55 protein-coding genes, 3 tRNA genes and 4 pseudogenes (1 of these 62 cut by a window edge) are annotated in these 53,944 nt (G+C 64.6%); 30 read left to right on the top strand and 32 right to left on the bottom strand.

Annotated elements, in window-relative coordinates; all coding sequences use genetic code 11:
• From C2847_RS08220 to C2847_RS08200, 6 genes and pseudogenes are all read right to left on the bottom strand, one after another.
• Positions 1 to 278: the 5' end (the start) of an AMP-binding protein gene (locus C2847_RS08220; protein ID WP_105317940.1), read on the bottom strand. Its footprint begins 1,576 nt before the window's first position; the window shows 278 of its 1,854 coding nt (coding positions 1–278); the start codon lies at positions 276 to 278; its stop codon lies beyond the left edge, outside the window.
• Positions 279 to 284: 6 nt separating this feature from the next.
• A complete protein-coding gene (locus C2847_RS13045) occupies positions 285 to 512 on the bottom strand; it encodes an ABC transporter ATP-binding protein C-terminal domain-containing protein (protein ID WP_416376376.1) in 228 nt (75 codons plus the stop codon).
• Positions 513 to 518: 6 nt separating this feature from the next.
• Positions 519 to 1,028, bottom strand: a pseudogene (locus C2847_RS08215) (ATP-binding cassette domain-containing protein); the annotation flags it as partial.
• The gene (locus C2847_RS08210; RefSeq protein ID WP_105317938.1) at positions 1,025 to 1,804 is read right to left on the bottom strand and encodes an ABC transporter ATP-binding protein; all 780 of its coding nucleotides are present in this window, start codon (positions 1,802 to 1,804) and stop codon (positions 1,025 to 1,027) included. The pseudogene C2847_RS08215 and the gene C2847_RS08210, both read right to left, overlap by 4 nt.
• A gap of 96 nt (positions 1,805 to 1,900) precedes the next feature.
• Positions 1,901 to 2,776, bottom strand: a complete 876-nt coding sequence (locus tag C2847_RS08205; protein ID WP_105317937.1) for a branched-chain amino acid ABC transporter permease — start codon at positions 2,774 to 2,776, stop codon at positions 1,901 to 1,903.
• Positions 2,777 to 2,827: 51 nt separating this feature from the next.
• Positions 2,828 to 4,012, bottom strand: a complete 1,185-nt coding sequence (locus C2847_RS08200) for an ABC transporter substrate-binding protein (RefSeq protein WP_105317936.1) — start codon at positions 4,010 to 4,012, stop codon at positions 2,828 to 2,830.
• A 261-nt stretch (positions 4,013 to 4,273) separates the two neighbouring features.
• Here C2847_RS08200 and C2847_RS08195 point away from each other — a divergent pair, with 261 nt between their 5' ends.
• Positions 4,274 to 5,722, top strand: a complete 1,449-nt coding sequence (locus C2847_RS08195; protein ID WP_105317935.1) for a lyase family protein — start codon at positions 4,274 to 4,276, stop codon at positions 5,720 to 5,722.
• On the opposite strand, the pseudogene C2847_RS12585 reads toward C2847_RS08195, so the two are convergent.
• The 3 genes and pseudogenes from C2847_RS12585 to C2847_RS08180 form a co-directional block, all read right to left on the bottom strand.
• Positions 5,723 to 6,580, bottom strand: a pseudogene (locus C2847_RS12585) (SLAC1 family transporter); the annotation flags it as partial. It abuts the gene before it with no gap.
• Between the two features lie 90 nt (positions 6,581 to 6,670).
• Entirely contained in the window at positions 6,671 to 7,603 is a 933-nt protein-coding gene (locus C2847_RS08185; protein ID WP_105317933.1) for an NAD-dependent epimerase/dehydratase family protein, read from the bottom strand.
• 75 nt (positions 7,604 to 7,678) lie between these two features.
• Positions 7,679 to 8,245, bottom strand: a complete 567-nt coding sequence (locus C2847_RS08180; RefSeq protein WP_105317932.1) for a thioredoxin family protein — start codon at positions 8,243 to 8,245, stop codon at positions 7,679 to 7,681.
• A 68-nt stretch (positions 8,246 to 8,313) separates the two neighbouring features.
• Between C2847_RS08180 and C2847_RS08175 the strand changes: the two genes are divergently transcribed.
• Genes C2847_RS08175 through C2847_RS08165 form a run of 3 tightly spaced genes read left to right on the top strand, consistent with a single transcriptional unit; the run spans position 8,314 to position 12,172 of the window.
• The gene (locus C2847_RS08175) at positions 8,314 to 10,752 is read left to right on the top strand and encodes a cation-translocating P-type ATPase (RefSeq protein ID WP_105317931.1); all 2,439 of its coding nucleotides are present in this window, start codon (positions 8,314 to 8,316) and stop codon (positions 10,750 to 10,752) included.
• Positions 10,749 to 11,198: a CBS domain-containing protein gene (locus C2847_RS08170; RefSeq protein ID WP_105317930.1), complete on the top strand. Its 450-nt coding sequence runs from the start codon at positions 10,749 to 10,751 to the stop codon at positions 11,196 to 11,198. The genes C2847_RS08175 and C2847_RS08170 overlap by 4 nt, the downstream gene beginning before the upstream one ends.
• A complete protein-coding gene (locus C2847_RS08165) occupies positions 11,195 to 12,172 on the top strand; it encodes a sodium:calcium antiporter (RefSeq protein WP_105317929.1) in 978 nt (325 codons plus the stop codon). The genes C2847_RS08170 and C2847_RS08165 overlap by 4 nt, the downstream gene beginning before the upstream one ends.
• On the opposite strand, the gene C2847_RS08160 is transcribed toward C2847_RS08165, so the two are convergent.
• The 11 genes from C2847_RS08160 to mglB all read right to left on the bottom strand — a co-directional run bounded on the left by C2847_RS08160 (position 12,157) and on the right by mglB (position 22,195).
• On the bottom strand, positions 12,157 to 12,597 hold the full coding sequence (locus C2847_RS08160; RefSeq protein WP_105317928.1) for a universal stress protein: 441 nt from the start codon (positions 12,595 to 12,597) through the stop codon (positions 12,157 to 12,159). The two genes, C2847_RS08165 and C2847_RS08160, sit on opposite strands and share 16 nt — an antisense overlap.
• Before the next feature lie 3 nt (positions 12,598 to 12,600).
• Complete coding sequence (locus C2847_RS08155; protein WP_105317927.1) at positions 12,601 to 14,328, bottom strand: ribonuclease J; 1,728 nt, start codon at positions 14,326 to 14,328, stop codon at positions 12,601 to 12,603.
• 56 nt (positions 14,329 to 14,384) lie between these two features.
• Positions 14,385 to 16,529, bottom strand: a complete 2,145-nt coding sequence (pnp, locus tag C2847_RS08150; protein ID WP_105317926.1) for a polyribonucleotide nucleotidyltransferase — start codon at positions 16,527 to 16,529, stop codon at positions 14,385 to 14,387.
• 57 nt (positions 16,530 to 16,586) lie between these two features.
• Entirely contained in the window at positions 16,587 to 16,856 is a 270-nt protein-coding gene (gene rpsO / locus C2847_RS08145) for a 30S ribosomal protein S15 (RefSeq protein WP_028493281.1), read from the bottom strand.
• A gap of 71 nt (positions 16,857 to 16,927) precedes the next feature.
• Complete coding sequence (locus tag C2847_RS08140; RefSeq protein ID WP_105317925.1) at positions 16,928 to 18,085, bottom strand: MFS transporter; 1,158 nt, start codon at positions 18,083 to 18,085, stop codon at positions 16,928 to 16,930.
• Positions 18,082 to 18,567: a hypothetical protein gene (locus C2847_RS08135; RefSeq protein WP_208619947.1), complete on the bottom strand. Its 486-nt coding sequence runs from the start codon at positions 18,565 to 18,567 to the stop codon at positions 18,082 to 18,084. The genes C2847_RS08140 and C2847_RS08135 overlap by 4 nt, the downstream gene beginning before the upstream one ends.
• 66 nt (positions 18,568 to 18,633) lie before the next feature.
• On the bottom strand, positions 18,634 to 20,322 hold the full coding sequence (locus tag C2847_RS08130) for a b(o/a)3-type cytochrome-c oxidase subunit 1 (RefSeq protein WP_105317924.1): 1,689 nt from the start codon (positions 20,320 to 20,322) through the stop codon (positions 18,634 to 18,636).
• A gap of 3 nt (positions 20,323 to 20,325) precedes the next feature.
• Positions 20,326 to 20,832, bottom strand: a complete 507-nt coding sequence (locus C2847_RS08125; protein WP_105317923.1) for a cupredoxin domain-containing protein — start codon at positions 20,830 to 20,832, stop codon at positions 20,326 to 20,328.
• Between the two features lie 3 nt (positions 20,833 to 20,835).
• Complete coding sequence (locus C2847_RS08120) at positions 20,836 to 20,940, bottom strand: cytochrome c oxidase subunit 2A (protein ID WP_105317922.1); 105 nt, start codon at positions 20,938 to 20,940, stop codon at positions 20,836 to 20,838.
• Positions 20,941 to 21,111: 171 nt separating this feature from the next.
• Entirely contained in the window at positions 21,112 to 21,702 is a 591-nt protein-coding gene (mglA, locus tag C2847_RS08115; protein WP_105317921.1) for a GTPase MglA, read from the bottom strand.
• 1 nt (position 21,703) lies between these two features.
• Positions 21,704 to 22,195 carry a GTPase-activating protein MglB gene (gene mglB, locus C2847_RS08110; RefSeq protein ID WP_105317920.1) on the bottom strand — a complete coding sequence of 164 codons (492 nt, stop codon included), beginning with the start codon at positions 22,193 to 22,195 and terminating at the stop codon, positions 21,704 to 21,706.
• Positions 22,196 to 22,212: 17 nt separating this feature from the next.
• Between mglB and C2847_RS08105 the strand changes: the two genes are divergently transcribed.
• The 12 genes and pseudogenes from C2847_RS08105 (at position 22,213) to C2847_RS08055 (ending at position 31,052) form a co-directional block, all read left to right on the top strand.
• Positions 22,213 to 23,538, top strand: coding sequence for a M20/M25/M40 family metallo-hydrolase (locus C2847_RS08105; protein ID WP_105317919.1), 1,326 nt, complete (start codon positions 22,213 to 22,215; stop codon positions 23,536 to 23,538).
• A gap of 25 nt (positions 23,539 to 23,563) precedes the next feature.
• A complete protein-coding gene (gene speB / locus C2847_RS08100) occupies positions 23,564 to 24,439 on the top strand; it encodes an agmatinase (RefSeq protein WP_105317918.1) in 876 nt (291 codons plus the stop codon).
• Between the two features lie 42 nt (positions 24,440 to 24,481).
• Positions 24,482 to 25,369, top strand: a pseudogene (locus C2847_RS08095) (alpha/beta hydrolase family protein).
• Positions 25,370 to 25,378: 9 nt separating this feature from the next.
• Positions 25,379 to 25,543, top strand: a complete 165-nt coding sequence (locus tag C2847_RS12290; RefSeq protein WP_164835676.1) for a hypothetical protein — start codon at positions 25,379 to 25,381, stop codon at positions 25,541 to 25,543.
• 6 nt (positions 25,544 to 25,549) lie between these two features.
• Positions 25,550 to 26,452, top strand: coding sequence for a quinate 5-dehydrogenase (locus C2847_RS08090; RefSeq protein ID WP_105317917.1), 903 nt, complete (start codon positions 25,550 to 25,552; stop codon positions 26,450 to 26,452).
• Positions 26,449 to 27,003: an elongation factor P gene (efp, locus tag C2847_RS08085; RefSeq protein WP_105317916.1), complete on the top strand. Its 555-nt coding sequence runs from the start codon at positions 26,449 to 26,451 to the stop codon at positions 27,001 to 27,003. Before C2847_RS08090 ends, efp begins: the two co-directional genes overlap by 4 nt.
• A gap of 108 nt (positions 27,004 to 27,111) precedes the next feature.
• The gene (accB, locus tag C2847_RS08080) at positions 27,112 to 27,636 is read left to right on the top strand and encodes an acetyl-CoA carboxylase biotin carboxyl carrier protein (RefSeq protein WP_105317915.1); all 525 of its coding nucleotides are present in this window, start codon (positions 27,112 to 27,114) and stop codon (positions 27,634 to 27,636) included.
• The gene (gene accC / locus C2847_RS08075) at positions 27,633 to 28,970 is read left to right on the top strand and encodes an acetyl-CoA carboxylase biotin carboxylase subunit (protein ID WP_105317914.1); all 1,338 of its coding nucleotides are present in this window, start codon (positions 27,633 to 27,635) and stop codon (positions 28,968 to 28,970) included. Before accB ends, accC begins: the two co-directional genes overlap by 4 nt.
• A 12-nt stretch (positions 28,971 to 28,982) precedes the next feature.
• On the top strand, positions 28,983 to 29,312 hold the full coding sequence (locus C2847_RS08070; protein WP_015716882.1) for an Asp23/Gls24 family envelope stress response protein: 330 nt from the start codon (positions 28,983 to 28,985) through the stop codon (positions 29,310 to 29,312).
• Positions 29,305 to 29,760, top strand: a complete 456-nt coding sequence (gene nusB / locus C2847_RS08065; protein ID WP_105317913.1) for a transcription antitermination factor NusB — start codon at positions 29,305 to 29,307, stop codon at positions 29,758 to 29,760. The genes C2847_RS08070 and nusB overlap by 8 nt, the downstream gene beginning before the upstream one ends.
• Before the next feature lies 1 nt (position 29,761).
• A complete protein-coding gene (locus C2847_RS08060; protein ID WP_105317912.1) occupies positions 29,762 to 30,613 on the top strand; it encodes a bifunctional 5,10-methylenetetrahydrofolate dehydrogenase/5,10-methenyltetrahydrofolate cyclohydrolase in 852 nt (283 codons plus the stop codon).
• Positions 30,597 to 31,052, top strand: coding sequence for a divergent PAP2 family protein (locus tag C2847_RS08055; RefSeq protein WP_105317911.1), 456 nt, complete (start codon positions 30,597 to 30,599; stop codon positions 31,050 to 31,052). The genes C2847_RS08060 and C2847_RS08055 overlap by 17 nt, the downstream gene beginning before the upstream one ends.
• Here C2847_RS08055 and C2847_RS08050 read toward each other — a convergent pair.
• Positions 31,031 to 31,231, bottom strand: a complete 201-nt coding sequence (locus C2847_RS08050; protein ID WP_105317910.1) for a hypothetical protein — start codon at positions 31,229 to 31,231, stop codon at positions 31,031 to 31,033. The two genes, C2847_RS08055 and C2847_RS08050, sit on opposite strands and share 22 nt — an antisense overlap.
• A 74-nt stretch (positions 31,232 to 31,305) precedes the next feature.
• Between C2847_RS08050 and C2847_RS08045 the strand changes: the two genes are divergently transcribed.
• Entirely contained in the window at positions 31,306 to 33,291 is a 1,986-nt protein-coding gene (locus C2847_RS08045) for a (Fe-S)-binding protein (protein WP_105317909.1), read from the top strand.
• Here the strand turns inward: C2847_RS08045 and C2847_RS08040 are convergent.
• Genes C2847_RS08040 through C2847_RS08025 form a run of 4 tightly spaced genes read right to left on the bottom strand, consistent with a single transcriptional unit; the run spans position 33,281 to position 36,292 of the window.
• Positions 33,281 to 33,823 carry a class I SAM-dependent methyltransferase gene (locus tag C2847_RS08040; RefSeq protein WP_105317908.1) on the bottom strand — a complete coding sequence of 181 codons (543 nt, stop codon included), beginning with the start codon at positions 33,821 to 33,823 and terminating at the stop codon, positions 33,281 to 33,283. The two genes, C2847_RS08045 and C2847_RS08040, sit on opposite strands and share 11 nt — an antisense overlap.
• On the bottom strand, positions 33,816 to 34,490 hold the full coding sequence (locus C2847_RS08035; RefSeq protein WP_105317907.1) for a TerC family protein: 675 nt from the start codon (positions 34,488 to 34,490) through the stop codon (positions 33,816 to 33,818). Before C2847_RS08035 ends, C2847_RS08040 begins: the two co-directional genes overlap by 8 nt.
• The gene (locus C2847_RS08030) at positions 34,487 to 35,425 is read right to left on the bottom strand and encodes an alpha/beta hydrolase (protein WP_105317906.1); all 939 of its coding nucleotides are present in this window, start codon (positions 35,423 to 35,425) and stop codon (positions 34,487 to 34,489) included. The genes C2847_RS08035 and C2847_RS08030 overlap by 4 nt, the downstream gene beginning before the upstream one ends.
• 30 nt (positions 35,426 to 35,455) lie before the next feature.
• Entirely contained in the window at positions 35,456 to 36,292 is an 837-nt protein-coding gene (locus tag C2847_RS08025) for a DUF1517 domain-containing protein (protein WP_164835675.1), read from the bottom strand.
• Between the two features lie 111 nt (positions 36,293 to 36,403).
• On the opposite strand from C2847_RS08025, the gene lon reads away from it, so the two are divergent.
• Positions 36,404 to 38,830: an endopeptidase La gene (gene lon / locus C2847_RS08020; RefSeq protein WP_105317948.1), complete on the top strand. Its 2,427-nt coding sequence runs from the start codon at positions 36,404 to 36,406 to the stop codon at positions 38,828 to 38,830.
• 70 nt (positions 38,831 to 38,900) lie between these two features.
• Here lon and bshA read toward each other — a convergent pair whose 3' ends face one another.
• From bshA to C2847_RS07990, 6 genes are all read right to left on the bottom strand, one after another.
• Positions 38,901 to 39,998, bottom strand: a complete 1,098-nt coding sequence (bshA, locus tag C2847_RS08015) for an N-acetyl-alpha-D-glucosaminyl L-malate synthase BshA (RefSeq protein ID WP_105317947.1) — start codon at positions 39,996 to 39,998, stop codon at positions 38,901 to 38,903.
• 139 nt (positions 39,999 to 40,137) lie between these two features.
• Positions 40,138 to 40,635, bottom strand: coding sequence for a hypothetical protein (locus C2847_RS08010; RefSeq protein ID WP_105317904.1), 498 nt, complete (start codon positions 40,633 to 40,635; stop codon positions 40,138 to 40,140).
• A 79-nt stretch (positions 40,636 to 40,714) separates the two neighbouring features.
• Complete coding sequence (locus C2847_RS08005) at positions 40,715 to 40,981, bottom strand: hypothetical protein (protein WP_105317903.1); 267 nt, start codon at positions 40,979 to 40,981, stop codon at positions 40,715 to 40,717.
• Between the two features lie 3 nt (positions 40,982 to 40,984).
• Complete coding sequence (locus tag C2847_RS08000) at positions 40,985 to 42,208, bottom strand: vWA domain-containing protein (RefSeq protein ID WP_105317902.1); 1,224 nt, start codon at positions 42,206 to 42,208, stop codon at positions 40,985 to 40,987.
• Positions 42,205 to 42,396 (bottom strand): nucleotidyltransferase domain-containing protein, encoded by a 192-nt coding sequence (locus C2847_RS07995; RefSeq protein ID WP_244187385.1) that lies wholly within the window; start codon positions 42,394 to 42,396, stop codon positions 42,205 to 42,207. The genes C2847_RS08000 and C2847_RS07995 overlap by 4 nt, the downstream gene beginning before the upstream one ends.
• The gene (locus tag C2847_RS07990; protein ID WP_105317901.1) at positions 42,386 to 43,780 is read right to left on the bottom strand and encodes a sigma 54-interacting transcriptional regulator; all 1,395 of its coding nucleotides are present in this window, start codon (positions 43,778 to 43,780) and stop codon (positions 42,386 to 42,388) included. The genes C2847_RS07995 and C2847_RS07990 overlap by 11 nt, the downstream gene beginning before the upstream one ends.
• A gap of 216 nt (positions 43,781 to 43,996) precedes the next feature.
• Between C2847_RS07990 and hslV the strand changes: the two genes are divergently transcribed.
• The 8 genes and pseudogenes from hslV to C2847_RS07950 all read left to right on the top strand — a co-directional run bounded on the left by hslV (position 43,997) and on the right by C2847_RS07950 (position 52,878).
• On the top strand, positions 43,997 to 44,539 hold the full coding sequence (gene hslV / locus C2847_RS07985) for an ATP-dependent protease subunit HslV (RefSeq protein ID WP_015716902.1): 543 nt from the start codon (positions 43,997 to 43,999) through the stop codon (positions 44,537 to 44,539).
• Complete coding sequence (hslU, locus tag C2847_RS07980) at positions 44,536 to 45,786, top strand: ATP-dependent protease ATPase subunit HslU (RefSeq protein WP_105317900.1); 1,251 nt, start codon at positions 44,536 to 44,538, stop codon at positions 45,784 to 45,786. Before hslV ends, hslU begins: the two co-directional genes overlap by 4 nt.
• 11 nt (positions 45,787 to 45,797) lie before the next feature.
• Positions 45,798 to 46,859 carry a tetratricopeptide repeat protein gene (locus tag C2847_RS07975; protein ID WP_105317899.1) on the top strand — a complete coding sequence of 354 codons (1,062 nt, stop codon included), beginning with the start codon at positions 45,798 to 45,800 and terminating at the stop codon, positions 46,857 to 46,859.
• Positions 46,860 to 46,976: 117 nt separating this feature from the next.
• Positions 46,977 to 49,922, top strand: a pseudogene (gene fdnG / locus C2847_RS07970) (formate dehydrogenase-N subunit alpha); the annotation flags it as partial.
• 10 nt (positions 49,923 to 49,932) lie between these two features.
• Complete coding sequence (locus C2847_RS07965) at positions 49,933 to 50,709, top strand: 4Fe-4S dicluster domain-containing protein (protein WP_105317898.1); 777 nt, start codon at positions 49,933 to 49,935, stop codon at positions 50,707 to 50,709.
• Positions 50,706 to 51,482 (top strand): NrfD/PsrC family molybdoenzyme membrane anchor subunit, encoded by a 777-nt coding sequence (gene nrfD, locus C2847_RS07960; protein ID WP_105317897.1) that lies wholly within the window; start codon positions 50,706 to 50,708, stop codon positions 51,480 to 51,482. Before C2847_RS07965 ends, nrfD begins: the two co-directional genes overlap by 4 nt.
• A gap of 393 nt (positions 51,483 to 51,875) precedes the next feature.
• Complete coding sequence (locus C2847_RS13095) at positions 51,876 to 52,154, top strand: hypothetical protein (RefSeq protein WP_483028320.1); 279 nt, start codon at positions 51,876 to 51,878, stop codon at positions 52,152 to 52,154.
• A complete protein-coding gene (locus tag C2847_RS07950) occupies positions 52,141 to 52,878 on the top strand; it encodes a formate dehydrogenase accessory sulfurtransferase FdhD (protein WP_105317895.1) in 738 nt (245 codons plus the stop codon). Before C2847_RS13095 ends, C2847_RS07950 begins: the two co-directional genes overlap by 14 nt.
• Here the strand turns inward: C2847_RS07950 and tatA are convergent.
• Complete coding sequence (tatA, locus tag C2847_RS07945; RefSeq protein WP_018112255.1) at positions 52,868 to 53,032, bottom strand: twin-arginine translocase TatA/TatE family subunit; 165 nt, start codon at positions 53,030 to 53,032, stop codon at positions 52,868 to 52,870. The genes C2847_RS07950 and tatA overlap by 11 nt on opposite strands.
• Before the next feature lie 72 nt (positions 53,033 to 53,104).
• On the opposite strand from tatA, the gene C2847_RS07940 reads away from it, so the two are divergent.
• The 4 genes from C2847_RS07940 to C2847_RS12285 all read left to right on the top strand — a co-directional run bounded on the left by C2847_RS07940 (position 53,105) and on the right by C2847_RS12285 (position 53,568).
• Positions 53,105 to 53,181: transfer RNA gene (locus tag C2847_RS07940), tRNA-Pro, on the top strand.
• Position 53,182: 1 nt separating this feature from the next.
• Positions 53,183 to 53,258, top strand: a tRNA-Gly gene (locus C2847_RS07935).
• 36 nt (positions 53,259 to 53,294) lie between these two features.
• A tRNA-Arg gene (locus C2847_RS07930) sits at positions 53,295 to 53,370 on the top strand.
• Positions 53,371 to 53,415: 45 nt separating this feature from the next.
• Entirely contained in the window at positions 53,416 to 53,568 is a 153-nt protein-coding gene (locus C2847_RS12285; RefSeq protein ID WP_164835673.1) for a hypothetical protein, read from the top strand.
• Positions 53,569 to 53,944: the final 376 nt, after the last annotated feature.

The raw sequence follows: 53,944 nt of genomic DNA, 5'->3' as shown, positions 1-53,944 counted from the left end.
GGCATGGCGTCCGCGTAGATGCCCATGGGAAGGGCTCCTAAGCTTTGGGCGGCCAGCTCGGCTTCCACCCACTCAGGAGCGTTATGCCCCAGGATGGCCAGGACCTCCCCTTCCCGGAGGCCTAAGGCCCAAAGCCCCCCTGCGAGGCTAAGGGTACGCTCCAAAAGCTCCTTCCAGGAGGTTTTCTGCCAGATCCCAAGCCGCTTCACCCGTAAGGCGGGGGCATGGGGCCTTTCCTTGGCGTGATGGTACAGGTAGGCAAGCAGCGTTCCTTCCATAGTGCCTCAAACCTGCCCCAGGTAGGCTTCTGCTACCTTGGGATCCTGGCGCACCCCTTGCGGGGGGCCATGGTAGAGAACCTCCCCGTAGGAGAGGACCAGGACCCTGTCGGAGAGCTCCAAGACCGCCCTTAGGTCGTGCTCCACCCAGAGGAGGGTTACCCCCCATTCCTCCCGGGCGTCCAGGAGGAAGCGGGCCAGGTCCTGCTTTTCCTCCAGGGAAAGCCCGGCCATGGGCTCGTCCAGGAGGAGGAGCTTGGGCCGGCTGGCCAGGGCCCGGGCCACCTCCACCCGCTTCTGCAGGCCGTAGGGAAGCATTCCGGCGGGGGCGTGGCGGAAAGGGGAGAGGTGGAGGTAGTCCAGAACCTCCTCGGCCCAGGCCCTGAGCCGCCATTCCCGCTCGGCCCGGGGTAGGGCCAGGGGGTACGAAGGAAGGGCCAGCTCGGCTCCCAGCTTCACGTTGTCCAAAACGCTCATGCCCCGGAAGATCTCCAGGCCCTGGAAGGTACGCCCCAAACCCATGCGGGACCTCTCCTGGGGGCTTTTCCCCCTGAGGCTTTGGCCCAGGAAGATCACCTCGCCCTTATCGGGCTCATACACCCCGGAAAGCACGTTGAGAAGCGTGGTTTTCCCAGCCCCGTTGGGTCCTATCACCGCGAAGAACTCACCTTGGGCAACGCTAAACTCCACTCCCGTTAGGGCCTTTACCCCTTTGAAGGAGAGGTGGAGGTTCTTGGCCTCGAGGATCACACCCACCGCTTCCTCCTCCGGTAGCGCTTAGCCTGGCGGAAGCCGACTTCCTCCTTGCCCAGGTAGAACTCCATCACGTCCTGGTCCTCCTGGGCGGTTTTGGCGTCGCCTTCAAACACCACCCGGCCCCGCTCCATGACGTAAACCCGATCCACAATGGCCAGGGCTGCTCGGGCGTTCTGCTCCACCAAAAGAAGGCTCAGGTTTTTCTCCCGCCTTAAGGCCTCCAGGGTGCGCATCACCTCCTCCACCAGCTTGGGGGCTAGGCCCAGGGAAGGCTCGTCCACCACCAGCACCTTGGGCCGGGTGAGGAGGGCCATGCCCAAGAGGAGCATCTGCTGTTCGCCCCCGGAAAGGTAGCCGGCCTGCTCATGGCGCCTTTCGTAGAGCCGAGGAAAACGGGCGAATACCTCCTCCATGCCTTCCCTAAGTTCCCGGGGAGGGAGGCGGTGGCCGGCGGCTACCAGGTTCTCCACGGGGGTCAGATAGCGGAAGAGGGGACGCCCCTCGAGGACCGCGGTGAGCCCCAGACCCGTGATGCGCACGGGATCCAGATGGGTGGCCTCCTGGCCGAACAGGCGCACGTGTCCATCCAGCACCCTTCCCTCAAACTTGGGAAGAAGCCCAGCCACCGCCCGCACTAAGGAGCTCTTGCCAGCTCCATTGGGCCCGAGGAGGGCCACGGCTTCCCCCTCCCTTACCTCCAGGGACACCCCATCCAGGGCCAGGATCACTCCCCGGTAGACCACCTTGAGGTTTTCTACGGATAGGACCATGTCATTTCCCTCCTGTACCTTTTCGCTCGGCCATAAGGCCTGGAGAAGGCCTTTACCGGGGCCCCCCACCTTGGCGCAAGCCAAGGTGGGGGGGTATCACACCCGCTCAATCTGCCGCTCACCCAGTAGGCCATAGGGGCGCACCAGAAGCACCAGGAGTACCACCACGAAGGGCAAGGCCTCGGTGAAGCCGGGGAGGACAGGTTCCAGGTGGCGTTGGGAAAGGGCCTCAAGGATCCCCAAAATGAAGCCTGCCAAAAGGGCCCCACCCACCGAGTCCAACCCGCCCAGGATGGCCACGGGGAAGACTTTGAGGCCCAGGAAGACCAGGTTAGGGCCTACCCCGCTGGCCACCGCCAAAAGGGCTCCCGCCAGGGTGGCCAGGAGGGCCGAGACTCCCCAGACCCCGGCCAGGATCCGGGCCGTGGGGATCCCTAAGGCCAAGGCGGCCACCTCCTTTTCGGAAATGGCCCGTACCAGGATCCCGTACCGGCTCCTCCTAAGGAGCCAGAGGAGGAAGAGGCCCAGAGGCAAGGCCAGGAGTAGGTTCCATAGGGCCCTGGAGGGTACGAACACCTCCCCCAACTGGAAGCCGAGCTGGGGGAGTTCCCCGCTGAGGTACTTGAGATCCGGCCCCCAGGCCAGCTGGACCCCACCGTCCAGGGCCGCGGCCAATCCGATGGTGGCCATGATCACCGCCACCACGTTCCGCCCCAAGAGGGGCCGCACGAAACCCCGCTCCACCAGGAGGCCGAAGAGAAAGGCCACGGGTAGGGCGGCCAGCATGGCCAGGGGAAGGGGCAGGAAAAGGGCGAAGGTGTAGGTGAGGTAAGCCCCCAGCAGCAGGAACTCGCCGATGGCGAAGTTCACCACGCTGGTGGCCCGGTAGACCAGGACGAAGCCCAGGGCCAGGAGGCCGTAGAGAGCCCCGTTAGCTAGGCCACCGATGAGGTAGGGTAGAAGGTCGGACATAGGTTCTTCGAGAACACTCCCGGTTAGTTCCGGCCTAGGAGTGGATTGGGGCTAGGCCAGTTTAAGCCAGTCGGTGATGGCGTTGAAGCGGCCGTCCTTTACACTGGCCCGATAGAGCTTGGTGTAGGGAAGGCGGTGGTTCACAAACTGGTAGCTCCGCTGCAGACCCAGGCCGTTATAGTCCCCTAGCTTTTCCAGGTACTCCACCAGCCCGGCCCGTGTGAGCTTGCCCGCTCCGGCGGCCCGGCGCATGGCCTCGGCGATGGCCAGGACCACCGCCAGGCTTCCCATGTAGTAGGTGGGGCGGTAGGAGGTATCCCGGCCCTTCCTTTGGCGGAACTTCCGCATCTCGTCCACCGCGGGCACCAGGGTGTCGTACCAGTAAGCGTTGTGGTAGGTGACGGTGAAGCCTTCGGCAGCAGGGCCTGCCCGCTGGATGAGGGCCAGCTCCGCGGAGTAATAGGTGCCCATGAACTGGGCCTGCAGGCCCTGTTCCCGTGCGGTGCGGAGGATCAGGGGTTCCACCGAGAGGGCATAGCCCTGGAGGATGACGAAATCGGGGTTCGCCCGGCGGAGGTTCAACACCACCGGGGTGGCGTCGGTGAAGGCCGGGGGCGTCACCTCCTCATGCACCACCTCCATGCCGAGGGCCTTGGCCCTTTCCTTGGCGTAGGGGATGGGGTCGCGCCCGAATTCGGTGTTGGAGTAGACCAAGGCGATCCTGGCCCGGCCCTTTTGCAGGCGGATCTGCCGCAGGAGGGCCTCCATCATGTCGTTGTAGGTGGGGCCGAAGACGAAGATGGTGGGGTAGGTCTTGGGGTCGGCCAGTTCGCTGGAGAAGCTGGTGGCGGAGTAGGGAAGGCCCATGCGGGCGATTTCCGGGGCCAGAGCCTTGGAAAGTCCGGTGGAGTCCCCGTACACAAAGAGGAGCTCGTCAGGGCGCTCCCGGGACACCACCCGGTTGAAGGCGGCGGTTCCCTTGGCCACGTCGTAGCCGGTGTCCTCCACGATGAGCTCCAGCCTGCGCCCGCTGATGCCGCCTTGGACCTCGTTCACGTAGTCCACCCCGTCCACGAACCCCTCCCGACCCGCATTGCCGGCAAAGGCAAAGGGCCCCGTCAAGGGCAGAAGGGCAGCCAGCTTCACCGGCCTGGCCTGGGCCATGGCGATGTAGGGCATGCCCAGGGCCGCCAACGCACCCACACCCAGCTTCCTTAAAAACTCCCTGCGCTTCATGTTGCGCCTCCTTTCCGGTTGTGCTCGGTGCAACCATACCATGACCGCTCTCCTTCGGCAAGTCCCGAAGCCTCAGCCCAGCGGGCCGCCGGTTGCAAAGGGGGCGTCGTCACCTAGAAGGCACCGGGGATGCGGGTACCTTGTCCCTGCCAACCGGTCGGTTGGTAGCATTTTACCGGCCTGGGGCTTTCCGTCAAGGGGCTGGGCTCCCCTTTTGGGGCGGGTGGCCCCAGGCCAGCCTCGAGGCCCTAGGATGGGATCATGCGTTGGCATGCGGTTTACCGCCGTTTTGTCCTGGGCCGCCACTACCGCTTTGCCCGCGAGGCCCTTGTGCCCCATTTCTTCGATGCCCTCACCGCCTATGCCATGGAGCTTGCCCGCCTGGGCCTTCCTCGTGTCGATACAGCGGTGACGGCTTTGCAGGAACTCCGTACCCTGCCCTTACCCAGCTTTACGGGGGAGGTGGAGGATGTCTTCTTCTCCATCTACTCCCAGCTTGCCGAGCACTGGGGGGAGGAGGTGGCGGGGGCCATACGCCGGGGGCTTTCCCGCAACGACCTGGACCTCACCGCTTTCCGCGCTTACCTGAGGGACCGCACGGTGGCCTTGCTGGGGGATTTCCTCCGCCTTCGGGCAGCCATGCTCCAGGTGGCCGAGGCCCATTCTGGGGTACCCCTGGTCCTCCGCACCCACCACCGGCCCGCCCAGCCCTCTACCCTGGACCACTACCTGCTGGGGATAACGGCGCTTTTGGAGAGGGATTTCCACCGTTTGAAACAGGCTTTGGATACCCTGGACCGCTGCCCTTTGGGGGCCAGCGCCCTAGCAGGCAACCCCTACCCTGTGGACCGGAGGCGGCTCGCTAGCCTCTTGGGATTTGCGGGGCCGGTGGAGAACACCCTGGATGCGGTGGCCTCGGGGGATTACGCCTTGGAGCTGGCCTCGGCCCTGGCGGGGCTGGGTACCACCCTCTCCCGCTTCCTCACCGACCTCTTGGGCCTGGCGGAGCGGGGGGCCTTCGTGGTGGGGGAGGGTCTGGCCCAGGGTTCCAGCTTCATGCCCCAGAAGCGGAACCCGGTGGTGCTGGAGCATGCCCGTATCCATGCGGGCCAGCTGGTGGGTGGGGTGGGTACGCTGGCGTTTTTGAACCACAACACCCCCTTCACCGACCTGAACGACCACTCCACCGGGGTGCTGGAGCCGTTGACGGCCCTTTTGGAAAGCGCCGAGGCAGCCTTGGAGCTTACCCGGGTGGCCCTCGAGGAAAGCCAGTTTGAGCCAGCCCTCCTCCTCGAGGAGCTTTCCCCGGAGGTCCTGGCCTCGGAGGCGGTGGATCTGTTGGTGCGCAAGGGGGTACCCCTTGCCGAGGCTTACCGGCGGGTACAGGGGGCCCTGCCTGGGGTTAGGCCGGAGCTCTTGGGGGTGGAGCGGGAGGAGCTCATCGCCTGGATGAGCCTCGAGGGCTTCTTTGCCCGCCGGGAGGTCCTGGGGGGTGTGGGGCCCAGGGCCCGGGCGGAGGCGTTGGCCCGGGCCAGGAGGCGGCTCAAGGAAGACTGGAAGGCCCTAGCGGCCCTGAGGGCCCGGGTGCGCCTGGCCCGGCGCCTGTTGGCCAAGGGGCCTGAGGGTTTCCAGGCGGAGGAAGGCGAGAAGGCTTCGGACCAAAAGGGGCAGATAGAAGGCCAGAAGCACCAGGAAGAGCCCCTGGGCTAAGAGGTGCAGGAGTAGGCTGTCCAGGCCCTCGGCCAAGGCCCTGGTGGCCAGGGCGAAGGCCGCCATGGGGAAGACGAAGGCCCATAGCCCGGGCTGGAACCCTAACCGCACCCGGTGGAGGAGAAGGTTTTCCAGGAAAAGGGCCATGGCCAGGACAAACCACCACCCGCCCAGGCCCCATAGGGCGATCCCGAAGAGGTATAGGCCCTCGAGGTTTCCTGGGAACAGACCCAGGGCCTTGGCGCCCTTAAGGAGGGAGAGGGGAGCGAGGATCCCCACCCCCACCGGGGCCAGGCCGATGAAAAAGCCGGGTACCAGCTCGGGGGCCGGGCGTTCGTGGGCGTAGAGGCGGGCCAGGAGGTTCGCCCCCACCCAGAGGAAGAGGATGAGGCCAAGCCCCAGGAACATGAGCATCCAGTAGAACGCCTCCTTGGCCCAAGGGCCCATAAGGGGCAGGAGAGGGCCTCCCGCCAGGGGTACCACCACGGAGGACACCGGCGGGATAAACCAGGTGCCGTTGGCGGCCTCGAAGGGAAGGCGCATGCGGGTGAAGATCAAATAGCTGAGAAGGAGGCTCAGGAGGAGGACCAGGGGTGAGCCCACGGCGAAGAGGATCAGGGCTAGCCCTCCTTGCCCCAAAACCTCGTGGGTCGCCAGGCTGAAGAGCAAAAAGGCCAGGGGAAAGGTGGCGTAGAGCTGGGAAAGGAGGGGATGATGGAGTTCCTCCCAGACCCGGTCCCGGTGGCCGAAAAGTTTCGCCAGGAATATACCCAGGCTTGCGAGGAAGAGAAGGGCCACCACACCGTAATTCACCAGGGCCAGGGCCTCGAGGCCAAAGCGGTGGAGAACAAGGGCCATCCCGCTTCCCCCCATGACCATGGCGAACCAGGCGGGATGAAAGAAACGAACGCTCATGCCCCCCATCATCAGATAGGGGTGGGGGGTATGTCAACGGGTGCGGAAGTATTCCACGGTGAGCCGGATGCCCTCCTGGAAACCCACCTCGGGCCGCCAGCCGTGGGCCATGAGCTTCAAGGGAGAGAGCACGCTTCTTTCCAGATCACCGGGACGCGGGGGGGCTGGGTTGACCTGGGGGGTCTGTCCGGCGGCCTTGGCCACAGCCTCCAGGACCTCCAAGGTGGTGTGCCCCTCCCCCGTTCCCACGTTGTAGATTCCCTCCAGGCCCTTTAGGGCCAGGTTGTGGGCCCGCACCACGTCGGCCACGTAAATGTAGTCCCGCACGCACCCTTCGTCCCCCGGGGTCCTTCTGGCGTAGAGGGTTACCGGCTCTCCCTTGAGAACCCTTTCCGAGAAAATGGCCACTACCCCGGCCTCCCCGTGGGGGTCCTGCCGGGGGCCGTACACGTTGCCGTAGCGCAGGGAGACCCACTTGAGCCCGTAGTTTTGCCCGTAAGCGGAGAGGTAGTGCTCAAAGGAGGCCTTGCTGGCGGCGTAGGGGCTTTTGGGTTTGGGGGGCCAGGTTTCCTCGGCCCGTTCCCCCTCGGGCACCTCCCCGTAGATGGCCCCGCCCGTGGAGGCGAAGACCATTTTTTCCGCTCTCCACTTGCGCATGGCCTCGAGGAGGTTCAGGCCGCCCAGAAGGTTCACCTCAAAGTCCAAAAGGGGGTTTTCCACGCTCACCTTCACCGAGGCCTGGGCTGCCTGGTGGGAGACGTGGGTGGGGCGGAACTCGCGGAAGACCCGCTCCACCCCTTCCCGGTCCCTCAGGTCCACCTTGTAGAAGTAAATACCCTTGGGGACGTTTTCCCGCTTGCCCGCGGAGAGGTTGTCCAGGACGGCCACCTCCACGCCCTCCTGCACAAGGCTTTCCACGATGTGGCTTCCAATGAACCCGGCACCGCCCGTGACCAGTACGCGCATGGGGCACCTCCAAAAAACCCGGGCCAGTTTACCCGAAACCGGCCCGGCGGGGAAGGCCACCTTTCCCAAAGGGGTTTAGCCGATTTTGACCTCCGGTTCGTTGCCCGGCCGCCACTTGATGGTGCAGCCGATGGCCGGAGCCTCCTTAAGGGGAGGTTCCTCTCCCTTGAGGAGGGCCTCGAGGGCCGCTTCCAGGTCGTGGCTTTTCACCTGCTCGGGAAACTTGGGGCTGTCGTTCACCCGACCGTGGTAGCGAAGGAGGCGCCTTTCGTCAAACAGGAAGACCTCGGGGGTGCGCAAGGCCTTGTAGGCTTTGGCTACCTCCTGGGTTTCATCCAGGAGGTAGGGGAAGAAGATGCCATGTTCCTTCGCGAACCCCACCATCTTGTCCGGGGCGTCGTCGGGGTAGCGCTCGTAGTCGTTGGGGTTGATGCCCACGAAGGCCACCCGGCCCCGGTACTTCTCCGCCAGGGCTACGATCTCCCGGATGGAACCCTTCACGTAGGGGCAGTGGTTGCACATGAAGACCACCGCCAAGAAGGGCTCCTGGAACTGGGAAAGCCGGTAGCGCCCTCCCCTTGGGTCGGGAAGCTCGGCATCGATCAAGGGGCTTTCTAGGGGTAGCTCTGGGTACTGCAGCATAGTGCCATCTTACCGCAGGTCCCAGGCAGGGGACAATAAGTCCCCGGCGCTCCAGGTATCATGCCCCCATGCGGGGGCTTACCTCTGAGGAAGCAAAAAAACGCTTGGCGGAGCACGGTCACAATGCCCTTCCGGAGAAGCCGCCCGAGCCCATTTGGCGGAGGTTCCTGCGTCAGTTTCAAAGCCCTCTCATCTATATCCTCCTCTTCGCCTTGGTGGTGGACCTGGGTCTTTGGGTCTTTGAGGGAGCCCATGGGTTTCCCCTGGAATCCTTGGCCATCCTGGCCATCCTCCTTTTGAACGCCACCTTGGGCACCCTTCAGGAGAAGCGCTCTGAGGAGGCCTTAAGGCGCCTAAAAGCCCTGGCAGAGCCCTTGGTCTGGGTATTAAGGGATGGGCGTTTTCAGCACCTCCCAAGCCGGGACCTGGTCCCGGGGGACGTGGTGCGCCTCGAGGCGGGGGACCGCATACCGGCGGATGGGATCCTCCTGGAGGCCAGCGGGGTCTTGGTGGACGAAAGCCTCCTTACCGGGGAAAGCGTTCCGGTGGAGAAGAGGGTAGGGGACGAGGTCTTTTCCGGCACCCTGTTGGTGCGGGGAAGGGCCCTAATGGAGGTAAGCCGTACCGGCCTAAGGAGCGCCATGGGCCGGATCGCTGGGCTTTTAGAGGGGATGGAGGAGGAGAAAACCCCTTTGGAGCGGCGCCTCGAGGCCTTTGGCCACCGGGTGGCCCGCTGGGTGGGGGTTTTTGCCCTGGCCCTAGTGGCTTTGGGTTTTCTGGTGGAAGGCTTTTCCGCCAAGGTTCTCCTCTTCGCCGTGGCCCTGGCGGTGGCGGCGGTGCCCGAGGGGCTTCCTGCCGTGCTCACCCTGGCCTTGGCCCTGGGGGTGGAGCGGATGGCCCGCCGCAAGGCGGTGGTGCGGCGGCTTGCGGCGGTGGAGGCCTTGGGGAGCGTTACCGTTATCGCCACCGACAAGACGGGCACTCTCACGGAAAACCGCATGGAGGTGCAGAAGGTGGTGGGGCCAGACCCCCAAGGGGCCCTTCTCGCCATGGTCCTGTGCAACGACGCCGACCTGGAAACCGGTGCGGGGGACCCCTTGGAGCTCGGCCTTCTGCGCTATGCCTCGCGGCACCTGGACGTGAAGCGGGTCCGCCAGGAAAACCCCAGGCTTTCGGAAAGGCCCTTTGACAGCGCCTGGAAGTACATGCGGGTGACCACGCCCAGGGGCAGCTTTTTCAAGGGGGCTCCCGAGGCCCTTATCCCCCGCCTTGCCCTGGAGCCAGAGGAAAAGGCCTCCCTTTTGGAGGAGGCGGAGGCCCATGCGCAAAGGGGCTTCCGGGTTCTGGCCCTGGCCCATGGCGAGGGGGAACGGGAAGAGGGCCTAAGCTTTCTGGGTTTTGCCCTTCTCCTGGATCCTCCTCGCCCCGAGGTGCCCGAGGCGGTGGCCAAGGTCTTGAAGGCGGGGGTTAGGGTGGTGATGGTGACGGGGGACCATCCGGCCACTGCCTTGGCTATCGCCCGTAAGGTGGGCATTCCTGCCGAGGTGGTGGCCACCGGGAAGGAGATAGGGGAGCTTTCCGACGAGGAGCTTCTGGAGGTGGACGTCTTCGCCCGGGTTAAGCCCGAGGATAAGCTGCGCATCGTTGAGGTATTCCAAAAAGCCGGCGAGGTGGTGGCCATGACCGGGGACGGGGTGAACGATGCCCCAGCCCTCAAGCGGGCGGACGTGGGGGTGGCCATGGGCCAACGGGGCTCGGATGTCTCCCGGGAGGTGGCGGACCTGGTTCTCATGGACGATAACTTCGCCACCATCGTGGCGGCCATTGAAGAGGGGCGGAGCATCTACGAGAACATCCAGAAGTTCATCCGCTTCCTCTTCTCCACCAACCTCTCTGAGGTCTTGGTGGTGGCCTTGGGTATGGTGTTTACCGCCCTCCTCAACCTCAGGGACGAGGCTGGCCACCTGCTTCTTCCCCTCACCGCGGTGCAGATTCTCTGGATCAACCTGGTGACCGATGGCCTTCCCGCCCTTGCCCTGGCCCTGGACCGTAATCCCGGGGTATTGGACCGGCCGCCCAGGCCCAAGGACTGCCCCCTTTTGGACGCCCCCTCCTTGCGGTTCATCCTGGTTACCGGGAGCCTCAAGGCCCTTTTTGCTCTGGCCATCCTGGGCCTGATGCCCAGGTGGGGGGGCTATTTGGGGATGTTTTCCCCGCTCGAGGTGGCCCGCACCGCCACCTTCCACTTCATGACCCTGGGCCAGCTCTTCTTTGCTTACGCTGCTCGGCACACCCACCTGATGCCCCTGCCCAACCCGTATTTGCACGGGGCTGTGGCTTTGGGCATCGCCATTCAGCTCCTGCTGGGCACCCTGGCCCCTGGGGTTTTGGAGGCGGTCCCGGTGCCGGGGTGGATCTGGGGGATGGTCTTGGGCATGGCCCTGCTTGCCTGGTTGCTGGCTGAAGGGGTAGACCGGCTAGTATGGCGGAAGGAGGTTAAGGGATGAAGGCCAAGGACGCTATGACCAGCCCTGCGGTGGGGGTTTCCCCAGAGGCCACCCTGGAGGAGGTGGCCCGGCTCATGCTGGAGCGGCGGATCGGGAGCGTGTTGGTGGTGGACGAAGCGGGACGTCTTGTGGGGATCGTCACGGAAAGCGACTTTTTAAAGGAGCGGGGCATTCCCTTTTCCACCTTCCGCGCCCCCATGCTCCTGGGCCGCTTCCTGGGAAAGGACGGACTGGAGCAGGTGGTGGCTGAGGCCCGGAGGACGAAGGCAAAGGAGATCATGAGCTCACCGGTGCACGCCGTGGGGCTGGAGGAACCCCTCGCCCGGGTGCTGGAGCTCATGCTGGACTACGACATCAACCACGTGCCCGTGGTGGATGCGGAGGAGAGGCCTTTGGGCATCATCACCCGTTTTGACTTGCTCCGCCTCCTCAAGCCCCACTTATGACTCTTTTGGCCTTTTTGGGGGTGGCCCTCCTCGTGGTCCTGGCCGGGCAACGGGTGGCCTACTACGGCGACGCCTTGGCGGAGAAGCGGGGTTGGGGCCGGGCCTGGGTGGGCCTCATCCTGGTGGCGGCCACCACCAGCCTCCCCGAGCTCCTCACCGGCACCAGCGCCGCCCTCTTGGGCGCCGTGGACATCGCTGTGGGGGATATCTTGGGCAGCGTCCTTTTTAACCTCCTCATCCTTTCCCTGCTGGACGCTGTGGGGGGCCGGGTACCCCTTCTGGGGCGCCTTCACGCGGGGCACGCCCTGGCGGTGGGGTTTGCCCTGCTCTTTCTGGCCATGCAGGGGGCGGTCCTGTGGTGGGGCGGGCCCGTCTGGGGACCGGTTTCCTGGTACAGCCCGGTGGCGGTCCTCCTTTACCTCCTCGCTACCCGCCTCACCTTCACCTACGAGCGCCGGCGCCCGCAGGTGGAGGTGGAGAGGTTAGAGCGTCTTTACGAGCACCTCTCCCTCGCCCAGGCCCTACGGGGCTACGTGGGCTACGGGGCCGTGGTGGTGGGGGCGGCCAGCTTTTTGCCTACCTTGGCCGAGCGGTTGGGGGAAGAAACGGGCCTGGGAGCCAGCTTCGTGGGCACGGCCTTGGTAGGGGCGGTCACCTCCTTGCCGGAGGTGGTGGTCACCCTAAGCGCGGCCAGGCTGGGCGCCTTTGACCTGGCGGTGGGCAACCTCCTGGGGAGCAACCTCTTCAACGCCCTCATCCTGGCCTGGGACGATTTCCTCTATGCGGGCCCTTTTTTCCACGCCGCCCACGAAAGCCACCTGGCCGCGGTGCTGGTGGCCCTGGCCATGTACGGGGTGGTGCTTTTGGGCATGAGCTACCAGGCCCTGAGAAAGCTTGCGGTGCTTTCTTGGGATACCCTTACCCTTCTGGGGCTTTACCTTTTGGGCCTGGTCTGGCTTTACGCCCTGCGGTAAGGGACCACCAACACGGGTTTGGAAGAGCGCCGTACCACTTCCAGGGTCACGCTCCCCAGGAGGGCGGCGTCCAGCCCCGTCCGTCCGTGGGTGGCCATGACCAAAAGGTCGTGCGTTTCCGCCTGCTTAAGGATGACCTCCGCCGCCCGCCCCTCGAGGAGATGGGCCTCAAACCCCACCCCGAGCTCCTCCGCCATCTGAGTGGCCCGGTCCAAGGCGGCCATGCCCTCTTTCCGCATGTCCTCCACCAGGGCCTGGTAGTAGGGAAGGGTTTCCGGGCCCAGGAAAAGCCTTGGCCCTATGGGCTCCAGCACGTAAAGAAAGGCTGCTCGGGCCCCCAGGGCCTTGGCCAGGCGGAGCCCCTCCCTTACCCCGGCTTCGGCAGCCGGGCTTCCGTCTGTGGGAAGGAGAAGGCTTCGGTACATGGTTCACCCCTCGATGACCACGGGAAGGATCATGGGATCCCGGCCCGTGGCCTTCTTCAGGAACTTTTTCACCGGGAAGTAGATGTCGTCCCGGATCCGTTCCAGAGTCTTCTTCTCCCGCACCCCGTTTTGTAGGGCCTCGAGGGCCATGCGCTTCACCTCGCCCAAAAGCCGTTCCCCGGCCTTAACAAACCCCCGGGACACCACCTCCACCACCGGGTCCTGGCCCGCTAAGGCGGTGATGACCACGATCCCCTCCTCGGCCATGTGCTGGCGGTCCGCCAGGATCTCCTCGGTGATGTCCCCCACTCCCAGGCCGTCCACATAGAGGACCCCGGAGGGCACCTGGCCCACCTTCTCGAAGCTTTCCCGGGTAAGGCGGTAAACGGCGCCGTTTTCCCCGATGAGGGTCTTCTCCGGGGGGTGGCTCATGGACTCTGCCAGCCACTTGAAGTTGGTCTGGTGGCGCACCTCCCCGTGCCAGGGGAGGAAGAACTTGGGCGTGGTGAGGTTCAGGATGAGCTTCAGCTCCTCCTGGGAGGCGTGGCCCGAGGCGTGGACCCTGTAGGTGGGGGGGTAGAGGACGTAAGCCCCAAGGGCGTAGAGCCGGTTGATGACCCGGTTCACCGCCTCCTCGTTGCCGGGGATGGGGCTACTGGAAAGGATCACCGTGTCCCCGGGCTTAATGGCCATCTTGGCGTGGCCTTCAAAGGCCAGGCGGTGGAGGACGGACATGGGCTGCCCCTGGCTTCCCGTGGCCAGGATCAGCACCTGGTGGTCGGGGAGGTCCTTGACCTCCTCCAGGGTGTAGAGGCGGTCCTTCACCTTGAGGTAGCCCAGCTCCATGGCGATGCGGCTGAATCGCACCATGCTCCGCCCCTCCATGGCCACTTTGCGCCCATACTTCTCCGCCGCCCAGATCACCGCCTGGATGCGATGGATGTGGCTGGCGAAGGTGGTGACGAAGACCCTGCCCGGGGCCCGGCCGATGACCCGGTCCAGTTCCTTGGCGATCTCCATCTCGCTCGGGGTGTAGCCGGGGCGCTCGGCGTTGGTGGAGTCGGCGATGAGGAGCAAAACCCCTTCTGCCCCCGCCTGGGCCACCTTGGCCAGATGAGAGAGTTTGCCGTCTATGGGGGTGGCGTCCAGCTTGAAGTCCCCGGTGTGCACGATGGTGCCGACGGGGGTGCGGATGACCAGACCGGAGTTATCGGGGATGGAGTGGGTCATGCGGAAGAGGTCCAGGGTGAAGTAGCGCCCTACGCTGATGCGGTCGTCGGGGGAGATCTCCTTGAGGTTAAAGCTTCCGGGCCTCAGACCGAACTCCTCCAGCTTCCCCTTAAGGAGGCCCAGGGTGAGCTTGGCCCCGTAGATGGGCACCTGGCTTTCCTTCCCGAAGACCATGGGGAGGATGAAAGGAAGTCCCCCGATGTGGTCCTCGTGTCCGTGGGTCAGGACCCAGGCCTTGATGAGGTGCCGGTTTTCGATGAGGTAATCCACCCGGGGGATGAGGAGGTCCACCCCGGGCATGGCCTCGTCGGGGAAGGCCAGCCCTCCGTCCAGCACGAAGATCTCGTCCCGGAAGCGGAAGGCGGTGATGTTTTTGCCGATCTCCCCCATCCCCCCCAAGGGGATGATCTCCACATGCTCCTGGGGGTTCCCCTCGAGGGGTGTCCCCCCTTGGGGCTTGCGCCGCCGCCTCCTTCTGGGTTTGCGCTCTTGGCCTTCCATAAACCTCCTATTTTCCCGGCCTAGCCGGGATGGGCGTCAAGGGAAACCCCCAGGGGCTAGCCGCGCCGCCTGGGGGGGATCTTGCCCTCCAGCTCGGGTCGGATCAGGTCGATCTTGCCCCGCTCGTCGATGCGGTGCACCTTGACCTTGATCACATCCCCCACCTTCAAGTGGTCCTCCACCCGCTCCACCCGGCCGGGGGCGATCTGGCTGATGTGAAGGAGCCCTTCGGTACCGGGGAACAGGCTCACGAAGGCGCCAAAGGGGGTGATCTTGGTGACGGTGCCCTCGTAGATCTCGCCCACCTTGGCCTCCATGGTGAGCTCCTCTATGCGCTTCTTGGCCTTGTGGGCCGCCTCCATGTCGCTGGAGTAGATGCGCACCGTCCCGTCCTCCTCGATGTCCACCTCCACCCCAAGCTCCTCGAGGGCCCGCACGTTCTTCCCCCCGGGGCCGATGACGAGGCCGATCTTCTCCACCGGGACCTTCAGGGAGAGGATGCGGGGAGCGAAGGGCTTGAGCTCGGGGCGCGGGGCGGGGAGGACGCTTTCCATAAGGTCCAGGATCTTCATGCGGGCCTCCCGGGCCTGCATGAGGGCTTCCTTCAGCACCTCCCGGGGAAGCCCGCCCACCTTGTTGTCCATCTGCAAGGCGGTGACCCCTTTTCGGGTTCCCGCCACCTTGAAGTCCATGTCCCCCAGGGCATCCTCAAGCCCCAGGATGTCGGTGAGGATTACCGCCCGCTCCCCTTCCCAGACCAGACCCATGGCCACCCCGGCCACCGGGGCCTTAAGGGGGACACCCGCGTCCATCAGGGCCAGGCATCCCGCACAGACCGTGGCCATGGAGCTACTGCCGTTGGACTCCAGCACATCCCCCACCACCCGGATGGTGTAGGGGAAGGCCTCCTCGGGAGGCAGGACCGCCTTCAAGGCCCGCTTGGCCAGGTTTCCGTGGCCTATCTCCCGGCGGGAAACCCCCCGGAGGCGCTTCACCTCCCCGGTGGAGAAGGGGGGAAAGTTGTAGTGGACCAGAAACTTCTCCGTTTCGTCAATCCCCAGGTCGTCGATGATCTGCTCGTCCCGGCCCGTGCCCAGGGTGACGGTGCCCAGCACCTGGGTTTCCCCCCGGGTGAAGACGGCGGAGCCGTGGGCGCGGGGCAGGACGTCCACCTCGATCCAGATGGGGCGGAGGTCTTTGGGACCCCGGCCATCCGCCCGCTTCCCCTCCTCCAGCACCAGGCGGCGCAGCTCCCGGCGGACGACCTCGTCAAAGGCGCTCTCGTAAAGGGGCTTTTTGCTCTCGTCCGGGGTTCCGTCCTCCAGTCTGGGCAAGGCCTCGAGGATCAGCGCTTCCGCAAAGGCCTCGAGGGCCCGGCTCCTTTCCCCCTTGCTGGCGGTCTGGAGCACGGCGGAAAGCCCCCGTTCCACGGCCAAGCGGTAGAGGGCTTCCTTCTCCTCCTCGCTGAGGGCTTCCGGTTGGGTCCAGGCCATCTTGGGTTTGCCCAGGGCCCGGGCCATCTCCTCCTGCAGGTCCAGGATGGGCTGCATCTCCCGGTGGGCGAACTCCAGGGCCTGGACCATGGTTTCCTCGTCCACCTCTTGGGCCCCGGCCTCCACCATGAGGATGGCGTCCCGGCTTCCCGCCACCACCAGGTCCAGGGCGCTTTCCTCCAGCTCCTGCAGGGTGGGGTTCAGGACGAACTGCCCCCCGATGAGGCCCACCCGCACCGCGGCCACGGGGCCTTCCCAAGGGATGTCGGAGAGCATGAGGGCGGCGCTGGCCGCCGTGGGCCCCAGGATGTCCGGGGGGTTCTTCTGGTCGGCGGAGAGCACGGTGACGATCACCTGCACCTCGTGCCGGAACCCCTTGGGGAAGAGGGGACGGATGGGCCGGTCCGTCATGCGGGCCGATAGGATGGCCTTTTCCCCGGGCCGCCCTTCCCGGCGCATGAAGCTTCCCGGGATCTTGCCCACGGCATAGTGCCGCTCCTCAAACTCCACGGTGAGGGGAAGGAAGTCCGCTTCTATGGGCTCCTCGGAGGCCTGGGCGGTGGCCAGGACCACGGTGTCGCCGTAGCGCACCAGGACCGAGCCCGAGGCCTGTTTGGCGTATTTCCCTGCCTCCAACACCAGGGGGCGGCCAGCCACCTGGGTTTCGTACCTATGGGCCTGTGGGGTGTTGGGTGTGGCTTCCGGCATAGTTTCCTCAAGCGAGAGGCGGAGCCCTAAGGCCCCGCCCCCGACCTGGTTACCAGTTTACTTCCTAAGGCCCAGCTTCTCAACCAGGGCCTGGTAGCGCTCGGGGTCTTCCCGCTCCAGGTAGCGGAGAAGCCTGCGCCTTTGCCCCACCAGCATGAGAAGGCCGCGGTGGGAATGGTGGTCGTGCTTGTGGACCTTGAGGTGCTCGGAAAGCCGGTTGATGCGCAAAGTGAGTAAAGCCACCTGCACCTCGGTGCTCCCCGTATCCCCGGGGAAGCGGGCGAACTCCTGTATGACCTTTTGCTTTTCCTCTTTGCTGATGGGCATTTCTACCTCCGTCAGGGAGGAAGGCGCTTTTGGCCCCTTCCTCCTCGAGGCCCCAAAGGACCTCTATCAGGTTAGGGCCTGGCCCTCCTTCCGTCAAGCAGGAAAAGCAGGAGAGCCAAAAGGGCCAGACCCGCCCCCACGCCGAAGGCCAGCTCAGGCCCATAACTTTGCCAGAGAAAACCGAAGATCAAGCTGGCCGGAAGGAGCAGAATCCCCACCACCGTGTGGTAGAGTCCGATGGCGGTGGCCTTGGCTTCCTGGGGTATGAGGGTGGCCAGGTAGGCCCGGCTTGCCCCTTCAAAGGCCGCCGAGTACAGGGCGTAAAGAAGTAGAAGGGCCACGCCCCAAAACGCCGTCTCAGCCCAGGCGAAACCCAGATAGACCGTGGCGTAAAGGGCAAATCCCAAGGCCACCACCCGCCTCAACCCCACCCGGTCGGCAAGTCCACCCAAGGGGTAGGAGAGAAGGGCGTAAAGGAGGTTGTAGCCCGTGTAGGCCAGGGTGACCTCCTCTTGCGAGAGGCCTAGGTCTCTAAGGCGCAGGAGCAGGAAGGCGTTGGAGGAGAGGGCCAGGGCAAAGATGCCGGAAACCAGGAGGAAGCGCCGGTAGGCGGTCGGTAGGGTCCTTAGGTAGCCTGGCGGAAGGGGTGGAAGGGAGTCCGTGGCTACCTTTACGCTCCTGGCTTCCCGGATCCAAAGGAGCGTGAGCACGGCCAGGAAGGCGGGAATGGCGGAAAGCCAAAACACGCCCCGCACCCCCACGTGGGGCAGGAGAAGGAAGGCCAGAAAGGGCCCCACGGTGGCCCCCAGGGTGTCCAGGCCCCGGTGAAGGCCGTAGGCCCGTCCCAGGGCGCTTTGCGGAACGCTCTCCGCCAAAAGGGCGTCCCTGGGCGCCGTGCGTAGCCCCTTGCCCGTCCGGTCCAGGAAGCGGTAGAGGAGGACGTGGGCCGGGCTTTGGGCCAGGGCCAGGATGGGCCTTAAGAAGGCCGGGAGGCCGTAGCCCAATAGGAGGAGGGGCTTCCTTCGGCCCACCCGGTCGGAGATCCTTCCCCCGACCACCTTAAAGAGGCTGGCCGCGGCTTCGGCGATGCCCTCCACGAGGCCCAGCACCCCGGTGCCTGCTCCCAGTCCGGTGAGGAAGAGGGGCAAAAGGGGATAGACCATCTCGCTGGCCACGTCCATGAGGAAGCTGACCAAGCCCAGAAGGTACACCTGCACGGGAAGCTTCATGGCCGGTGCCTCAGGTAAAGGAAGAGCAAAATGGGCTCGGGGAGGACCATCAACAGGGAAAGGGGGTCCAAGGGGGCTGGGGACAGCAGGGCAGGCCCGAGAGGGGTGGCGAAGGGGAGGGGCAGGGTGCGGGTGAGGAGAAAGAGCAGGAGAACAGCGGCGGAAAGCCCCACCCCAGTCTTCCACACCCAGGGGGCGAAGGGAGGTTCCTCCTTGGGGTACATGAAGCGCAGGGCCACGAGGATCAGGGCATAGGTGACCTTCAGGGCGAGCAGAAGGAGAAAGAGCTGGCCGTAAAGGTAGTACTCGCTTACCAGGCCGTAGCGGACGGCCTCCGCTTCGGAAACCCCCAGGGCGCTTCCGCAAAGGCCTTGCCCCAGCACCTCGCTCAGGCCCAGGCCTAGGAACTGGAGGAAAAAGGGGAGAAGGGTGAGGCCCACCATCCAGCTCAGGGCGGGGGAGGTCAGGAAGCCCACGGGCATAGCCTTGCGCCTTCCGCAAAAAAGGTCAAGGGCCAGGAGGCCCTGACCCTTGACCGCCTCGAGGGCCTACCAGAGCCTCATGCCCGGCACCGGGTTCAGGTTGCTGAAAAGCTGGACCAGGGTGGGCCCGTAGGCCAAAAGCACCAGGATCACCGCTACCAGGAACCAGAAGCCGATGCGGTCCATGGCCTGGACCAAAGGACGGTCCTCAGGGCCAGAGATAACCTCGGCGAAGGGCACCGGGGCCTCGGCCAGCTCTGCCCTACGCTCCCGGCCCAGAAGAACGCTGAAGAGGCCGTAGATGAAAAGGAGGAGGGCCACCAGCAGGATGATGCCCGCCAGGATGTTGAAAACCATGGGCAGGGCGGCATGGGTATACGCGTCTGGCACCTGGGAGATGTAAGCCCGCCTGGGCACGTTCAAGAGGCCTTGCCAGTGAAGCCCCAGGGCCATAAGCATCATGCCGATGAACCAAAGCCAGACCACCGCCAGGCCGAGCCGCCTTTGCCCATCGGAGATGGGCTTGCCGGTGAGGTTGGGGATAAGCCACCACAGCGAACCCATCCCCGTCAGCGTCACCAGGCTCGCCACCTGCAGGTGGAAGTGGCCGGCGATCCAGGCGGTGTTGTGGACCACGTAGTCCAGGGTGAAGCTGGCGTTCACGATACCCCCCGCTCCCCCGGGGATAAACCCAAGGAGGCCCAGCACCGGGGCCACGAAGGCGGGGTTGCCCCAGGGCAGGGCCTTGATCCAGCCGAAGAGGCCTTTACCCCCCTGCATCCTTCCCGCAAACTCCAGGCTGGCCGCGATGGTAAAAGCGGTCATCAGGCTGGGCACCGCCACGAACATGGTGAGGACGGAGTGGATCATCTTCCAGGTGGGGTCGATGCCGGGGTCGGCGAACTGGTGATGGAACCCCACCGGGGTGGAGAGGAGAAGGAAGAGCAGGAAGGCCAGACGGGCCATGGGGTCGGAAACAAGCTTCCCTCCAGCTTGCTTGGGCAAAACGGTGTAGATGATGGCGTAGGCGGGCAGGAGCCAGAAGTAGACGATGGGGTGGCCCGTCCACCAGAAGAGGGTCCGGGCGATCAGGGGGTCTACTCCCTCGATGAGGCCAAAAGACCAGGGGAGGAGGAAGAGCACGGACTCCAGGACCAGCCCGATGGAGGCGATGAACCACATGAGCCAGAAGACCACCGCCATGTAGGTGACCAGGGGGGTCACTTTGCCCGGGTTCTGGACCTTCCAACGCCGCCACAGGTCCAGGACGATATAGATGCTAACCCAGGTGGAGAGAACGAAGATACTGGCCCCGAGATAGAAGGCCCAGTGTCCCTTGAGGGGTGGGTAGAAGGTATAGAGGACCGTGGCCTCGTTGGCCAGCAGGGGCAGGGCGGCCATCACCAAACCGATGAAGGCCATCCACCAGGAAAGCCACATGAGGCCCATGTTGGGCCGCAGGTTCAGCTCCCGGGCGGGCAGGTACACCATGGTGGCCTGGGCGAAGAGCTGGGTGAAGACGATGGCGTTCAGCACCCCGTGCAGGGTCAGGCCCTGGTAGTAAGACTGCACGAAGGGGAGGAGGCGCTTAAGGAGGGGATAGGCGTCCACGTTTCCGTAGTTAAGGGCCTGGAAAGGGCCAAAGAGGCTTCCGATGATGAGGGCGACGAAGCCCAAGACCAGGAAGTAAAGGGTGGCCTTCTTTTCGGGGTAGGCCTCGTAGACTCGGCTGAAATCAGAGGTGCGCACCGCCATGGCTCACTCCTTTACCACAATCTTGCCGAACATGTTCTGGTGGCCTAAGCCGCAGTACTGGTTGCAGATGATCCGGTATTCGCCTGCTTTTTGGAAGGTGTAGCGTACCGTGGAGACTTCGCCGGGGAGGACCTCCACGTTGATGTTGGTCCCCTCCACGTGGAAGCCGTGGATGACGTCCGGGCTGGTGATCTTGAAGATGATCTCCGCTCCTTTGGGAACCTCAATGGGGTTCGGTTGGTACCCGAAGGCAAAGGCCAACGCATAGACCGTGTACTGGTTGGGGCCGGTCTGCACCACTGCCTGAGCGGGATCAGCCCAAGGGCCTTCGTTGCGCACCGTAGTCGGATTCACCCGCTCCAGCTTTCCTGCCGGGATGACCCCAGCGGTGTGGGTGGCAAGGGTGTAGGCGATGAGGGCAATGAAGACCAAGAGCATGGCCACCGAGAAGGCCATCCACCCCCTTTCGTAAGCCAGGATTGCCTTGTGGGCCTTGTGCTCGTCCACCATACCCTACCCCCTAGCGAAGAAGATGGCGTATACCCCCAGCCAGAAGACGAGGATGGTGAGGGTAAGAACCACTATCACTCCCATTGCGCCGACCGGTTTTTCCTCCATACCTTTCCTCCTGTACGGCGAACTGCCGTATACGGGGGATATGTTAGCGAAAGGCCGGGAAGAAGGTGAAGTACATTTGTCCCTTTCCTGTGCTCCAAGTTCTCGCACCCGGAGCGATCGATCCCCCCATACCCCTCTGGGTATGGGGGGATCTGGATAACGGTTTGGAGGCTAGGCGCCGCTACCCACCCGGGCCAGCACCAGGCGGCTCACTTCCTTAAGGGTTTCAAACACGCCGCGGCCTTCGGTGGCCACCGCCTCGAAGGTGGGGAATCGTCCTTCTGGGTCCACCACCGCCCGCACCATCTCCACCGGGAGGGCGTCCGGAAGGTCCCTCTTGTTGACCTGGAGAACCACGGGGAGGTCTTCCACCTTAAGCCCGTATTCCGCCAGGTTTTCCCGCATGTTGCGCATGCTCTCGGCGTTGGCCCGGAGGCGGTTGGGGGCGGAGTCCGCCACGAAGACGATGCCATCCACACCCCTCAGGATCAGCTTGCGGCTGGCGTTGTAGAAGACCTGCCCTGGCACGGTGTAAAGATGGAAGCGGGTCTTGAAACCCTTGACCTCGCCCAGGTCCAGGGGAAGGAAGTCAAAGAAGAGGGTACGTTCGTCCTCGGTGGCCAGGGAAACCATCTCCCCTTTGCGGCCTTCGGGGATGCGGCTGTATATCCACTTAAGATTGGTGGTTTTCCCGGAGAGCCCCGGGCCATAGTAGACGATCTTGAAATTGATCTCGCGGTTGGCGAAGTTGATGGTGCTCATGCTAGTTGCCGAAGAGTTCGTCCAGTAGGGCTTTAGCCTCCTCGCGGTACTGGGTGTCCAGGTTCAGCTTAGGCGGGTTGGCCAGGGCTTCCTCGGCCAGGCGGGCCAGGGTTTCCGCCGCCCGCTTCCCGTGGAGCTTGATCTTGCCCAGGGGAGCGTTCTCGTCAAAGACCAGGACCAGGAGGGCCGCCTCGCCGGCTTCGTCCACGTAGAGGCCCATGTGCTCCCCTTGGTGCACCACCTCTTGGAAGCGTGCCTCTCCCAGCAACTTGGCCAAGGCTTGGGTGGCGGCGGCGTTGCCCGCCACCAGGGTGGCCAGGGAGTCCAGGGGTGGGGGCTTGGGGGCCCAGAGGGCCTCCTTGTGGGCCAGCACGAAACCTTTGCGGTCTATGAGCAAGGCGTACCGGGCCCCGGTTTCCCGTAGGGTTTCGTCCAAGACCCCGAGGGCCCGCTCATAGAGCGCCCCGTAGAGGACCAGGGAAGGTTCCACCATAGTATGCTCAGTCTACCATGCGCTCTTTTCTAGAGGAGGCCAAAACCCTTTTGGCGGAGTTGGTGGCGTTGCCCACGGTGAGCGCCGAGGGAAGGGCCCTCGAGGCGGGGGCGGCTAGGGTGGCCGAGCTTCTGGAGGGCTTGGGGCTCAGGGCTGAACTCCACGGGGGCTACGGCCCCAAGGTGGTGTATGCGGAAGGGGGCGAGGGGGAGAGGGTCCTTCTCTTTTACAACCACTACGATGTCCAGCCCCCAGACCCCCTGGAGCTTTGGGAGAGCGACCCCTTCGCCCTCACGGAGCGGAACGGGGCCTGGTACGGGCGGGGCACCCACGACGACAAGGGGGAGCTGGTGGCCAGGGTTATGGCCCTAAGGCTCTTCCGCGAGCGGCACGGTTTCCTGCCGCGGGTGAAATTCGTGGTGGAAGGGGAAGAGGAGGTGGGAAGCCCCCACCTGGCGGAGTACGTGCGGGACAGGAAGGATCTGCTTCGCGCCGAGGCCATCGTTTGGGAGGCGGGAGGGGTGGACGCTAAGGGGCGCCCCTATCTTTATGCCGGGCTCAAGGGCATCGTGGCCCTCGAGCTTCGGGTGCGCACCGCCGCCTTTGACCTTCACTCCTCCTACGGGGCGGTGGTGGAAAACCCCATCTACCGCTTGAGCCGGGCCATCGCCAGCCTGCGGGATGAGGAGGGGAGGGTCCTTATCCCCGGGTTTTACGACCGGGTCCGCCCCCTTACCCCCAAGGAGGTGGAGGTGCTGGCGGAGATCCCCGACGAATCGGAGGCGCTAAGGGAGGCTTTTGGTGTGCGGGACTTCCTGGGCGGGGCCAGAAATTTGGAGTTTAACCAGCGCCTCTACACGGAGCCCTGTGTAAACTTTAACGGCCTTCACTCGGGATATGGGGGCCCGGGTTCCAAGACCGTGTTGCCCGCTGAGGCCTTTGCCAAGCTGGACTTCCGGCTGGTCCCCGACCAGGACCCGGAGGAGATCCCTGGGCTTCTCAGGCGGCACCTCGAGGCCCAGGGTTTTCACGACGTGGAGGTGGTGGTCCTGGAAAAGGGGGAGCATCCCGCTCGCTCGGATCTTTCTCATCCCTTCATTGGCCTGGTGCGAAGGGCTCTGGAAGAAGCCTTTGGGGCCAAGGCGGTGCTTTACCCCAACATGGCGGGGTCCGGTCCCATGTATCCTTTTCTGCACCACCTGGGAGCCCCGGCGGTGGGATTGGGGGTGGGGTATCCGGGGAGCCGGGTGCATAGCCCCAACGAGCACATCCGCATCCGGGATTTTGAGCGGGGCACCCTGGCCCTACTCAGGCTTCTTGAGCTCTACTTTCTCGGAAGCTAGCGCCATCTGCTAGGCTCTTAGGGGTATGCGTCTTTTCTTTGGCGAGCGCGATACCCCCTACGAGGAGGCCCGGGTGGTGGTCTTGCCCGTGCCCTACGACCTTTCCCTGTCCTTCTTACCGGGGGCCCGGCGGGGCCCCGAGGCCATCCTCCTGGCCAGCCGGGAGCTGGAGCCCTTTCTGTTGGAGCTGGGCGTGGCCCCGGAGGAGGTGGGCATCCATGCGGCGGAGCCGGTGCCCTGGGTGGCGGGAAGCGCCGAGGAGAGCCACGCCCTCATCCGGGAAGCCGCCCTTGCCCACCTTCGGGCGGGCAAGTTCCTGGTTTCCTTGGGGGGGGACCACTCCATCGCTCACCCCCTGGTCCTAGCCCACCGCGAGGTGCTGGGGGAGTTCTCCATCCTGCACATCGACGCCCATGCGGACCTCTACCCGGAGTGGCAGGGCTCGGCCTACTCCCACGCTTCCCCCTTCTACCGCCTTTTGCAGGAGGGCTTTCCCCTGGTGCAGGTGGGCATCCGGGCCATGGACCGGGACTCCTTGGCCCTGGCGCGCGAGCAGGGGGTGGGCCTTTTTCCTGCCCACCGCATCCATCGGGAGGGGCTACCCCTGGAGGCGATCCTGGGGGCCTTGGGGGAGCGGGTCTACATCAGCCTTGACTTTGACGCTCTGGATCCCAGCGTTATGCCCAGCGTGGGCACTCCCTTGCCCGGGGGGCTTTCCTACCGGCAGGTGGTGGACCTCCTGGGGGCGGTCTTTCGAGAAAAGGAGGTGGTGGGCGTGGACTTCGTGGAGCTTTCGCCCAACGGCCAGTTCCACGCGGAGATGACCGCGGCCCAGCTGGTCTATCACGCCATCGGCCTGAAGGGCCTCCAGGCAGGGTGGCTCGAGGCCAGGGGCCTGTAGGCTACATTTCCTTCGCTCGCTCGCCCGTAGCCTGGGAAGATGATGCCCTGGCTCCTGGGCGTGCTCCTCCTGGGGGTGGGCCTGGCCCAGCCCCTCACCCTGCCCGACCTCTGGGAGAGGGTTTATGGGGAAGGTGGTTTCCGGGTGGAACGGGTCTTGGAGAGGAACCCCCGTTTTACCCGGGTGCTTTTCTCCTATCTTTCCGATGGGCTTCGGGTGTACGGATTTGCCAACCTGCCTTTGGGCCAGGGTCCCTTTCGCGTGGTGGTAGTGCTCCACGGGTATGTGGAGCCGAGCCGCTACCGAACCCTGGCCTACACCACCCCCTATGCCGACTTTCTGGCGGAGGCAGGGTACCTGGTCCTCCACCCCAACTACCGGGGCCATCCCCCCTCGGAGGGGAGGCCCGCCGTGGGCCTGCGCCATGTCTACGCAGTGGATGTGCTGAATCTGCTGGCCGAGGTGCGCAAGGGCGTCCTTCCCCAGGCGGATGGGCGGTACATCGGCCTCTTCGGCCACTCCATGGGTGGGGGGATTGCCCAGGTGGTGGCCCTGGTGGATCCCCGCCTGAAGGGCGTGGTGCTTTACGGGAGCATGAGCGGGGACGAGAGGCGGAATCTGGAGCGGATCCGCTACTGGTCGGGGGGTACACGAGGCCGGGAGCTTTTCACCCTTCCTCCCAAAACCCTGGCGGAGGCTTCCGCCTGGACCTACCTGGAGAGGGTTGCCGTGCCCTTCAGCGTCCACCATGGCACCTAGGACGCCCAGGTGCCCCCGGAGTGGTCATGGGAGCTTTGCCGAAGGCTTAAGTCCTTGGGGAAGCCGGTGGTGGAGTGCTTCAGCTACCCGGCGGGCTACCTCTTCCGCGGTCCGGTGGACCAGGCGTTCCGCCAAAGGGTCCTGGCCTTTTTCGGACGGGTCTTGCGGTAACCTGGGGCCATGCAGGCCTTCTTTGAGAACCTCGAGGCCCTCTTCTTCGCCCTTGCCTTCGGGAGCGTGGCCTTTGGCCTTCTAGCCCGCCTCCTGGGGGTGCGGCGCACCTGGCCCTTCTTCCTGCTGGCTGCCCTTTGGCTGATCCTTGGCCTCCTCCTTCGGTTAGAATAGCCCTTCGTGGCCAAGCACGTGGTTTCCGTGTCCCTGGGGGCTAGCCGCCGGGACTCCGTGGTCCGGGTGGAGCTCCTTGGGGAGGAAGTGGTTTTGGAAAGGCGGGGCACGGATGGCGACTTCCAGAAAGCCTTGCAGCTCATTGCTGAGCTGGATGGAAAGATCGACGCCATCGGCCTCGGGGGCATTGACCTCTACCTTTGGGCAGGGGGGCGGCGCTACACCATCCGGGATGCCAAGAGGCTTAAGGAGGCGGCCCGTAAAACCCCGGTGGTGGACGGCTCGGGCCTCAAGCACACCTTGGAGCGTCGGGTGGTGGCCCAGCTGGCTGGGCTTATAGACTGGAAAGAAACCAAGGTATTGCTGCCTTCCGCTGTGGACCGCTTCGGTTTGGCTGAGGCCCTGCACGAGGCCGGAGCCAAGGTTCTTTACGGGGATTTCATCTTTGCCCTGGGGCTACCCATACCCCTGTACTCCCTCTCCTTTTTGCAGAAGCTGGCCTTTGTGCTCCTTCCCCTCCTTACCCAGCTTCCCTTCCAGCTCCTTTACCCCACGGGGGAAAAGCAGGGGGAGCGGGTGGTGGATTGGCGAAGCCGCTACTACCTCTGGGCGGATCTGGTGGCGGGAGACTGGCACTACATCAGGCGCCACATGCCCGACGCCATGAAGGGAAAGACCGTGCTCACCAACACCACCACGGAGGAGGATGTGGCCTTCCTTAGGGAACGGGGGGTAAGGCGCCTTATCACCACTACCCCCCGCCTCCACGGGCGGAGCTTTGGCACCAACGTCATGGAGGCCCTTTTGGTAGCCTTGGCTGGGCGGGAGCTTGGGGGGGAGGAGTATCTCCGGTATATTGACCTCTTAGGGCTTGAGCCCCAGGTCTTGGACCTTCAGGAGGGAGCATGATCAGCGTGACCGACCTTAGACCCGGAACCAAGGTGAAGATGGAGGGTGGCCTTTGGGAGTGCGTGGAATACCAGCACCAGAAGATTGGTCGCGGTGGGGCCAAGGTGGTGGCCAAGTTCAAGAACCTGGAAACGGGGGCTACCATTGAGCGCACCTTCAACTCCGGGGAGAAGCTGGAGGACATCTACGTGGAAACCCGGGAGCTCCAGTACCTGTACCAGGAGGGGGACGACTTGGTCTTCATGGACCTCGAGACCTACGAACAGTTCCACCTGCCCAAGGACCACGTGGAGGCTGCGCGGTTTCTCAAGGAGGGGATGACCGTCCTGGGGGACATGTATGAGGGGCGCCCCCTGAAGATCACCCCTCCCACCGTGGTGGAGCTCAAGGTGGTGGACACACCCCCGGGGGTGCGGGGGGACACGGTCTCCGGCGGCAACAAACCCGCCACCTTGGAAACCGGAGCGGTGGTCCAGGTGCCCCTGTTCGTGGAGCCCGGCGAGGTCATCAAGGTGGATACCCGCACGGGCCAGTACGTGGGCCGCGCCTGAGGCTTTTGGGCTGGACAGCCCGGGTTCACCCCGGGCTCTTTCTTTTACTAAGTCCAAAGGTGGTGGCGGCCCTTGGATAGGGTAAGCTTTATGCTGCGAGGTGCACCCATGACGCCCAAGGAACTGAAGCAGATCCTGCAGGCCCTGGTGGAGCATGGGGTGAGCGAGCTCACCCTGGAAACCCCTGATTACAAGCTGACCGTACGCCGAGGGGGCGAGGTGCAGGTGGTGGCCTTGCCCCAAGGGATAACCACCCCTCCGGCCTCGCCTCCTTCCCCGCCCACTCCCGCCGCTCCCGGCGCCCCTGCGGATTTGGCTCCGGTTGCTGGAGCCCCGGGCCTCGAGGCCCAGGAGGCCAAGGGGGCCAAGGAGGCTAAGGAGGAGTGCGCGGGTTGCGTGGAGGTGAGGGCCCCCATCGTGGGTACCTTCTACCGGGCACCGGCCCCGGATGCCCCCCCTTACGTGGAGGAAGGGGACCGGGTGGAAAAGGGGCAGGTGCTCTGCATCATTGAGGCGATGAAGCTCATGAACGAGATCGAGTCGGAGGTTTCCGGGATCGTCAAGAAGATCCTGGTGAAAAACGGGGAACCCGTGGAGTACGGGCAACCCCTCTTCCTGATCCAGCCGCTATGAAGAAGGTCTTAATCGCCAACCGGGGCGAGATCGCCTTGAGGATTATCCGGGCCGCCAAGGAGTTGGGGATCAAGACCGTGGTGGCCCACTCCACCGCCGACGAGAAGAGCCTTCCCGTGCTCCTGGCGGACGAGGCCATCTGCATCGGACCTCCTCCTTCCGGGCAGAGCTACCTGAACATCCCCAACCTGCTTTCCGCGGCCATCGTGACCGGGGCCGACGCCATCCATCCCGGTTACGGCTTCCTGGCGGAGAACGCCACCTTTGCCGAGATGTGCCGGGACCACGGCATCACCTTCATCGGTCCCACCCCGGAGAACATGCGCGCCCTTGGGGACAAGGCCACCGCCAGGAAGGTGGCGCGGGAGGCCGGGGTGCCCACGGTTCCGGGGACGGATGAGCTTACCAGCGTGGAGGAGGCCAAACGGGCCGCCCAGGAGATCGGCTATCCCGTGATCCTTAAGGCCTCCGCCGGGGGCGGGGGCAGGGGCATGCGGTTGGTGCACACCGAGGAGGAGCTGGAAAGGGCGGTTCAGCAGGCCCAGGAGGAGGCCCGGGCTGCCTTTGGAAACCCCGCCATTTACCTGGAGAAATACATTGAGGAGCCCAAACACATAGAGATCCAGGTCCTGGGGGATGGGGAGAACGTCATCCACCTTTGGGAACGGGACTGCTCCATCCAGCGCCGGCACCAGAAGCTCTTGGAGGAAGCCCCTAGCACCCTACCTTTGGAAACCCGGAAGGCCATTGCCGAGGCAGCTGCCCGGCTTGCCCGGCACGTGGGGTACGTATCCGCGGGTACCCTGGAGTTCCTGGTGGATAAGGAGGGGAACTTCTACTTCATAGAGATGAACACCCGCATCCAGGTGGAGCACCCCGTGACCGAGATGATCACCGGCATTGACCTGGTGCAGGCCCAGTTCCGGATCGCCATGGGGGAGAAGCTTTGGCTCAAGCAGGAGGAGGTGGAGGTGCGGGGGCACGCCATAGAGGTGCGCGTCAACGCCGAGGATCCGGAGAAGGGCTTCCGGCCCTCCATCGGCAAGGTGGAAACCTTGCTTTTCCCCGGGGGGCCAGGGATCCGGGTGGACAGCCACCTCTATGCGGGCTACCAGATTCCGCCCCACTACGACAGCTTGATCGCCAAGATCATCGCCTGGGCTCCCACCCGTGAGGAGGCCATCAAGCGCATGGAAAGGGCTCTTTCCGAAACGGTGATCGAGGGGCCCGGCCTCAAGACCACCATCCCCTTCCACCAGAAGGTGCTGCAAAACGCCTTCTTCCGCCGGGGGGCAGTCTACACCAACTTCGTGGCCCGGCGGATGGAGATGTAGACTGGGCGTGTGATGGTGGAGTACGAGATCAGCGACCATGCCCTCGAGGGGCTGGTGGCCCATGCCCTTTCCGACCTTCAGGGGGTGCGGCTCTTGGAAACCGCTCCCCGCTCCCTGGGGGAGGTTTTCCGCCGTATGAAGCCCATCAAGGTGGAGCGCACCCCCGAGGGGTTCACGGTGGACCTGGTGCTCTCCGTGGACTACGGGGTTTCCATTCCCGAGGCAGCCCAGGCGGTGCAAAAAGCCGTGGCGGAAGCCCTTTACCTGGCCACGGGGGAGAAGGTGCAGGCGGTGAACCTCACCGTGGCCCAGGTGGAGTACCGGAAGGAGGCCCATGCTTAGGCGAGCCAGGGAGCTGGCCATGCGGGCCCTCTTTGCCCACACCCAAGGGGGGGTGGATCTGGAGGAGGCCTTCCGCCACGCCTTGGAGGAGATGGGAGGGGAGGAGGACGCCTACGGCGATTCCCTGGACCAGGAGGGCGTGGCCTTTGCCCGGCGCTTGCTAGAGGGATACAAGGCTCATGCGGAGGAGGTGGACCAGGTGCTACGGGATACGGTGGAGGGCTGGGACTTCGCCCAGATGTCCAAAACCGACCTCACAGTTTTGCGCCTGGCGGCCTACGAGATGCTCTACGAGCCCACTCCCTTCGCCCCCCTGATCGAGGTAGCGGTGAAGATCGCCAACCGCTACGGGGGAGAGCACTCGGGAGCCTTTGTCAACGGGGTCCTCGGCCGCTTGTACCGGCGGATCCAGGGGGGTGAGCTGAAGGCGGTGCCCAAGGAGGACTGAGATGACCCTTGCCCGTACCCTTTCCGGCGATGAGGTGGCGGAGACCGTGTATCGGGAGCTGAGGGAAACCCTTAGCTCCCTGCCCTTCGTGCCCTCCCTCAGGGTGATCCGCCTGGGAGAGGATCCCGCCTCGGTGTCCTACGTGCGCCTTAAGGACAAGAGGGCCAGGGAGCTTGGACTTTTGAGCCAGGTGGAGGTGTTCCCCGCGGATACCCCGGAGGAAGCCCTTCTCGAGCGTATAGAGGCCCTTAACCAGGACCCGGAGGTGGACGGCATCCTGGTCCAGCTCCCCTTGCCCGCTCACATCCGCACGGAGCGGGTTTTGGAGGCCATCTCTCCCCTTAAGGATGTGGATGGCTTCCACCCTCTCAACGTGGGGAAGCTTTGGAGCGGGGGAGAGGGGCTTTTCCCCTGCACGCCCCTGGGTGTCGTCCGCCTGCTCAAGCACTACGGGGTGGAGCTAAGGGGCAAGGAGGTGGTGGTCCTGGGCCGGTCCAACATCGTGGGGAAGCCCCTGGCAGGCCTCCTCCTGCGGGAGGATGCCACGGTGACCGTGGCCCATTCCCGTACCCGGAACCTTCCCGAGGTGACCCGGCGGGCGGAGGTGCTGGTGGTGGCGGTGGGGCGGCCCCATCTGGTGCGAAAGGAGTGGGTGCGGCCCGGGGCCATCGTGGTGGACGTGGGGGTGAACCGGGTGGAGGGCAAGCTTCTTGGCGATGTTCACCCCGAGGTGGCCGAGGTGGCCTCCGCCCTCACCCCCGTGCCCGGGGGCGTGGGGCCCATGACCGTGGCCATGTTGATGGCCAATACCGTGAAGGCGGCGTTGCTTAGGCGGCATGGAGCTCCTCGCTAACCAGGTCTTTTGGACAGCCATCCTGGCCAACTTCCTGGCCCAGACCCTGAAGCTTTTCCTCTATTACCTGTTGGAGGGCCGGTTCCAATGGGAGCGCTTCCTGGAAACCGGGGGGATGCCCAGCTCCCACTCCGCCACTGTCAGCGCCTTGGCCATGGGGGTGGGTTTCCAGGAGGGTTTTGGCAGCACCCTGTTCGCCGTGGCCGCCATCTTCGCCCTCATCGTCATGTACGACGCCACGGGAATCCGCCGGGCGGCTGGCCTGCACGCCCAGCTCCTAAACCAGCTGGTTCAGGAACTGCAACAGGTGCTGGAGAAAGGCCCTGCCCCAGAGCCCCTTAAGGAACTTTTGGGCCACACCTACCTCGAGGTCCTGGTGGGAGCGTTGCTGGGCGCTTTGGTGGCCTTCCTCAGCTTTCACCTTTTCCCGGCGGCGTAAAAGGCCAGGGTCTGCCCCAAGAGGAAGACGAGGAGCCCAAGCACGGGGGAGAGAAAGAAGGTGAAGAAGCCTGCGAACATGGCCACCACCAGGGGCAGGAGGGGCTTCTTGAAGCGGTGGAAGACCCAGAGGTTCAAAAGGCCGAAGAAGAGGAGGACGCTCAAGGCAACCGTTTCCACGGGGCTTTATTGTACGCCCTTGCCAGCTTGGCGGGATGGGGTAAACTTTTACCGAGTATAAGGAGGTTGCACCCATGCTGACGCTACCGGAGAAAATCCTCTTTATCCTGCTCCTTTTAGCGAGCCTTTACTACGCCTACACGGGCTTTCGCCGCGTGTATCTGGCCATCCGAAGGGGACGGCCGGAGGAGCGCTTTGACCGCCTGCCCGAGCGCATTGGCCGGGCCCTTTGGCTTACCCTTACGCAGCAGACCGTTTTCAAAAGGCGGCCCCTGGTTTCCCTCCTCCATGCCTTCGTCTTCTACGGCTTTGTCTATTACCTCCTGGTCAACCTGGTGGACCTTCTGGAGGGGTACTTTCCCCTGCACACCCAAGGGGGGCTTTGGAACGCCTATAATCTCGTGGCCGATCTCCTCACCGCCGCCATCCTGGTGGGCATCCTGGGGCTCATGCTTCGCCGCTACCTTCTTGCACCCCACGATTTCACCTGGAATCCCAAGGTGCCTCTCCATGAACGGGTACGCCAGGGAATCCCCCGGGATTCGGCCATTGTGGGGGCCTTTATCACCTTCCACGTGGGAAGCCGCCTGCTTTCCAAGGCAGCGGGCCTGGCCCAAGGAGAGCCCGACCCCTTCCAGCCGGTGGCCAGCTTTCTGGCTACCCTGCTTGCGGGCCTTTCACCCTCCAGCCTGGTGGTGTTGGAACATTTCTTCTGGTGGGGTGCCTTGGGCTCCATCCTCCTTTTTCTTCCCTACTTCCCCCGCTCCAAGCACATCCACCTGATGATGGGCCCCATCAACCTGGCCTTTCGCCAGGAGAAGCCCGGGGCCCTCTTGCCCCTGGACTTCGAGAAGGAGGAGGAGAGGTTCGGGGCGGAGAAGCTGGAAGACCTCTCCTGGAAGCGGCTTCTGGACGCCTATGCCTGCATCATGTGCAACCGCTGTCAGGAGGCCTGTCCTGCTTACGCCACGGGAAAGGCCCTCTCTCCGGCAGCCGTCGTCATCTCCGAGCGGTACGAACTGAATGGGATCCTCCCCACCTTTGCCAGCGGGCAGGAAAGCCCGAGGCCCCTCATGGACTTCGCCCTGAACGAGGAGGCCCTTTGGGCCTGCACCACCTGCATGGCCTGTGTGGAGGTCTGCCCGGTGGGTAACGAGCCCATGCTTCACATCCTGGATGTGCGCCGGGCCAAGGTGCTCATGGAGGGGGAGTTCCCCCAGGAGCTCAACAACGCCTTCCGCGGCATGGAGCGCTCGGGCAATCCCTGGGGCATCGGCCAGGATAAGCGCCTGGACTGGGCTGAGGGGCTTAGCGTGCCCACCGTGGAGGAAAAGCCTCACCCCGAGGTCCTCTACTGGGTGGGGTGTGCGGCCAGCTACGACCCCAGGGCCCAGAAGATCGCAAGGAGCATGGTGGAGATCCTGAACGCCAGCGGGGTAGACTGGGCGGTCCTGGGCCGAAAGGAAAAGTGCACAGGGGATTCTGCCAGACGGGCGGGCAACGAGTACCTGTTCTTCCAGCTGGCCACGGAGAACGTGGAGACCCTAAACCAGGTGGCTCCCAAGACCATCGTCACCACCTGCCCCCACTGCTTCCACACCCTGGGCAACGAGTACAAGGCCTTTGGCGGGGAGTACCGGGTGGTCCACCACTCGGAGTTCATCGCCGAGCTATTGCGCTCGGGCCGGCTTAAGGTTTCCGAGGAAACCCGGCGGGTGGTCTTCCATGACCCCTGCTATCTGGGCCGGCACAACGGGGTGTACGAAGCACCCCGGGAGGTGCTCAAAGGGGTGGGCCTTGTCCTCATCGACCCCCCCAGGAACCGGGAGCAGAGCTTCTGTTGCGGGGCCGGCGGAGCCCAGTTCTGGAAGGAGGAGGAACCCGGGGCCATGCGGGTTTCGGAAAACCGGTACCGGGAGCTTAAGGGCACGGGGGCGGAGGTCATCGCCACCGGCTGCCCCTTCTGCATGGCCATGATGAACGTGGAGGTGGCCCAGGATGAGAAACCCCCGGAGGTTTTGGACATCGCCGAGCTGGTGGCCCGGGGCCTCAAGGCCTAGGATTTTGATAGGCGGCGAAGACCCGGTAGCCCTCCATCCATCCCTCTCCGAAGGCCCGCAGCACGAGGCCTGGGGGAGAGGAGAGGAGTTCGTAGGGCTCCCAGTAGAAAGGGCTTTCCGGCCTGTTGCGCCGCACGGCTTCCCGGCGGCTGAAGCCTTCCACCAGGAGAAGCCCCCCTGGGGCCAAGAGGGGAGGAAGGGCCTTAAGGAGAGGGCGGTTTACGTAATAGCTCATGAGGATGGCGGCGAAGGGGCCCGGAGGGAGGAGGGAGAGGGCTTTGGGGCCCTCCAGGTCCAGCTCCACCAGGGTCAAGCCGCGGATGCCTTTAAGCTTTCTTAGGGCCTCGCGGCTTTTTTCCACCAGGACCACGGGATGCCCCCGGTCTAAGAAGTAAAGGGCGTTCCTGCCCAAGCCCCCCGCCAGGTCCAGGACCGGGCCCTGGGGGGCGAAGGGGCCGTAGGCCCGCACCACCTGGGCGGGGGTCCGCTCCAGGGCGGCTTGGCGGTAAAACGCATCCCAGTCCCTAGGCATGCTTGCGCAAAGCCAGAAGGCTTCCCCCCAAGAGGATGAGGAAGGTTACGCCCCAGAAGGCGGGTTTCGGCAGGTGCCAGGCCAGCTCCGGGCGATGCAGGAGTTCCGCCAGGGTGGCGCTTCCTTCCAAGAGGAGCTTGATCCCGGCCCAGCCCACCAGGGCGTAGGCCACCTTCTCCAGGCTGGGATAGCGTTCCATCACCGCCACCACGTAGCCCGCGGCCAGGCGGATGAAGAGGATGCCCAGGGCCACGCCCAGGAAGACCAGGAGGAGGTCCTTGGAAAAGGCCACCACCGCCAGGATGGAGTCCACAGCGAAGGCCAGGTCCACCAGGTTGATGAGGAGGACCACCCGCCAGAACTCCCGGGCGGTGGCCTCGGGCAAGGGCTTGGCCTCCGGATGGTCGCGGAAGTGTTGGAGCATGAGGAAGAGGAGGTAAAGCCCTCCCAGCACCTGGACCCACCATAGCCGGATCACGTACACGGCGAAAAGGAGGGCCAGGCCCCTTAGCAGGTAGGCCCCCAGGACCCCGTAGAAGAGGGCCTTGCGGCGGAGGTGGGTGGGCAGGGGTCTGACCATCACCGCCAGGACCAAGGCATTGTCCCCGGATAGGAGGGCCTCGAGGGCCGCCACGGAAGAGAGCACCAGAAAAGTTTCCGGATTCATGCCTCCCCCAGCAGGTAGCGAAGCCCTGGGGCCAGGGCCTGCTTCCACGTTACCCAGTTGTGCCCCGAGGCCCTTTCCCGGTAGGCGTGGGGAACCTTGCGGTCAGCGAGGAGGGCGGCGAAGCGGCGGGCTGGGGCCAGGAGCCATTCTAAAAGACCCACCTCCAGATAGATGCGGGGTAGAACCTGGGCTTCGGCGCATCGTTCCAAAAGCCACTCCCGGTCCCGGTAGGCGTCGGTGCCCCCTGGGTGGGCCTTTAGGGCCGGGGAGAGGGCGAGGACCTTTGGGAAGCGGTTCGGGTGGCGCAGGGCCTGCCACAAGGAAAAAAGCCCCCCCAAGGAAGCCCCCACCAGGAGGATCTCCCCCAAGGGGCCCTTGCTGCGTTCCACTTCCCCTAGCACCCGGTGGAACTCCTCCTCGTAGGCTTCTGAGAACCGGTACTCCTGGTTCCGGTCCATGGGTTCCACAAAAACCAGGCGCACCGGGGGGATTTCGCCCGCCTCCACCAGGGCCTGGGCCACCCTGTGGAGGCCTGCGGTGCGGTAGAAGGCCACCCCATCCTGGGCCACCAGGGTGGCCTTGGGACTTGTCCCGGCTTCGGCCACGTAGAAGCGCCTTTCCCCCAGGCGGTGCCGCTCCACTTTGGGTTCTTCCCGGGGCTGGGGAGGTGCTTCAAAGCGGTGCCCGGGAAGCCGGACGGCCCGGGGATAGGTCCACCAGGGATTGTCCGCTCGCTCAGGGTTTTCGGGGTCGGGGAAGGGCCTACCCCGTTCGTCCAGGAAGGCGTATTCCACATAAGCCCCTTCCGGGAACTCCAGGGTGACGGGGCCTTGGAGGGGGATGGGGTTCCTTTCCCAGTCGGTGAAATCCCCTATCAGGGCCCTGGCCTGGGCCGGGGGAAAGAAGGTGACGGTGCGCTTAGAAACCCGTACCACGGGAATACTCTACCCGGGCCTGGGCCGGACCTAAAGCTTCTCCAGCTCCGGGTAGAGGAGAAGGAGCTCTTCCTCCGTCAGGGCCTCGCCTTCCCTTTCCGGGGTCCAGGAAAGGTATGCCGCCAGGAGGGTAAAGGAACTGGATCCCGCCAGATCCATGAGGGCTTGCCTGGCCCGGGACCGGGTCAAAGGCGATTGGGGAAGAAGGAGCCTGCGGTCGGCGAGGAGGAGGCTTACCACCAGATAGCGCCCGCCAGGCTCCACCTGGGCCTGGTATGCCTCCAGCGCTTGCTTCTTGCCCTCAAAGTGGCGGAAGGTTTCCTGGTACTTGCTCCGCTCCTCCAGCATCCAGGCGTCGAACCGGGCCAGGACCTCCTCCTCGGAACCCGCTGCCACCTGGTAATCCCCAAAGCGCCAGGCGGGCTCCTCCCTGAGGAGCAAGAGGGCTGCCTCGTCCAACAAGTCGGCGAGGCCCTTGGCCGAGGTGGTGTCCGCTTCCTCGGCCAGCTGCCTTAGCGCCTTTTGCACCTGGGGGCGGGCCAGGAGGGCCAGGCGCAACCTGGCCACGCTGGCGGTGGGCCTTTCCCCCGCTTGGCGGAGCCCCCGCACCATGTAGGCGGTCGCCAAGACCAAGCCCAAGACCACCAGGACGGGTAGAATGCCTAGGCTTCCCCCTCCCCCAGGGTAGACCACCACCGGGCCAGGATACGGGGGATAGGAGGGGGCCGGGCTTGGGAAGACCGGGGCTGGTCCTGGGCTCATGGGAGGTGGGGTGGGGCTGTAGGGACGCCCACCTGCGCCGCCCCCGCTCTTCTGGGCCAGGGCCAAGGAGAGCACCAGAAGAAGGAGCCAAACGAGGCGGCGCATGGCCTTCAGCATACCCCAGGGCCGGGAGGCTTTGTGCTAAAACCAACGATGCAGTAAACTTGATATAGGTAGGCTTAGGCTATGGACGAGAAGGGAGAAAGGAGGGAAACCATGCTGCCAGAGACCTTGCCCGTCTGCCCGGTGAGGGGGTCGGTCATCTACCCCACCATGGTCATGCCCATCGATGCGGGGAGGCCTGTTTCCATCCGGGCCATCGACGAGGCCTTGACCCGGGAGCGGGTGCTACTTATCGTGAGCCAAAAGGACAAGGAGGTGGAAAACCCCAAGCCCTCGGACCTCTACGAGGTGGGGACCGCCTGCAACATCCTCAAGATGCGCAAGAACCCGGACGGCTCCGTCCAGGTGCTGGTGCAGGCCTTTGCCCGGGTGCGGGTCAGGGAGTGGCTGGACCTGGGGGACCACCTCGAGGCCAGGGGGGAGGTGCTTTCCGATGAACCCGCTGACCCCACCTTGGTCAAGGCCCTGGTGCGGGAGGTAAAGGACAAGTTTCAGGCCCTTCTTAAGGAAGGCAAGTACCTGGCTCCCGAGGTGGCCCAGTTCGTCTTGAACCTGGAAGACCCGAGCCAACTCGCCGATTACATCGCCTTCCACATGGACTTCCGCCTCGAGGACAAGCAGAGGGTTTTGGAGACCCCCAATGTGGCGGAGAGGCTAAAGCGGGTTTTGGTTCTCCTCGAGGCGGAGCTGGAGCTCATCGAAACGCAAAGGCGCATCCAGCAGCAGGTCAAGGAGGAGATCGACCGCAACCAGCGGGAGTACTTCCTGCGGGAGCAGATGAAGGCCATCCAGCGGGAGCTCCACGGGGAGGAGGGCGCCGAGGAGGTGGAGGAGTTCCGCAGGAAGGTGGAGGAACTCAACCTGCCTCCCGTGGTGCGGCAGGAGGTGGAGCGGGAGCTCAACCGCTTCGCCCGCATGCACCCCGATTCCGCCGAGGCCAGCGTCATTCGCACCTATCTGGACTGGATCGTGAACCTCCCCTGGAACACCCGCACCGAGGACAACCTGGATCTAAACCGGGCCAAGGAGATCCTGGAAAGGGATCACTACGGTTTGGAGAAGGTAAAGGATCGGGTTCTTGAGTACCTGGCGGTGCGAAAGCTCAAGGCAGAGCGGGCCAAGCGGGGGGAAATCCCACCGGACGAGGTGAACAAGGGGCCTATCCTCCTCTTCGTGGGGCCTCCTGGAGTGGGGAAGACCTCCATCGCCAAGAGCATCGCCGAGGCCTTGGGCCGCAAGTACGTGCGGATCTCTTTGGGCGGCGTGCGGGATGAATCCGACATCCGGGGGCACCGGCGCACCTACATCGGGGCCATGCCCGGACGCATCATCCAGGGCCTGCGCCAGGCGGGCACCAAGAACCCCGTCTTCCTCCTGGACGAGGTGGATAAGCTGGGCATCTCCTACCAGGGGGACCCCGCGGCGGCCCTCTTGGAGGTGCTGGACCCCGCCCAGAACAAGGAGTTCGTGGACCACTACCTGGGGGTGCCCTTTGACCTCTCCGAGGTGATGTTCATCTGCACCGCCAACTTCCCCCAGAACATCCCCGCCCCCCTCTGGGACCGGATGGAGGCCATCGAGTTCACCAGCTACATCGAGCAGGAAAAGCTGGAGATCGCCAAGCGCTACCTCCTGCCCCGGCAGATGCGGGAAACTGGCCTCCTCGAGGGCCAGGTGGTGATCACGGAGGCAGCCCTCATGCGCCTCATCACCCATTACACCCGGGAGGCCGGGGTGCGCCAGCTGGAGCGGGAGATCGGCTCCCTTTTGCGCAAGGCGGCCCGGCAGATCCTGGAAGAGGGCAAGAAACGGGTGCGCATCACGGAGAGGGACCTGGAAAAGTACCTGGGCCCGCCCCGCTACTTGCCGGAAACCGAGGCCCGCGAGCCCCAGGTGGGGGTGGCCACGGGCATGTACTACACCCCGGTGGGCGGGGACATCATGTTCGTGGAGGTGTCCGTGATGCCCGGTAAGGGGAACCTGATCCTCACCGGGCAGCTTGGGGATGTGATGAAGGAATCCGCCCGGGCGGCGCTTTCCTACGCCAAGCGGAACGCCGAGCGCTTCGGCATCCCCTTGAAGCGCTTTGAGGAGTCCGACATCCACATCCACGTGCCGGCGGGGGCCATCCCCAAGGAGGGGCCTTCGGCCGGGGTGGCCATCGTGAGCGCCTTGGTCAGCGCCCTCACCGAGGTGCCCGTCCGCCACGACATCGCCATGACCGGGGAGATCACCCTCACGGGCAGGGTGCTTCCCATCGGCGGGGTGAAGGAGAAGGTGCTGGGGGCCAGGCGGGCGGGGATTAGGGAGGTGATCCTTCCCAAGCAAAACGAAGCCGACCTCAGCGACATCCCCAAACCCCTGCGGCAGAACATGACCTTCCACTTCGTGGAGCACCTGGACCAGGTCCTGGACCTGGCCCTGGTGGGCGGGCTCAAGGCCTTGGAGCATAGGGCCCGGGAGACCAGGGCCAAGGGGTCCAGGGCACGGTCCAAAAAGGAAGTGGTGGCCCATGCCTAGGGGTGGCCTCTAGCGGGTAAAGGGGTACCCTTTCTCCCCGCCGGGTGGCTTGCCCGGCGGGGCTTTGTTTCTATGATTCAAGGGCCTTTTGGTACACCTCCAGGTAGGCCTGGGTGATCCTTTCGGGGTGAAAGCGGGCGATGGCGTACTCCCGGGCAGCCTTGCGCATGTCGGGGAGCTTGGGATGGGCGAGGAGGTCCAGCACCGCTTGGGCGAAGCCTTCCAAGTCCCCAAGCTCCACCAGCCGGCCCACCTCGGGCCGTACCAGCTCGGGAACCCCTCCCACGGCGGTGGCCACCACGGGAACCCCGCTCGCTAGGGCCTCGAGGGCCGCCTGCCCGAAGGATTCCTCCTCCGAGGCCAGCAGGAAGAGATCGGCGGCCCCCAGGATCTCCTCGGGATGGGGAGTGGGGGGATGGAAGGTGACCCAGCGCTCCACTTCGAGTTCCTCCGCAACCCGCTTCGCCTCCCCTTCCTCTGGTCCCTTCCCCAGGAGAAGGAGCCTGGCCTGTACCTTCCTCCGCACCTTGGCGAAGGCCCGCACGATATCCGGCACCCTTTTGATGGGGCGGAAGTTGGAGGCGTGCACCAAAAGCCACTCCCCTTCCTCCGCATAGAGCTTCTTGCGCTCCGGCCTGGGGTAGAAGCGGTCCGGGTCCACGGCATTGTGGATGACCACGGGGCTAACCCCAAAGGCCTTTTGTGCCTCCTGGGCTAGGGCCCGGCTCACCGCAGTGGTGGCCTTGGCCCTTTGGAGGGCCTTCCGGGTGGGTCCGTGGAAGGCCGGGTCCATGCCCAGCACCGAGACATCGGTGCCGTGGAGGGTATGCACCAGGGGGAGTTCCTCGCCAAGCCCCAGGTAGGCAGCGGCGGCGTGGGGGATGGCGTAGTGGGTGTGAACCAGCTCCGGGCCAAGCCGCCTGGCCTCCCGCTCCAGCACCCCGGCCAGGGAGAGGGTGTAAAGGGGGCCAGGGAAGACGGGGTAAAAGGGCAGGTCCACGGGGATGTAGACCACAGGGCTATCCTTGGGCAGTCGGAAGGGCCTTTCCGTGGCGAAAAGGTAAACCCGGTGGCCCATCTGGGCCAGGCGGTGGGCCAGCTCCGTGGCCACGATGCCGCTACCCCCGAGGCCGGGGTAGGCCACTAGGCCCAGCCTCAGCACCCTCACGCCCAAACCCGCAAAGGGGGAGAGGAGAGAACCCACCCCCCCGGACCCTTGCCCATGGGAGACGCACCTTTAGGATGTTCCCCGGTTGGTTGCCTGAAGAAAGCCATGCTCCCAGTTTAGCGTAGGGGCCGAGGAGCGCTCAGGGCCGCCAGCCTGAGGGGCTTGCGGGATAAGGAGGGTTGGCCCCGCGGGGGACCTCGAGGCGGAATAGCCGCGAGAGGAGGACCACGCCCCCCGTGGTTTGAGCCTGGGCAAGGGCCCGGTGCAGGAGTTGGGAAAGCTCAAGGAGGAAGCGGTCTTGTCGTTCCTTGGGCACAGGAAGGGCCCCAAAGGTGAAGCAGGCGGGGTTCACCACCGGGCAGTGGGGTTCAAGCCTTAGCTTCCCCCCCAGGAAGTAGACCCGCCAGGCCCCGAGGTCCACCCGGTATCCCGCGCGCAGGTGGTCTTGGTACTGGCTGGAAAGCTTGCGCCAAAGCTCCTGGGCCTCCTTGCCCGAAGGGCCAAGGGTGTACCGCCACTCCCGGGCCCCCGCCTGGGTTAGGGTTTGGCTGCGGGTAAGCCGCCAGTCTTGGGCCAGGGCCCCAGGTAGGGCCAAGAGGGCCAGGATCGCCAGCCACCTGGATATCCGCGCGCCCATGCCTTCAAGGTGCCATGACAGGGGCAAGGGGCATGTGAGGAATGGGCCTGAGTCTTGGAATGAGGATGCCCTAGCCCCCTCAAAGGCTTCTTAGGATTTCCTCCCCCTCCTCCATGTAGGCATCCCAGGGAATCAACACGTACCCCCGGCCTGAATGGGCGGCGTAGTAGGGGAGGTCCAGGCGGAGGGGTGTGTGCACCTGCTTAAGCTCCTGCACCAGGGCGGGAGGGGGTTTTAGGTAAACACGAGGACGGAGCCTTTCCAGAAGGAGGCTCAAGCGGAAAACCCAGAGGGTTTTCCCGTTCCCCTTCCGGTGAGAGGTTCCTTGGCGCTTGAGGGGCTTCATGGCTCAGTTCCTTTGGACCTTCTTGTTCAGGAAGTCCAGGAGCAGGTACCTGCCGATGTTGCCAGGGTGGGTGAGGTAGGCCTTACCCCGGGTAATCTGGGAAAGCTTCTTCACGAAGGCCAGGAGTTCCGGTTCCCGCGCCAGCATGAAGGTGTGGATGGGGATGCCTTCCTTACGGGCTAGGGTGGCTTCTTTTAGGGTTTCCGCCAGGATCAGGGGATCGAGGCCCCAGGCGTTTTTGTAGATCTCCCCGCTGGGAAGAGTGATGGCCGAGGGCTTGCCGTCGGTGATGAGGATGATCTGCCGCATCTCCCCGCCCATCTTTTTCAAGAGGGTCCTGGCCAGCTCCAGCCCCGCCTTGGTGTTGGTGTGGTAAGGGCCCACCTGGGCCAGGGGGAGCCGGGAGAGGGGGATCTCCTCAGCGGTGTCGTGGAAGAGGACGAAGCGCACACGGTCCCCGGGGTACTGGGTGCGGATCAGATGGGCCAAGGCCAGGGCCACCTTCTTGGCAGGGGTGAAGCGGTCCTCCCCGTAGAGGATCATGGAGTGGGAGCAGTCTAAGAGGACCACGGTGCTCATGCTGGCTGTGTACTCGGAGAGGTCGATGACCAGGTCCCCGTGGGAGAGTTCCGTAAGTCCCTTGACCATGGCCTTTTTGAGGGTTTCGGGCACGTTGAGCTCCAAGGGGTCTCCCCACTCCCACTCCTTGGTTTCCCCTGTCTTCTCCACCCCTGGGGCGTGGTGGGGGGTGGGGTGGAGCCCAGGAGCGTTCCGGCCCAGGGCCCCGAGGAGCTCTCGGAGGCTTTTTAAGCCCAAGAAGTCCGAGGCCTTTTCCGTGAGCTCAAACCGGGCCTCACCCGCCTCGCCCCTGTACCCGCCCTGGGCGGGGTGTGTGGGGTCTTCCCCGGGAAGGCGGATGTATCCGGCTTCCCTTAGCTTTTCCAGCATCCGGGTGAGGGCCTGGTGGAGCCTTGTGTCCTCCTTGCGCTCGGCGGAGCGGGCTTCCCTAAGCCAGTCCTCCGGCACCAGCTCGTTTTTGAGGAGGGCCTCGAGGAGCGCATCGTAAAGGTCCTCCAGGGTGGGCTGGCGCTCGGGGTCGGGGTCGTAGCGCTGGAAGGGATTGGAAAACCCGGAGTCCAGGAGGAAGTCCTCGAGGAGGCTCAGGATCTCCTCGGGGGAGAGGTCCTCGAGGCTTCCCTCGTAGCGGCTATAGCGAATGGCCTTCATCCATCCTCCTCAGCACCCGGCCCATAAGCTCTGTTGGGCCCAAGGAGGGCCAGGTCTAGGTCCGAACCCCGCCCTGCCTCTTGCCGGGCATGGGAGCCGTAGAGGATAAGCTTTACCCCCCGCCCCTGGGGGTAGGGCGCCAGGGCTTGGAGCACCGCCTCCTTGTCCCGCTCCAGGCTAGTTGCCATAGCTCCGCGTCCTCTCCGCCGCCTGGTAGCTCATCTCCCCTCGGGCGAGCTTCCTCCTGCCCACCAGCCCTTCCAGGATGAACTCCGCCGCCGAAAGGAGCGCCTCAGACTCCTGGCTTTCCGCCAGGGTCCTTGCCGCCTCCAGGAGGCCCGGTACCTCCTCCATGGCGTTCAGGGCTTCCTCCACGCTTCCCTCGGGCAGGGTGAGGAGGTTTCCCTCTTCAAAGTAGGCCACGATGGCGTCGGTCCTCAGGCGGTAGCGGGGGAGGACCATACCGAAGGCCCTTTGCACCAGGTCCCGGGCCACCTTTTCCGCCCCCTGGAGCTCCCCCTCGTACTCCAGCTCCAGCTTCCCGGTGATGGCGGGAAGCCCCGCATAGAGATCTAGGGGACGGGCCACAGGCCTGGTGCCCTGAAGAAGAGCCCGCCTTTCGGCGCTGGCGGCCACCACCTCCAGAAGGCTGATGGAAAGGCGCTGGGAGACCCCAGCGGTCTGGTCCACCCGCCGGTCCTCCCGGGCGGCAAAGGCCACGGCCTCCACGGAGAGGCGGATCCATTCGGGGGTGGCCACCCCTTCCGGCACATAGGCCTCCTGGGCGCTGATCCTGGCGCCTTCCTCCAGGCTGCGGGGGTAGTGGGTGCGGATCTCGCTGCCGATCCGGTCCTTTAGGGGCGTGACGATGCGGCCCCGGGCGGTGTAGTCCTGGGGGTTGGCGGTGAAGACCAGCCAGACGTCCAAGGGCAGTCGGATGGGGTAGCCCCTTATCTGCACGTCTCCTTCCTCGAGGATGTTGAACAGGGCCACCTGCACCTTGGGGGCCAGGTCCGCCAGCTCGTTCACCGCAAAGATGCCCCGGTTGGCCCGGGGCAGGAGGCCAAAGTGGATGCTTTCCAGGTCGGCTAGGCCCGTACCCCTTCGCGCGGCCTTGATGGGGTCCATGTCGCCCAGCAGGTCCGCCACGGTGGTGTCGGGGGTAGCCAGTTTCTCCACATAGCGCTCCTCCCGGGTTATCCAGACGATGGGAGCCTCGTCTTTGGCCTCCTCCAGAAGCCGCTTCCCTTCCGGCGAGATGGGTCTTAGGGGGTTGTCCCTAAGCTCGGTGGCCAGGGCGGGGATCTCCTCGTCCAGAAGGTTAACCAAGCTGCGAAGGATGCGGCTTTTGGCTTGGCCCCGGGTGCCCAGGAGGATGAAGTTTTGCTTGGCCAGGATAGCCTGGACCAAGGTGGGGATGACGGTGTCCTCGTACCCGTGGATGCCCGGGAAAAGCCGCTCCCCTTTGCGGAGCTTTTCCTTAAGGTTTTCCCGGGCCTCGTCCTTGACGGTGCGCTTAAGCTTATCCAAGGGATAGGTGCGCCGGAGTTCGCCGAGGGTCTTGGCCTTCACCCCTCCAGTTTAGGGCGAGAGGGGGTTAGGGATTTGTGGCGGAGGGTGGCAAGGGGTTGGCATGGGGGCGTGAACCGGGCGAGGGACTGGGGGGAGCAAGCCAGGTACAACCTGCGCCATGCCCAAAGCTCCTCCCTTCCCCGAGCGCCTGGTCCTCCTTCCCCTCATAACCCTCGCCTAACGCCCTTCTCATCCCCTAGCGGTAAGGTGCCTCTCGTGGAGATCCATGGCACCACCATCTTGGCCGTACGCAAGGATGGGGTCACCGCCTTGGCCGGGGATGGCCAGGTTACCTTCGGCCAGACCGTTCTCAAGCGGGGGGCGGTGAAGGTGAGGCGCCTCGAGGTGGGGGAAGGCATCCTGGTGGGTTTTGCCGGTGGGGTGGCGGATGCCTTAAGCCTCCTGGAGCGCTTTGAGGAGAAGCTCAAGGAGGCTAAGGGCAACCTGCTCAAGGGGGCGGTGGAAACCGCTAAGCTGTGGCGCACCGACCGGGTGTTGCGCCACCTTCAGGCCATGATCATCGCCGCCGACCGGGAGGGGATGGTGCTCCTCTCCGGGAGCGGCGAGGTCATCACCCCTGAAGAACCCCTTTTGGCGGTGGGGTCTGGGGGTCCCTACGCCTTGGCGGCGGCCAAGGCCCTCTACCGGCACTCCAGCCTTTCCGCTCGGGAGATCGCCGAGGAGGCCCTTAGGATCGCGGCTGAGGTGGATCTTTACACCTCGGGCCAGGTGACGGTTCTCACCCTGGGGGAAGCATGAACCTCACGCCTGCGGAGATCGTCCGGGAGCTTTCCAAGCACATCGTGGGACAGGAGGCAGCCAAGCGGGCGGTGGCCGTGGCCTTAAGAAACCGGTACCGCCGGAAGAAACTTCCGCCCGAGGTGGCCCGGGAGGTGACCCCCAAGAACATCCTCATGATCGGGCCCACAGGGGTGGGCAAGACGGAGATCGCCCGCCGCCTGGCCCGCCTGGCGGGGGCTCCTTTTGTCAAGGTGGAGGCCACCAAGTTCACCGAGGTAGGCTATGTGGGCCGGGATGTGGACGCCATCGTGCGGGACCTGGCGGAGGCCAGCTACCAGCTGGTGATGGAGGAGATGAAGAAGAAGGTGGAGGAAAAAGCCCTGGCCTTAGCCGAGGAGGAGCTGGCCACCCTCCTGCGCGCTTCCGTGGCCGAGGTGCGTGCGGGGCGGCTGGATAGCCTCTCGGTGGAGGTGCAGGTGGAGGAGGAGATGAGCCTCCCCTTCATGGGCGTCCTCGGGGGTGAGGGCTTTGGCGGCATGGGGGAGATGCTCAAGGGCCTGCTTCCCAAGCGGCCGGTGCGCAAGCGCATGACGGTGAGGGAAGCCCGGGAGGTCCTCAAGAACCAGCACGCCGAGCGCCTCATCGATAAGGAGGAGCTGAAGGAGGAGGCCAGGAGGCGGGCCCAGGAGGACGGCATCGTCTTCATCGACGAGATCGACAAGGTGGCCCGTCGGGAGGGTACCGTGGGGCCGGATGTGTCCGGCGAGGGGGTCCAACGGGACCTCCTGCCCATCGTGGAGGGCACGGTGGTTTCCACCCGCATTGGTCCGGTGTCCACCGAGCACGTGCTTTTCATCGCCGCCGGGGCTTTCCATGTGGCCAAGCCCTCGGACCTCATCCCCGAGCTCCAGGGCCGGTTCCCCATCCGCGTGGAGCTTTCCCCCTTGGGCCCCGAGGAGTTTTACCGCATCCTGAAGGAGCCGGAAAACTCCCTGATCCGCCAGTACACGGAGCTTTTAAGGGCAGACGGCACGGAACTCGTCTTTCACGAGGACGCCCTAAGGGCCATTGCCGAGGCGGCCTACCGGGCCAATCAGGAGCTGGAGGACATCGGGGCCAGAAGGCTGGCCACGGTTTTGGAACGGGTGCTGGAGGAGGTGAGTTTCCAAACCGATCTGGGCCGGGTGGAGATCACCCGGGCCTACGTGGAGCAGAGGCTCGAGGCGGTGTTCGCCTCGCCCGACCTTACGCGGTACGTGCTTTAGGAGGGAAGAAGATGCGCTGGTTCCTTTTGGCCTTGAGCTTGCTGGTTGGGCCTGCCCTGGCCCAGACTCCCCCGCCTCCCGGTCAGGCAGCGCAGGATGCCTTCCGGCTTGGGGTGCAGCTTTACGCCCTGGGCCGGTACGAGGCGGCCTTAGAGCTCTTTGAGCGGGCCTTGAAGGAGAAACCCCAGGACCCGGATGTCGTCTACTGGCTGGCCCGGGCCCAGCTCAAGGTGGGGCTCCTTAACCCCGCCTTGGAGAACGCCAAGGGGCTGGTGGCCCGGAACCCCCGGTACATCGGGGGGTACATGGTTCTTTCCGAAGCCTATGTGGCCCTCTACCGGGCCGCGGAGGACCGGGAAAAAGGTAAGACCCACCTGGAGCAGGCCCTTACCGTGTTGCGCGATGCCGAGCGGGTGAACCCCCGTTACGCTCCCCTTTACGCCCAAAGGGGTTTGGTCTACGCCTTCCTGGGCCAGGCGGACAAGGCGGAGGAGGCCTTTAAGAAGGCCCTTAGCCTGCAGGATTCCGCAGAGGTGAGGGCGGCTTTGGCTGAGCTTTATCTGGCAGCAGGCCGCTTGGATGAGGCCTTGGAGCAGTACGGCAAAGCGGTCCAGCTTTCACCCCAGGATGGGAATCTAAGGGTTCGCTATGCCTCAGCCCTCCTGCTGAAGAGCCGGGCGGAGGAGGCAGCGAGGGTTTTGGAGGAAGGCCACCGCCTCAAGCCCTTGGACGCCGAGGGCTGGTACACCCTGGGCCAGGCCTATTTCGTCCTAGGCCGCCTCAAGCAGGCAGGGGTGGCCCTGGAGAATGCGGTGGCCTTGGCTCCCTTGCGCTTCCCCGTAGCCTACTACTACCTGGGTCAGATCTACCTGGCCCTGGGGGATGCCCAGAAGGCCAAAAGCCGCCTCACGGTGGCAGTCCGCCTCGAGCCCAAGCGGGCCGAGTACCGATACCAGCTCTGCCTGGCCAACGAGAAGCTGGGGGACAAGGAGGGTGCCCGCTACCAGTGTCAGGAGGCTTTAAAGTTGAAGCCCGGCTACAGGGAGGTGGAGGAGGTGCTTAAGCGGCTTTAGGGGGTATTGCCAACCTGGTAGTGAATGAGATCACTTAAAGGGCATCCCGGACGGGGTGCCCTTTAAGGACTTTTGCCCCTGGACAGCCTAACGGGGCGGGGGTATAAGGGGTGAGAAGGCGCGGTAACGGGTGGGGCGCTCCTTTGGGAACGCGGGCTGGCACGGGGTGAACGGCCGGTGCTGCGCAAGCCCATAGGGGAAAAGCCCCTCATCTGCCCTTACTGCGCCACGGGATGCGGCATGATCGCCGCGGTGCAGGAGGGGAAGCTGGTGAACCTCGAGGGCGATCCCGACCACCCCATCAACCAAGGGGCCCTTTGCTCCAAAAGCCAGGCGGCCCGGGGGTTTGTGCAAAGCCCATACCGGGTCACCAAGGTGCTCTACCGGGCCCCGGGCTCTGAGCGCTGGGAGGAGAAGGACTGGGAATGGGCCCTGGACCGGATCGCGCGCCTCATCAAGGACACCCGGGACCGCGGCTGGGTGGAGGTGGACGACCAAGGCCAGGTGGTGCGGCGCACCGAGTCCATCGCCACCTTGGGCACCAGCGTGGGCTCCAACGAGGAGGCCTACGCCATGAGCAAGTTCTTCCGGGCCCTGGGCATCGTCTACATTGAGCACCAGGCCCGCCTCTGCCACTCCTCCACGGTGCCGGCCCTGGGCAACAGCTTCGGCCGCGGGGCCATGACCAATCATCCCATTGACTTCAAGAACGCCGACGTCATCCTGGTCCAAGGCGGGAACCCAGCAGAACAGCACCCTCTCACCTTCCGCTGGATCCTCGAGGCCAAGGAACGCGGCGCCAAGCTCATCGTGGTGGACCCCCGCTTTAATCGCACGGCTTCCAAGGCCGATATCTTTGCCCAGATCCGCCCGGGCACCGATATCGCCTTCATGGGCGGCATGATCCGCTATATCCTGGAAAACAAAGGCTACGACGAGTTCTATGTCAAGCACTACACCAACGCCTCCTTCCTGGTCCACCCGGAGTTCAAGACCGCCACGGAGCTGGACGGTCTCTTTTCCGGCTACGATCCGGAGAAGAAGTCCTACGACACCACCACCTGGGCCTACCAGGTGGACGAAAACGGCCAGGTCAAGACCGACCCTACCCTGCAAGACCCTCAGTGCGTGTTCCAAATCCTGAAGCGGCAGTACGAGCGCTACACCCCCGAGGTGGTGTCCAAGATCACCGGGATCCCCGTGGAGAAGCTCTTGGCCATTTACGACCTTTACTCCTCCACGGGCCGCCCGGACCGGGCCGGGACCATCACCTACGCCATGGGGGCCACCCAGCACACCTACGGTACCCAGCACATCCGCACCTACGCCATCGTTCAGCTCCTTCTCGGCAACATCGGCCTTCCCGGCGGCGGGGTGAACGCTCTCCGCGGCCACTCCAACGTGCAGGGCAGCACGGACTTCGCCCTTCTTTACCACGACCTCCCCGGATACCTGGGCCTGCCCACCGGGGACAAGCCCACCCTGGAGGAGTGGATTGCTTCCAAGGTACACAAGGCCAACCACGCGCCTTCCGCCAACTGGTGGCAGAACTATCCCAAGTACTTCATCAGCCTGCTCAAGGCCTGGTGGCCCAAGGTGGATCCCAAGGAAGCCTACGGTTACCTGCCCAAGCTTTCCCCTCACAAGGGAGGGATTCCAGATAAGAGCGCCGATTATTCTCACTACGCCATCTTCCACGCCATGTTGGCTGGGCGGATCGAAGGGCTCATCGCCATTGGTCAGAACCCGGCCAACTCGGCGGCCAACGCCAACCTGGCCCGGAAGGCCCTAGACCACCTGAAGTGGTTGGTGGTGGTGGACCCCATGGAGACCGAGACCGCCGCCCACTGGAAGCGGCCCGGGGTTAATCCCAAGGAGATCCAGACCGAGGTCTTCCTTCTGCCCTCGGCGGTGTGGGCGGAGAAGTCCGGGAGCATCACCAATACCGGCCGCTGGGCCCAGTGGTACGACAAGGCCCTGGATCCTCCAGGTGAAGCCAAGGAGGAACTCTGGATCCTCACCGAGCTGGTACGGCGCCTTGAGAAGCTCTATGCGGAGGAGGGCGGGCCCAACAAGGAGGCCATCCTGAACCTCTCCTGGTGGGAGCACTCCAAGCATATGGCGGAGGAGGTGGCCAAGGAGTACAACGGCTACGACCTTACCACCGGCAAGCTCATGGCCAAGTTCGCTGACCTCCGGGACGACAGGACCACCGCCTGCGGTAACTGGCTTTACTGTGGAGCCTTCACCGAGGAGGGGAATAAGATGGCCCGGCGCGATCCCAGGGATACCCATCCCCTGGGCCTGGGGCTCTTCCAGAACTGGGCCTACGCCTGGCCCGCCAACCGGCGCATCCTCTACAACCGGGCCTCCACCGATCTCAACGGCCAGCCCAGGAACCCTGCCAAGTGGCTGGTGCGCTGGAACCCTAAGGAGGAAAAGTGGGAAGGGGACGTTCCCGACGGCGTGGCGCCCCCGGAGAAGGCCCTGCCCTTCATCATGCTTCCCGAAGGCGTGGGCCGTCTCTTTGCCGCCCAGCTCAAGGACGGTCCCCTGCCCGAGCACTACGAGCCCTGGGAGAGCGCCTTGGCCAACCTGATCTCCGGTCAGGACAAGAACCCGGTGTGCAAGGTCTGGGTGGGCGACCTGGACGTCTACGGCACCCCCGAGGAGTACCCCATCGTGGCCACCACCTACCGCCTCACCGAGCACTGGCACACGGGGATGATGAGCCGCAACGTCCCCTGGCTTTTGGAGCTCCAGCCTGACCCCTTCGTGGAGATGGACGTGGAGCTGGCCAAGAGCCTGGGGGTCAAGAACGGGGAATGGGTGCGCATCAAAAGTGCCCGCGGCGAGATGAAGGCGGTGGCCCTGGTCACCCCCAGGGTCCAGCCGGTGAAGGTGGGGGATAAGACCCTGCACCAGGTGGGCATCGTCATCCACTGGGGTTACCAGGGCGGGAACCCGGGCGACTCCGCCAACCAGCTCACCCCCCAGGCCCTGGACCCCAACACCTTCATCCAGGAGACTAAGGCCTTCTTGGTGAGGATTGAGAAGGCGTAGGAGGTGGGGGATGCCGAACCCGAACGATTTTGCCATCCTGTTCGATGCTAGCCGTTGCATCGGCTGCAAGGCCTGCCAGGTGGCCTGCAAGCAGTGGAATGACCTCGAGGCGGAAAAAACGGAGAACCGGGGAAGCTACGCCAACCCCCCCAGGCTTACGGCCCATACCTGGATCTCCATGCGCTACTACGAGGGCTTGAGGCCGGATGGCGACCCCTATTTTGACTTCATCCGGGGGTCTTGCATGCACTGCACCCACGCCCCTTGCGTGGCCAGCTGCCCCACTGGGGCCATGGCCCACCGGGAAGGCGGGGTGGTCACGGTGGACGAGAAGACCTGCATCGGTTGCCGTTTCTGCGTCCAGGCCTGCCCCTATGAGGCGGTCCACTTTGACGAGGCTAAAGGGGTGGTCCACAAGTGCACCATGTGCTACGATCGCATCTCCAATGGCGACCAGCCGGCCTGCGTCAAGGCCTGCCCCACCGATGCCCTGACCTTTGGGACGTATCAGGAGATCCGGGCTTTGGCAGAGGAGAGGTTGCGGGTGCTCAAGGAGCGGGGTTATGCCAGGGCCAATGTTTACGGACTAGCGGAGCTTGGGGGCACCCACATCCTCTATGTGCTCACCGAGCACCCGAGCCAATACGACTTACCTAAGGCGGTCCGGGAGGCGGAAAAGCGGGCGGCCACAGGCTGGCTCTCTGCTGGCATCGCCGCCGCGGTCCTGGGGGCGGGGCTTAAGTTTATCGTGGAGCGGCGCGAAGCCCTCAAAGGAGGCGGCCAATGATCACTGTAAACTTTCCTAACCCTATAGGCGAGGAGCACTGGGGTCTTTGGATTGTCTTCTACTTCTTCCTGGCGGGAGCCACAGGGGGGGCTTACTTGCTCAGCGTCCTCTTCTACGGCAAGGACCAGGGCTTGGTGCGCCGTAGCGCCCTGTGGGCGTTCCTGGGGGTGGCGGTGGGCGCTGGCTTGCTGGTCATAGACCTAGGCCAACCTTTGCGGTTTCTTAACCTTTTCTTGAACGGCTTTCACCCGGCCTCGGTCATGTGGCTGGGCAGTTGGTTCTTGGTCTTGGCTGGGGCTGGGCTTTTGTGGGTCTACCTTAGGCCCACCTCTAGGGGAGTGCAGCAGGGAGTGGCGGTGCTGGTGGCCTTGGTGGTGGGGTACACCGCGGTGCTCCTGATGCAAACCGCCAAGCCCTTCTGGAACGCCTCCCCCCTGCTTCCCTGGCTCTTCTTAGCCTCGGCGGCCACGGCGGGAGGGGCGCTCTTGCAGCTTTGGTATCCCCATGAGAAGCTGAGCCGTTTGGTCACTGCCTCCGCCCTTGCGGAAGGGGCAGTCTTGGCCTTGCACCTCATCTGGACGTATCCGGTTGCGACTCCTGGCGTTTTGGCCCTCCTGGTGGGCCCTCTAGCCTGGGCCTTCTGGGGGTTTGTGGTGGTAGGATGGGGTCTTCCCCTTTTCTTGGAGCGGAGGAACGTGGCCCTGGCGGCCCTTCTCACCCTGGTGGGGGCTTTCCTGCTCCGCTACTTCGTGGTGATGGCAGGCCAAGTGTAACCTTAAAGCCCCCGCCCCTAAAGGGGCGGGGGTATCCTTTACCCTAAGGGAGGTAAACCCGTGGAAATCCTGGAGGCGGTGCACCGTAGGTTGAGCCAGCTTGGGAGGCGTCGAGAACCCTGGCCGGAAGCTTTAAAAGAAGCTCTGTTGGATGTGCATCAGGCGGTGGAGCAGGTGGCTCCGGGTCTACTTTCCGGCGTGCGGCTTCCTACCCAAGACAAGCTCTTGGAGGATGCGCAGCGCTTGCGAAGGGGTGAGGTTCCGGAGGATGCAGCTTATGCTTTTTGGCTTCACCAGGCCTTGCGGCTTATTTCCTGGCCGGAAGAGGGGGAGAGTGACCTCCCAGGGAAGGATTGGGCGGAGCGTTGCCCTGCGTGTGGAGGTTTTCCAGATGTGGGATACCTCGATGCGGAAGGGCGTCGCTTTCACGTCTGCGCCTTTTGCGATACGAGCTTCCGGGCCTTGCGCTTAGCCTGCCCTTACTGTGGAGAGGCTCGAGCGGACCACCTGGTCTACTACGAGGAGGGCCCTTACCGGGTTTACGTGTGCCGTTCCTGCGGGGAGCGCTTTGTGGTTCAGGACCTGAGGCTGAAAGCGGAGCTGGATCTACCTGTCCTTAGGGCCCAGGCTGCTCGGTACGCCCTGGCGGAGGAGGAGGATGTGGAGGTTTGAAGGGGGCCGCTTTCAGGAGGAGGCCTATCCCTTGCCGGAGGAGGAGCGATTCCTCCTCTTGGTGAACGGCAAGCCCTGGGCTTCCTTCAGCTATACCCCTGGGGATGAGGTCTACCTCGCCCTAGGCCATCTCTTCCTGAGCGGGGTGCTTTCGGGCCTCGAGGGGGTGCGGTGGCTGGTGGGCCAAGGGGTGGTGGCCGTGGACCTGCCCGGGGATCCCGAGAAGGGGGTCGGGGTGCGGGATAGCGGTTGCGCCGCGGGGCTACGCTATGGTGAACCCAGGCTTTCCCCCTTGCCGAAGGTACCCCTGGATCCCGAACTGCCCCTGGAGCTCATGGCCCAACTGCGCCAGCGTGCGGTGCGCTACGCCCGGACCCGGGGCATACATGGAGCGGCCCTCTTTGACCTTTCCGGACGGCTTCTCTACCTCAACGAGGACATCGGCCGCCACAACGCCGTGGACCGCCTGGCAGGGTACATGCTCCTGGAGGGCGTGAGGCCTCCCGTGCTCTTGGCGGTAACCGGCAGGGTGAGCCAGGAGATGGCGGGCAAGGCCATTGGCATGGGCGCGGTGCTCCTGGCAAGCCGCACGGGGGCAACTGCCCCTGCGGTGGCCCTGGCCCGGGCCTACGGCCTTGCCCTGGCAGCCTACGTGCGCCCAACAGGCTACCGCCTCTACGCCCCAGGCGGTATGCCGGTACCCGAAGGGGTTCTCAGGCCTTAGGCTCTTCCTTCTTCTCCTCGCCCTCCTGTAAACCCTTTTTGAACTCCCTGGCCGACTGGCCAATGCCCCGGGCCAGCTCGGGAAGCTTCTTGGCGCCGAAGAGGAGGAGGATGACGAGAAGGATAAGGAGGATTTCCACGGGACCTAAGCGCATGGGGCCATTGTAGCATGCCTTGACCCTCTTGGGGTCAAGTGTTATCGTGGCCTCTGGGGTGGCCTTAGGCCCCGGGGCGTAGCGCAGGCCGGTAGCGCACCTGCTTTGGGAGCAGGGGGTCGCCCGTTCAAATCGGGCCGCCCCGACCACGCGGGAGTAGCTCAGTTGGTAGAGCATCGGCCTTCCAAGCCGAGGGTCGCGGGTTCGAGTCCCGTCTCCCGCTCCAGATGGCCGGGGTGAAAACCGCCCCGGCCTTTCTCGTGGGCCCGTAGCTCAGGGGACAGAGCAGCCGCCTTCTAAGCGGTAGGTCGGGGGTTCGAATCCCTCCGGGCCCGCCAACTCCAAGACGAAACCCTTTGCCTCCCGGCGGCCTGGCCGGGGGGGTGTTTCCTGTGGTTTGCGCCAAACCGGCACTTCCCGACTGGGGGGTGGCGCAGGACCCCGCCATTGGCCGCGTCAGCGCCTTGGGCCTCGTGCGCCCCCTCACCAAACCCAAGGCTATGGAGGGCAAGCCCTTATCCCTGGGGGAGGCCTGAAGCCTGTACCGCACCCATAGGGTGAGGAGCGGCGTGGTGCTCCTGGAGGAACCCAAGGGCCTCGGGCCCTGGGGCGCGGGGTGGCGAAGGGTTTCCTGCCCCGCTTGTGGACGGAAGCCTGCCTGGCGGCCTCCGCCGCGGCGGGGACTTTGAGGGCTTTCCTAGGGCCAGCCTCCTTCGTCCGGGGCGCTAAAAAGCGGTAAAGGTTCCTTAGCCCCGGCCGCCGAAGCCCGCATCCCAGGAGGGGCTAGGGCGTTGCCGAAGCGGTGAAGCGGACCTTGGCCGCCTAGAGAAGGAACCGAGAACTGAAGAGGAATACGAGCCTCAAAACTTGCACTTATCCACCCCCCGCATACCCATGCGCCAGGGGACCACT

The organism is Thermus tenuipuniceus, from assembly GCF_002964845.1.
Classification (GTDB): domain Bacteria; phylum Deinococcota; class Deinococci; order Deinococcales; family Thermaceae; genus Thermus; species Thermus tenuipuniceus.
Note: the sequence above shows the minus strand (reverse complement) of the source record. Positions and strands in the feature narration are given on the sequence as shown.

Coding starts and splice junctions, on each gene's coding strand:
- C2847_RS13045 (WP_416376376.1), bottom strand. CDS start 512: ATGGCCGGGCTTTCCCTGGAGGAAAAGCAGGACCTGGCCCGCTTCCTC.
- C2847_RS08210 (WP_105317938.1), bottom strand. CDS start 1,804: ATGGTCCTATCCGTAGAAAACCTCAAGGTGGTCTACCGGGGAGTGATC.
- C2847_RS08205 (WP_105317937.1), bottom strand. CDS start 2,776: ATGTCCGACCTTCTACCCTACCTCATCGGTGGCCTAGCTAACGGGGCT.
- C2847_RS08200 (WP_105317936.1), bottom strand. CDS start 4,012: ATGAAGCGCAGGGAGTTTTTAAGGAAGCTGGGTGTGGGTGCGTTGGCG.
- C2847_RS08195 (WP_105317935.1), top strand. CDS start 4,274: ATGCGTTGGCATGCGGTTTACCGCCGTTTTGTCCTGGGCCGCCACTAC.
- C2847_RS08185 (WP_105317933.1), bottom strand. CDS start 7,603: ATGCGCGTACTGGTCACGGGCGGTGCCGGGTTCATTGGAAGCCACATC.
- C2847_RS08180 (WP_105317932.1), bottom strand. CDS start 8,245: ATGCTGCAGTACCCAGAGCTACCCCTAGAAAGCCCCTTGATCGATGCC.
- C2847_RS08175 (WP_105317931.1), top strand. CDS start 8,314: ATGCGGGGGCTTACCTCTGAGGAAGCAAAAAAACGCTTGGCGGAGCAC.
- C2847_RS08170 (WP_105317930.1), top strand. CDS start 10,749: ATGAAGGCCAAGGACGCTATGACCAGCCCTGCGGTGGGGGTTTCCCCA.
- C2847_RS08165 (WP_105317929.1), top strand. CDS start 11,195: ATGACTCTTTTGGCCTTTTTGGGGGTGGCCCTCCTCGTGGTCCTGGCC.
- C2847_RS08160 (WP_105317928.1), bottom strand. CDS start 12,597: ATGTACCGAAGCCTTCTCCTTCCCACAGACGGAAGCCCGGCTGCCGAA.
- C2847_RS08155 (WP_105317927.1), bottom strand. CDS start 14,328: ATGGAAGGCCAAGAGCGCAAACCCAGAAGGAGGCGGCGGCGCAAGCCC.
- pnp (WP_105317926.1), bottom strand. CDS start 16,529: ATGCCGGAAGCCACACCCAACACCCCACAGGCCCATAGGTACGAAACC.
- rpsO (WP_028493281.1), bottom strand. CDS start 16,856: ATGCCCATCAGCAAAGAGGAAAAGCAAAAGGTCATACAGGAGTTCGCC.
- C2847_RS08140 (WP_105317925.1), bottom strand. CDS start 18,085: ATGAAGCTTCCCGTGCAGGTGTACCTTCTGGGCTTGGTCAGCTTCCTC.
- C2847_RS08135 (WP_208619947.1), bottom strand. CDS start 18,567: ATGCCCGTGGGCTTCCTGACCTCCCCCGCCCTGAGCTGGATGGTGGGC.
- C2847_RS08130 (WP_105317924.1), bottom strand. CDS start 20,322: ATGGCGGTGCGCACCTCTGATTTCAGCCGAGTCTACGAGGCCTACCCC.
- C2847_RS08125 (WP_105317923.1), bottom strand. CDS start 20,832: ATGGTGGACGAGCACAAGGCCCACAAGGCAATCCTGGCTTACGAAAGG.
- C2847_RS08120 (WP_105317922.1), bottom strand. CDS start 20,940: ATGGAGGAAAAACCGGTCGGCGCAATGGGAGTGATAGTGGTTCTTACC.
- mglA (WP_105317921.1), bottom strand. CDS start 21,702: ATGAGCACCATCAACTTCGCCAACCGCGAGATCAATTTCAAGATCGTC.
- mglB (WP_105317920.1), bottom strand. CDS start 22,195: ATGGTGGAACCTTCCCTGGTCCTCTACGGGGCGCTCTATGAGCGGGCC.
- C2847_RS08105 (WP_105317919.1), top strand. CDS start 22,213: ATGCGCTCTTTTCTAGAGGAGGCCAAAACCCTTTTGGCGGAGTTGGTG.
- speB (WP_105317918.1), top strand. CDS start 23,564: ATGCGTCTTTTCTTTGGCGAGCGCGATACCCCCTACGAGGAGGCCCGG.
- C2847_RS12290 (WP_164835676.1), top strand. CDS start 25,379: ATGCAGGCCTTCTTTGAGAACCTCGAGGCCCTCTTCTTCGCCCTTGCC.
- efp (WP_105317916.1), top strand. CDS start 26,449: ATGATCAGCGTGACCGACCTTAGACCCGGAACCAAGGTGAAGATGGAG.
- accB (WP_105317915.1), top strand. CDS start 27,112: ATGACGCCCAAGGAACTGAAGCAGATCCTGCAGGCCCTGGTGGAGCAT.
- accC (WP_105317914.1), top strand. CDS start 27,633: ATGAAGAAGGTCTTAATCGCCAACCGGGGCGAGATCGCCTTGAGGATT.
- C2847_RS08070 (WP_015716882.1), top strand. CDS start 28,983: ATGGTGGAGTACGAGATCAGCGACCATGCCCTCGAGGGGCTGGTGGCC.
- nusB (WP_105317913.1), top strand. CDS start 29,305: ATGCTTAGGCGAGCCAGGGAGCTGGCCATGCGGGCCCTCTTTGCCCAC.
- C2847_RS08060 (WP_105317912.1), top strand. CDS start 29,762: ATGACCCTTGCCCGTACCCTTTCCGGCGATGAGGTGGCGGAGACCGTG.
- C2847_RS08055 (WP_105317911.1), top strand. CDS start 30,597: ATGGAGCTCCTCGCTAACCAGGTCTTTTGGACAGCCATCCTGGCCAAC.
- C2847_RS08045 (WP_105317909.1), top strand. CDS start 31,306: ATGCTGACGCTACCGGAGAAAATCCTCTTTATCCTGCTCCTTTTAGCG.
- C2847_RS08040 (WP_105317908.1), bottom strand. CDS start 33,823: ATGCCTAGGGACTGGGATGCGTTTTACCGCCAAGCCGCCCTGGAGCGG.
- C2847_RS08035 (WP_105317907.1), bottom strand. CDS start 34,490: ATGAATCCGGAAACTTTTCTGGTGCTCTCTTCCGTGGCGGCCCTCGAG.
- C2847_RS08025 (WP_164835675.1), bottom strand. CDS start 36,292: ATGCGCCGCCTCGTTTGGCTCCTTCTTCTGGTGCTCTCCTTGGCCCTG.
- lon (WP_105317948.1), top strand. CDS start 36,404: ATGCTGCCAGAGACCTTGCCCGTCTGCCCGGTGAGGGGGTCGGTCATC.
- C2847_RS08010 (WP_105317904.1), bottom strand. CDS start 40,635: ATGGGCGCGCGGATATCCAGGTGGCTGGCGATCCTGGCCCTCTTGGCC.
- C2847_RS08005 (WP_105317903.1), bottom strand. CDS start 40,981: ATGAAGCCCCTCAAGCGCCAAGGAACCTCTCACCGGAAGGGGAACGGG.
- C2847_RS08000 (WP_105317902.1), bottom strand. CDS start 42,208: ATGAAGGCCATTCGCTATAGCCGCTACGAGGGAAGCCTCGAGGACCTC.
- C2847_RS07995 (WP_244187385.1), bottom strand. CDS start 42,396: ATGGCAACTAGCCTGGAGCGGGACAAGGAGGCGGTGCTCCAAGCCCTG.
- hslU (WP_105317900.1), top strand. CDS start 44,536: ATGAACCTCACGCCTGCGGAGATCGTCCGGGAGCTTTCCAAGCACATC.
- C2847_RS07975 (WP_105317899.1), top strand. CDS start 45,798: ATGCGCTGGTTCCTTTTGGCCTTGAGCTTGCTGGTTGGGCCTGCCCTG.
- C2847_RS07965 (WP_105317898.1), top strand. CDS start 49,933: ATGCCGAACCCGAACGATTTTGCCATCCTGTTCGATGCTAGCCGTTGC.
- nrfD (WP_105317897.1), top strand. CDS start 50,706: ATGATCACTGTAAACTTTCCTAACCCTATAGGCGAGGAGCACTGGGGT.
- C2847_RS07950 (WP_105317895.1), top strand. CDS start 52,141: ATGTGGAGGTTTGAAGGGGGCCGCTTTCAGGAGGAGGCCTATCCCTTG.
- tatA (WP_018112255.1), bottom strand. CDS start 53,032: ATGCGCTTAGGTCCCGTGGAAATCCTCCTTATCCTTCTCGTCATCCTC.